The sequence below is a fragment of the Robertmurraya korlensis NBRC 107688 genome (genome assembly GCF_001591645.1).
Taxonomy (GTDB): Bacteria; Bacillota; Bacilli; order Bacillales; family Cytobacillaceae; genus Robertmurraya_A.
The window spans coordinates 57672-115342 of the sequence record NZ_BCVH01000008.1 but is presented as its reverse complement, the minus strand read 5'-3'; the positions used below and the strand labels follow the sequence as shown (position 1 = coordinate 115342).

Annotated in this window: 51 protein-coding genes, 2 pseudogenes and 1 riboswitch (1 of these 54 only partly in view); of the genes and pseudogenes, 10 read left to right on the top strand and 43 right to left on the bottom strand. The window is 37.5% G+C overall.

Going from position 1 to position 57671, the window contains the following annotated elements; genetic code table 11:
- From BKO01S_RS12725 to BKO01S_RS23950, 17 genes are all read right to left on the bottom strand, one after another.
- Positions 1–609 carry the 5' end (the start) of a sigma-54 interaction domain-containing protein gene (locus BKO01S_RS12725; protein WP_066054313.1) on the bottom strand. The gene continues 1089 nt to the left of window position 1, outside the view, so 609 of the gene's 1698 nt are visible here — the first part of the coding sequence; it begins with the start codon at positions 607–609; the stop codon falls past the left edge of the window.
- Positions 610–696: 87 nt separating this feature from the next.
- Positions 697–1377, bottom strand: a complete 681-nt coding sequence (locus tag BKO01S_RS24880; protein ID WP_269748523.1) for an aromatic acid exporter family protein — start codon at positions 1375–1377, stop codon at positions 697–699.
- Positions 1295–1669, bottom strand: a complete 375-nt coding sequence (locus BKO01S_RS24875) for an aromatic acid exporter family protein (protein WP_269748522.1) — start codon at positions 1667–1669, stop codon at positions 1295–1297. The genes BKO01S_RS24880 and BKO01S_RS24875 overlap by 83 nt, the downstream gene beginning before the upstream one ends.
- Before the next feature lie 101 nt (positions 1670–1770).
- The gene (locus BKO01S_RS12715; RefSeq protein WP_066054311.1) at positions 1771–3057 is read right to left on the bottom strand and encodes a Glu/Leu/Phe/Val family dehydrogenase; all 1287 of its coding nucleotides are present in this window, start codon (positions 3055–3057) and stop codon (positions 1771–1773) included.
- Positions 3058–3077: 20 nt separating this feature from the next.
- Positions 3078–4541: a sodium/proline symporter PutP gene (gene putP / locus BKO01S_RS12710; protein WP_066054309.1), complete on the bottom strand. Its 1464-nt coding sequence runs from the start codon at positions 4539–4541 to the stop codon at positions 3078–3080.
- A gap of 68 nt (positions 4542–4609) precedes the next feature.
- On the bottom strand, positions 4610–6181 hold the full coding sequence (gene pruA / locus BKO01S_RS12705; protein ID WP_066054306.1) for an L-glutamate gamma-semialdehyde dehydrogenase: 1572 nt from the start codon (positions 6179–6181) through the stop codon (positions 4610–4612).
- Positions 6182–6230: 49 nt separating this feature from the next.
- Complete coding sequence (locus BKO01S_RS12700; protein WP_066054304.1) at positions 6231–7148, bottom strand: proline dehydrogenase family protein; 918 nt, start codon at positions 7146–7148, stop codon at positions 6231–6233.
- Between the two features lie 331 nt (positions 7149–7479).
- Complete coding sequence (locus BKO01S_RS12695) at positions 7480–7911, bottom strand: GerAB/ArcD/ProY family transporter (RefSeq protein ID WP_066054302.1); 432 nt, start codon at positions 7909–7911, stop codon at positions 7480–7482.
- A gap of 111 nt (positions 7912–8022) precedes the next feature.
- Positions 8023–8610, bottom strand: coding sequence for a GGDEF domain-containing protein (locus tag BKO01S_RS12690; RefSeq protein WP_066054300.1), 588 nt, complete (start codon positions 8608–8610; stop codon positions 8023–8025).
- Between the two features lie 155 nt (positions 8611–8765).
- A complete protein-coding gene (locus BKO01S_RS12685) occupies positions 8766–10109 on the bottom strand; it encodes an amino acid permease (protein ID WP_066054481.1) in 1344 nt (447 codons plus the stop codon).
- Positions 10110–10271: 162 nt separating this feature from the next.
- A riboswitch (glycine riboswitch) is annotated at positions 10272–10349 on the bottom strand.
- Positions 10350–10519: 170 nt separating this feature from the next.
- A complete protein-coding gene (locus tag BKO01S_RS12680; RefSeq protein ID WP_084362066.1) occupies positions 10520–11467 on the bottom strand; it encodes an HD-GYP domain-containing protein in 948 nt (315 codons plus the stop codon).
- Positions 11468–11597: 130 nt separating this feature from the next.
- A complete protein-coding gene (locus tag BKO01S_RS12675) occupies positions 11598–13664 on the bottom strand; it encodes a methyl-accepting chemotaxis protein (RefSeq protein ID WP_066054296.1) in 2067 nt (688 codons plus the stop codon).
- A 169-nt stretch (positions 13665–13833) separates the two neighbouring features.
- A complete protein-coding gene (locus tag BKO01S_RS12670) occupies positions 13834–14538 on the bottom strand; it encodes a Crp/Fnr family transcriptional regulator (protein WP_232311235.1) in 705 nt (234 codons plus the stop codon).
- Positions 14539–14682: 144 nt separating this feature from the next.
- The gene (gene rd, locus BKO01S_RS12665) at positions 14683–14847 is read right to left on the bottom strand and encodes a rubredoxin (RefSeq protein ID WP_066054292.1); all 165 of its coding nucleotides are present in this window, start codon (positions 14845–14847) and stop codon (positions 14683–14685) included.
- Between the two features lie 19 nt (positions 14848–14866).
- Positions 14867–16090, bottom strand: coding sequence for an NAD(P)/FAD-dependent oxidoreductase (locus tag BKO01S_RS12660; protein WP_066054290.1), 1224 nt, complete (start codon positions 16088–16090; stop codon positions 14867–14869).
- 18 nt (positions 16091–16108) lie between these two features.
- The gene (locus tag BKO01S_RS12655; RefSeq protein ID WP_066054288.1) at positions 16109–17338 is read right to left on the bottom strand and encodes an FprA family A-type flavoprotein; all 1230 of its coding nucleotides are present in this window, start codon (positions 17336–17338) and stop codon (positions 16109–16111) included.
- 150 nt (positions 17339–17488) lie between these two features.
- Positions 17489–18958 carry a c-type cytochrome gene (locus BKO01S_RS23950; protein ID WP_198158810.1) on the bottom strand — a complete coding sequence of 490 codons (1470 nt, stop codon included), beginning with the start codon at positions 18956–18958 and terminating at the stop codon, positions 17489–17491.
- 245 nt (positions 18959–19203) lie between these two features.
- Here BKO01S_RS23950 and BKO01S_RS12645 point away from each other — a divergent pair, with 245 nt between their 5' ends.
- From BKO01S_RS12645 to BKO01S_RS12635, 3 genes are all read left to right on the top strand, one after another.
- On the top strand, positions 19204–19908 hold the full coding sequence (locus BKO01S_RS12645) for a DUF421 domain-containing protein (protein ID WP_066054478.1): 705 nt from the start codon (positions 19204–19206) through the stop codon (positions 19906–19908).
- Positions 19909–20037: 129 nt separating this feature from the next.
- Positions 20038–21318, top strand: a complete 1281-nt coding sequence (locus BKO01S_RS12640; protein WP_066054286.1) for a phytoene desaturase family protein — start codon at positions 20038–20040, stop codon at positions 21316–21318.
- 4 nt (positions 21319–21322) lie between these two features.
- Entirely contained in the window at positions 21323–22183 is an 861-nt protein-coding gene (locus BKO01S_RS12635; protein ID WP_066054284.1) for an RNA polymerase sigma-70 factor, read from the top strand.
- A gap of 55 nt (positions 22184–22238) precedes the next feature.
- Here BKO01S_RS12635 and xylF read toward each other — a convergent pair whose 3' ends face one another.
- The 11 genes from xylF to BKO01S_RS12580 all read right to left on the bottom strand — a co-directional run bounded on the left by xylF (position 22239) and on the right by BKO01S_RS12580 (position 34876).
- Positions 22239–23330, bottom strand: coding sequence for a D-xylose ABC transporter substrate-binding protein (xylF, locus tag BKO01S_RS12630; RefSeq protein ID WP_066054282.1), 1092 nt, complete (start codon positions 23328–23330; stop codon positions 22239–22241).
- Between the two features lie 41 nt (positions 23331–23371).
- On the bottom strand, positions 23372–24907 hold the full coding sequence (locus BKO01S_RS12625; protein WP_066054279.1) for a response regulator: 1536 nt from the start codon (positions 24905–24907) through the stop codon (positions 23372–23374).
- The gene (locus tag BKO01S_RS12620; RefSeq protein ID WP_066054276.1) at positions 24882–26345 is read right to left on the bottom strand and encodes a sensor histidine kinase; all 1464 of its coding nucleotides are present in this window, start codon (positions 26343–26345) and stop codon (positions 24882–24884) included. Before BKO01S_RS12620 ends, BKO01S_RS12625 begins: the two co-directional genes overlap by 26 nt.
- The gene (locus tag BKO01S_RS12615) at positions 26342–27319 is read right to left on the bottom strand and encodes a sugar ABC transporter substrate-binding protein (protein WP_066054274.1); all 978 of its coding nucleotides are present in this window, start codon (positions 27317–27319) and stop codon (positions 26342–26344) included. Before BKO01S_RS12615 ends, BKO01S_RS12620 begins: the two co-directional genes overlap by 4 nt.
- A 187-nt stretch (positions 27320–27506) precedes the next feature.
- The gene (locus BKO01S_RS12610) at positions 27507–28679 is read right to left on the bottom strand and encodes a sugar ABC transporter permease (RefSeq protein ID WP_066054272.1); all 1173 of its coding nucleotides are present in this window, start codon (positions 28677–28679) and stop codon (positions 27507–27509) included.
- Between the two features lie 12 nt (positions 28680–28691).
- The gene (locus BKO01S_RS12605; RefSeq protein WP_066054270.1) at positions 28692–30212 is read right to left on the bottom strand and encodes an ATP-binding cassette domain-containing protein; all 1521 of its coding nucleotides are present in this window, start codon (positions 30210–30212) and stop codon (positions 28692–28694) included.
- A gap of 90 nt (positions 30213–30302) precedes the next feature.
- Complete coding sequence (locus BKO01S_RS12600; RefSeq protein ID WP_066054268.1) at positions 30303–31427, bottom strand: sugar ABC transporter substrate-binding protein; 1125 nt, start codon at positions 31425–31427, stop codon at positions 30303–30305.
- Between the two features lie 181 nt (positions 31428–31608).
- Positions 31609–32058, bottom strand: coding sequence for a flavodoxin (locus BKO01S_RS12595; protein ID WP_066054266.1), 450 nt, complete (start codon positions 32056–32058; stop codon positions 31609–31611).
- A gap of 11 nt (positions 32059–32069) precedes the next feature.
- A complete protein-coding gene (locus BKO01S_RS24655; protein ID WP_066054265.1) occupies positions 32070–32957 on the bottom strand; it encodes a hypothetical protein in 888 nt (295 codons plus the stop codon).
- Positions 32950–33417: a flavodoxin gene (locus tag BKO01S_RS12585; RefSeq protein WP_066054262.1), complete on the bottom strand. Its 468-nt coding sequence runs from the start codon at positions 33415–33417 to the stop codon at positions 32950–32952. Before BKO01S_RS12585 ends, BKO01S_RS24655 begins: the two co-directional genes overlap by 8 nt.
- A 145-nt stretch (positions 33418–33562) precedes the next feature.
- Positions 33563–34876 carry a S8 family peptidase gene (locus tag BKO01S_RS12580; RefSeq protein WP_066054260.1) on the bottom strand — a complete coding sequence of 438 codons (1314 nt, stop codon included), beginning with the start codon at positions 34874–34876 and terminating at the stop codon, positions 33563–33565.
- Between the two features lie 308 nt (positions 34877–35184).
- On the opposite strand from BKO01S_RS12580, the gene BKO01S_RS12575 reads away from it, so the two are divergent.
- From BKO01S_RS12575 to BKO01S_RS12565, 3 genes are all read left to right on the top strand, one after another.
- Entirely contained in the window at positions 35185–35652 is a 468-nt protein-coding gene (locus BKO01S_RS12575; protein ID WP_066054258.1) for a hypothetical protein, read from the top strand.
- Entirely contained in the window at positions 35649–36488 is an 840-nt protein-coding gene (locus BKO01S_RS12570) for a sensor histidine kinase (RefSeq protein WP_066054256.1), read from the top strand. Before BKO01S_RS12575 ends, BKO01S_RS12570 begins: the two co-directional genes overlap by 4 nt.
- A 381-nt stretch (positions 36489–36869) precedes the next feature.
- Positions 36870–37787, top strand: a complete 918-nt coding sequence (locus BKO01S_RS12565; RefSeq protein WP_066054254.1) for an aldo/keto reductase — start codon at positions 36870–36872, stop codon at positions 37785–37787.
- A gap of 59 nt (positions 37788–37846) precedes the next feature.
- Here the strand turns inward: BKO01S_RS12565 and BKO01S_RS12560 are convergent, their stop codons facing one another.
- Both BKO01S_RS12560 and BKO01S_RS12555 read right to left on the bottom strand, forming a co-directional pair.
- On the bottom strand, positions 37847–38701 hold the full coding sequence (locus tag BKO01S_RS12560) for a YhcN/YlaJ family sporulation lipoprotein (protein ID WP_066054252.1): 855 nt from the start codon (positions 38699–38701) through the stop codon (positions 37847–37849).
- A 136-nt stretch (positions 38702–38837) separates the two neighbouring features.
- Positions 38838–39287 (bottom strand): MarR family winged helix-turn-helix transcriptional regulator, encoded by a 450-nt coding sequence (locus BKO01S_RS12555; protein ID WP_066054249.1) that lies wholly within the window; start codon positions 39285–39287, stop codon positions 38838–38840.
- A 177-nt stretch (positions 39288–39464) separates the two neighbouring features.
- On the opposite strand from BKO01S_RS12555, the gene BKO01S_RS12550 reads away from it, so the two are divergent.
- Positions 39465–39890, top strand: coding sequence for an organic hydroperoxide resistance protein (locus BKO01S_RS12550; protein ID WP_066054247.1), 426 nt, complete (start codon positions 39465–39467; stop codon positions 39888–39890).
- 54 nt (positions 39891–39944) lie between these two features.
- On the opposite strand, the gene zupT is transcribed toward BKO01S_RS12550, so the two are convergent.
- The 3 genes from zupT to BKO01S_RS12535 form a co-directional block, all read right to left on the bottom strand.
- Positions 39945–40745 carry a zinc transporter ZupT gene (gene zupT / locus BKO01S_RS12545; RefSeq protein WP_066054245.1) on the bottom strand — a complete coding sequence of 267 codons (801 nt, stop codon included), beginning with the start codon at positions 40743–40745 and terminating at the stop codon, positions 39945–39947.
- A gap of 297 nt (positions 40746–41042) precedes the next feature.
- Positions 41043–43415, bottom strand: a complete 2373-nt coding sequence (locus tag BKO01S_RS12540) for a polyprenyl synthetase family protein (protein WP_066054242.1) — start codon at positions 43413–43415, stop codon at positions 41043–41045.
- 41 nt (positions 43416–43456) lie between these two features.
- Positions 43457–43972: a GNAT family N-acetyltransferase gene (locus BKO01S_RS12535; RefSeq protein WP_066054240.1), complete on the bottom strand. Its 516-nt coding sequence runs from the start codon at positions 43970–43972 to the stop codon at positions 43457–43459.
- A gap of 136 nt (positions 43973–44108) precedes the next feature.
- On the opposite strand from BKO01S_RS12535, the gene BKO01S_RS12530 reads away from it, so the two are divergent.
- Positions 44109–44408, top strand: coding sequence for a hypothetical protein (locus BKO01S_RS12530; protein WP_066054238.1), 300 nt, complete (start codon positions 44109–44111; stop codon positions 44406–44408).
- A 51-nt stretch (positions 44409–44459) separates the two neighbouring features.
- Here BKO01S_RS12530 and BKO01S_RS12525 read toward each other — a convergent pair whose 3' ends face one another.
- The 7 genes and pseudogenes from BKO01S_RS12525 to BKO01S_RS12495 form a co-directional block, all read right to left on the bottom strand.
- Positions 44460–45707: an MFS transporter gene (locus tag BKO01S_RS12525; protein ID WP_066054236.1), complete on the bottom strand. Its 1248-nt coding sequence runs from the start codon at positions 45705–45707 to the stop codon at positions 44460–44462.
- Positions 45708–45947: 240 nt separating this feature from the next.
- Positions 45948–46376 (bottom strand): VOC family protein, encoded by a 429-nt coding sequence (locus BKO01S_RS12520; RefSeq protein ID WP_066054234.1) that lies wholly within the window; start codon positions 46374–46376, stop codon positions 45948–45950.
- Between the two features lie 151 nt (positions 46377–46527).
- On the bottom strand, positions 46528–47505 hold the full coding sequence (locus tag BKO01S_RS12515) for a bile acid:sodium symporter family protein (protein WP_066054232.1): 978 nt from the start codon (positions 47503–47505) through the stop codon (positions 46528–46530).
- A gap of 157 nt (positions 47506–47662) precedes the next feature.
- Positions 47663–48709: pseudogene (locus tag BKO01S_RS12510) on the bottom strand (aldose epimerase family protein).
- A 14-nt stretch (positions 48710–48723) separates the two neighbouring features.
- Positions 48724–50211, bottom strand: a complete 1488-nt coding sequence (gene galT / locus BKO01S_RS12505) for a UDP-glucose--hexose-1-phosphate uridylyltransferase (RefSeq protein ID WP_066054228.1) — start codon at positions 50209–50211, stop codon at positions 48724–48726.
- 18 nt (positions 50212–50229) lie between these two features.
- Positions 50230–51219 (bottom strand): UDP-glucose 4-epimerase GalE, encoded by a 990-nt coding sequence (gene galE, locus BKO01S_RS12500; protein ID WP_066054227.1) that lies wholly within the window; start codon positions 51217–51219, stop codon positions 50230–50232.
- The gene (locus tag BKO01S_RS12495) at positions 51216–52400 is read right to left on the bottom strand and encodes a galactokinase (protein WP_066054225.1); all 1185 of its coding nucleotides are present in this window, start codon (positions 52398–52400) and stop codon (positions 51216–51218) included. The genes galE and BKO01S_RS12495 overlap by 4 nt, the downstream gene beginning before the upstream one ends.
- A gap of 294 nt (positions 52401–52694) precedes the next feature.
- On the opposite strand from BKO01S_RS12495, the gene BKO01S_RS25275 reads away from it, so the two are divergent.
- Complete coding sequence (locus BKO01S_RS25275) at positions 52695–52925, top strand: DUF3231 family protein (RefSeq protein ID WP_066054223.1); 231 nt, start codon at positions 52695–52697, stop codon at positions 52923–52925.
- 73 nt (positions 52926–52998) lie between these two features.
- On the top strand, positions 52999–53172 hold the full coding sequence (locus tag BKO01S_RS25270; RefSeq protein ID WP_439951043.1) for a hypothetical protein: 174 nt from the start codon (positions 52999–53001) through the stop codon (positions 53170–53172).
- Between the two features lie 522 nt (positions 53173–53694).
- Here BKO01S_RS25270 and BKO01S_RS23940 read toward each other — a convergent pair.
- From BKO01S_RS23940 to ganA, 3 genes and pseudogenes are all read right to left on the bottom strand, one after another.
- Positions 53695–53868, bottom strand: a pseudogene (locus BKO01S_RS23940) (1,4-dihydroxy-2-naphthoate polyprenyltransferase); the annotation flags it as partial.
- 603 nt (positions 53869–54471) lie between these two features.
- On the bottom strand, positions 54472–55461 hold the full coding sequence (locus BKO01S_RS12475; protein WP_066054219.1) for a LacI family DNA-binding transcriptional regulator: 990 nt from the start codon (positions 55459–55461) through the stop codon (positions 54472–54474).
- 77 nt (positions 55462–55538) lie between these two features.
- A complete protein-coding gene (gene ganA, locus BKO01S_RS12470) occupies positions 55539–57608 on the bottom strand; it encodes a beta-galactosidase GanA (RefSeq protein ID WP_066054216.1) in 2070 nt (689 codons plus the stop codon).
- Positions 57609–57671: the final 63 nt, after the last annotated feature.

The window sequence follows — 57671 nt, the reverse complement described above, 5'->3', positions numbered from 1 at the left end:
CACATCGTTCGGACGGTGATAGGCTCCTCGAACCGGTCTCCCTTCACGCAGTATACGATGCAATACAAGTGCTTCCGTATGGAAGTGGTCTTTTAGTTTCCTACCAATAATTTTTTCCTTTTTAATTTTATAGGTAAGTTCAGACGTATTATTCCAGCAGATAACATTACCTTCCTTATCAACAGCTGTAACCGCATCGTTAATAGTTTCTGATAATGTTTGGAAGTAAGTCGCCATTTTTTCATATTCCTGTTGCATGGAAGAAATCCACTTCTCGGCCGTTACAATTCCCAGTATTTTGTCGTTTGTATCCCTCAAAACAACCGGTCTTTTCCAATTCAACTCCTCCATGGTTAACTCACTTAAGGAAGCCACTGAAGAAGGTGCCCATTTCAATTCATTAATCCAATCTGTTATAGAAATACTTTCATTCCCAATGGTTAGAAGTTGTCGTTCATCTTTTGTAAAAGTATAGTACGCTTCATTAAGAGCCACAACCATGTGAGAAGAGTTGAGGTAATTCACTATCTCTCCTAATGGAGCATAACCATTTACAATTGTTTCGCACTCTTCCACTAAGTCAATCAATTTTTGAAACATACGATACATCCTTCCTTCACCTTTTTATTAACGTATCATATTTTATGCCTTTGTTTCTAGATTGAAAGACAATTTAAAGGGAAGAATAAGAAATTACTAGTTAAATACCAATTTCTTTTGATCCAACTTCAATTTATTCATTATGGAAAAATAATACTCTAATTCTCGTACAATCATGAGTAAATGCGCTCTCGCCTCAAACATTTCCCAATTTTCTGGAGGAGCTACCTTTCTAAAATCCTCTTCCACCCTTTTTAACTTTTCCAAATAGGGTTGTCCCATCCTACCTGTATAAAAGTAAGACGCAACATAATCTAGAAAATCAGCAATTATATACCGTTGCTCTATCATTGGATGTACTTGTTCAAGAGTAGGAAGCATCCTTACTAGTAAGTCCATTTGCTTCTCACGGATCGTAAAATAATGATAGTAGTAGTCTTCCTTTCTAAAAAAATTATTTTCTACTTCACGAAAGGCTATGGATTTGGCTTCTTTAATCAATTGTACAGTTTCCGTAATTTCTCTTTCTGTCCAAAGCTTTTTATTTGTTCGTAAATACTCTGCAATCTCTATTAGAATATGCTGTAACTTATTCTCCACTTCTACTTGTTTAAGAGTTAGCTTTCTTTCTAAACTTGGCATATACACATTCACAACTAATGCAGAGCCAATCCCGATTACCACTAATGCAACTTCATTGAATACCCCTTGAATCGTCAGGCTTCCAGAGGTGTAAATGTGTAGAATAATAACCGAGCTCGTAACAAACCCCTTCATTAATCTTCAAAATTACGGTTGTTGGAATAAAAAATAATAATAGAAGTCCTATTACCATCGGATAGAATCCGATCCATTCAAAGAAGAGGTATGTGAATGGGATCGATAGCATACAAGCAAAAAAACGTGAAGTAGCACTGTTTAATGATTTTTTCTTTGATGTTTGTACACATAATATAGTGATGATCGCACAAGTAGCGTAAAATTCCAATTTAAAATACTGACTAATCGTAATCGCTAATGAAACAGCAATTGCCGTTTTCACTGTTCGTAAGCCAATTTTGTACTTCATGGTAGAAAACTCCTCAACTCTTTTTAAAAGATCTACACTCTAATAAAGAAAAAACTGCTCCTCCTTTTGTGGTAGCAGTCTTTCTCATACCTACAGTCCTGTTAAATCCAACCTCTGAACTTAGATGCCTCTACTATTCTTTTTAATCCAACCATATATGCTGCTAATCTCATATTCACATTTAACTGGACAGATGTTTGATGTACTTTACTAAAAGAAGAGACTAGTATGTTCTTTAACTTCTCTTCTACCTCCTCCTCCGACCAATAGTACCCTTGATTATTTTGTACCCATTCAAAATAAGAAACAATGACTCCACCCGCGCTTGCAAGTACATCTGGAACAATAATGACCCCTTTATTTGTTAATATGTCCGTCGCATTTACCGTAGTAGGACCATTTGCTGCTTCCACAACTATTTTCGCTTGAATATTTGGTGCATTCTGCTCGGTAATTTGATTCGCAATTGCTGCAGGGATGAGAATATCACATGGCTTTTCTAGTAGCTCTTGATTTGATATTCGATTGGAAAACAATGTGGTTACTGTCCCAAAGGAATCTCTTGATTCAAGTAAGTAATCGATATCCAAGCCCTGAGGTTCATAAATGGCACCGTAAGCATCGGAGATTCCAGTGATGACAGCTCCTTCATCATATAGAAACTTTGCTAAGAAACTCCCCGCATTGCCGAACCCCTGAATGTTGATTTTTGATCCTGCTAGAGAAATCCCTGCTATTTTTGTCGCTTCTTTTAAGACAATCGTTACCCCTTTTGCAGTAGAGGACTCTCTTCCAACGGAGCCTCCTAACACAAGAGGTTTCCCAGTGATAAATCCCGGTGAATCAAATTCACGGATATGGCTATATTCATCCATCATCCATGACATAATTTGAGAATTTGTGAATACATCAGGGGCTGGAATGTCCTTTGTGGGACCTACAACTTGGCTAATTGCCCGAACGTACCCTCTACTTAAACGTTCAAGTTCAGCAAAGCTCATCTCTCTCGGATCGCATTGGATTCCACCTTTCCCTCCACCGTAAGGCAGTCCAGTAATTCCACACTTTATGCTCATCCATATGGACAGTGCCTTCACCTCATCCATTGTTACATCCGGGTGAAAGCGAATTCCACCTTTTGTTGGACCTACTGAGTCATTATGCTGAGCACGGTATCCAGTAAAGACCTTCACCGTTCCATCATCCATTTTAATAGGGATTCGAACCGTTAATAAGCGTAACGGTTCTTTAAGCAATTCTAAAACCTCTTGTCCATAATTCATCTTTTCAAGTGCTTGCTTCATAATTTTCTGTGTTCGATCTAATACATTTACCTGCTCGGCGCTCTTCTCTTCTACTAAAATGGGTTTCTCCTGTTTAACAATCATTGGCTTTCCCCTTCACTTAACTAGGCAATTTGTTTATATTTTTCAAATGTCTTATTTAAAGCATTTGATGGTGCTGGTGTTAATAAACTCGTAACTACAATTGCAATCGTACACACGAGGAAACCAGGTACAATTTCATAAAGAGTTTCCTGTAGCTTTGGAATATTCGCCCATATAATAACGGTAATCGTTCCGGTCAACATTCCTGCAAATGCTCCCCACATGTTCATTCGTTTCCAGTACAGGCTCATGAGGATTACTGGACCAAAGGCTGCACCGAATCCGGCCCATGCATAGCCTACTAGTGATAAAATGGTACCAGTTTTATTAAATGCAAGGATGACAGCAACCATCGCCACTATTAAAACGGCCAATCTACTAACAAATAACAATTCCTTGTCAGATGCTGCTCTTCGGAAAAAGGTTTTATAAATGTCCTCTCCTAATGAGCTAGCTGTCACGAGTAGCTGAGAGGAAATAGTACTCATCACCGCAGCTAAAAGGGCAGCAAGTAAAAAACCCGTAATTATCGGATGAAACAATATTTCGCTTAATTTAATAAAAACTGTTTCAGGATCATTTAATGGCAATCCCTCTTTTGTAAAGTAAGCTAGACCGATAAAGCCGGTAATCATAGCTCCTACGACCGAAATGATCATCCATCCCATTCCTATTCTTCTTGCTTTTTTAATATCCTTCACAGAGGAGATAGCCATAAAACGAACGATAATATGAGGCTGACCAAAGTATCCAAGACCCCAAGCCATAAGCGAAATAATCCCTAGTAAACTAGTCCCTTTAAAAATATTAAATAGAGTCGGGTCAATGGTATGGATTTCGTTGAATGTTGGTCCAATCCCGCCGACCTCCATAACTGTTACAGTTGGTACCAATATTAAAGCAGTAAACATAATCAATCCTTGGACAAAATCCGTCCAACTAACTGCTAGAAATCCTCCAAATAGGGTATATGCAACTACAACCGCTGTAATAATCCATAATCCAGCCTCATAATCCATGTTGAATGTTGTCTCAAATAATACTCCCCCCGATACCATTCCAGAGGAAACATAAAATGTAAAGAATACAATAATCACAATACCAGACATTAAGCGTAGCAAATTCGTTTTATCCCCAAATCGATTTTCCAAAAACGCCGGAATTGTCATAGAATTATTCGCGACCTCCGTATACGTCCGCAACCTTGGAGCGACGTATAACCAGTTTAAGTACGCCCCGATCGTTAAACCAATCGCAATCCAAGTGGCACTTAATCCTTGAGAGTACATAGCTCCCGGTAGCCCCATTAACAACCAACCACTCATATCAGATGCGCCTGCACTTAATGCGGTCACTGCCGGTCCTAGTGTTCTCCCACCCAACATATAATCAGAAACATTAGATGTTCTTTTATAGGCAAAATATCCAATTAACAACATACCTACCATATAAACCCCTATAGAAAAAATTAACTGTATATCCAAATGATATCCCCCTTTTTTAACTTGATCGCATGAAAATAGAGTTGCTATTTACTGGCTTTAGCATTCGACTAGTTTGTTTTTCTTGAAGTCATTTTGGCTTGTGTAAATAATAACAAGTAATCATAGCCCCCTGCTTTTGAATCCGTGCCTGACATATTAAAACCCCCAAAAGGATGAACCCCTACAAGAGCACCTGTACATTTCTTATTAATATATAGATTTCCGCAATGCATGTTACCTAACGCGTACTCAATTCGTTCTTCTTCTTGTGAGAAGAAGGCCCCAGTTAACCCATAGTCTGTATTATTATAGATACGTATCGCTTCTTCCCAATTAGAAGCTTTGCAGATTGCTAGGACCGGTCCAAAGATTTCCTCCTGCATGATTCGAGCATTCGAATCAACATCGGTAAAAATAGTTGGTTGAATATAGTAGCCATTTCCATCTGCCTTTGAACCTCCTGTTAACAATTCGCCTTCTTCTTTGCCAATTTCTATGTACTTCATCACTTTGTCGTATGACTTTTGGTCAATGACCGGGCCAACCGCTGCATTCTCCTCAGGTAACCCCTGTTGTAATTGTTTCGTTAGATGGACCACTTTCTCCACCACTTCTTCATAGACGGAATCCACAATGATCGCTCTTGAACCGGCAGAGCATTTTTGACCTTGAAAACCAAAGGCAGAAGCAACAATTCCAGATGCTGCGGCATCCAAATCTGCTGTCTCATCAACAACAACGCCATCTTTTCCACCCATTTCCGCAATCACACGCTTTAGCCAGATTTGTCCCGGTTGTACTTTCGAGGCACGCTCATAAATTCGACAGCCCACTTCACGAGAACCGGTAAAGGAAATGAATCTTGTTTTTGGATGTTCAACTAAATACTCCCCTACCTCTAATGCATCTCCCGGTAAGAAGGTAAGTACCCCCTCAGGTAAGCCGACCTCCTTCATTAATTGAACAAATTTTGCTGCTATTACTGGTGTGTTATCAGCTGGCTTTAAGATGATACAGTTCCCTGCTACGATGCCTGCCACAGTCGTTCCAGCCATAATGGCAAGCGGGAAGTTAAATGGAGAGATGACAATGCCAACACCTAGTGGTATATAACTAATATGGTTGTCATCACCATCGATTTTTGTTAAAGGTTGATGAATGTCTGTTTCACTTAATCGAATCATCTCACGTGCGTAAAACTCTAAAAAATCAATCGCTTCTGCTGTATCAGCATCAGCCTCTGCCCAATTCTTTCCTGACTCTAAAATCAATGCAGCAGAGAACTCATGCTTACGTTCACGCATTAAAGCAGCTGCTCGAAATAAATAGTCTGCACGCTCGGTTGGAGTCACCTTTTTCCATGTTTCAAAAGTACCTAATGCAACGCTCATCGCCTTCTCTGCCAAGTCGGAGGAACCTTTACTAACATAACCAATCACTTCGTCTATGTTTCCTGGATTGATTGAAGTAATTTGTTCTTCCGTGTAAACTTCCTCTGACCCAATATATAGTGGATATTTTCTTCCTAACTCGGCTTTAACTTTTTGTAATGCTAATTGCATCTCTTGGATATTTGTATCTATACTGAAGTCTGTAAATGGTTCATTTTTAAATGGTGCGATTGTCATTGTCGTTGTCATAATTATTACCCCTTTGTAAGTGTTTGATTTTTATTGAAAATAACTTGGTTTATTTAAATAAATTTTTCAAAACAAACCATACATTTGCTGGTCTTTCTGCAAGTCTTCTCATAAAGTAACCAAACCAGTCCATTCCGTATGGGACATAGACTCGCACTTTATATCCTTCTTTTACTAATTGATTTTGAAGATCCACACAAATTCCATAAAGCATTTGGAATTCGAATAAGTTTTTAGAAATATAGAATTTTTTTACCATCTCTTTTGTTTGAGCAATTACCTTCGGATCATGTGTTGCAATTGCTGTGTAATTTCCATTTAACAGATGCGTTTCTATGCATTTCATAAAGTTTGTATCTACATCTGCCTTTTCTGGAAAAGCCACTTCATGTGACTCTTTGTAGGCACCTTTTACTAAACGTAAATTTGCCTTATAGGTATTCAAATCTTTCATATCATTTTCCGTACGATACAAGTAAGCCTGTATGACAAGCCCTACATGCTCGCCGTAAATGTCCTTTAACTCTTTAAAAATATCAATAGTCACTTGTACGTGAGCATAATCCTCCATATCAATTCGAACAAAGTTTCCATACATTTTCGCTCGATCTAGTATTCTCTTCATATTTTTTACACATAGGTCTCTACTAATATCCAATCCAAGTGATGTCATCTTTAATGATAGATTAGATTGGACGGAGGACTTTGCAATCGCATCTAATGTAGCAATACACATACTTGCTGATTCATTCGCTTCTTCCTCCGTAAAAACAAACTCCCCTAAGTGATCAAGGGTAGCAACCTTTCCTTCCGCATTAAGTTTTTTTACCGCAGCGATTGCTGTCTTAATCGTATCTCCAGCAACAAAGCGAGTAGCTCCTAAACGTAATCCATATTTTTTCGCTAGTTTGTTAGCTGATGGATTCTTTCCAAGTGATTGGAACATATTTCTCATCATTAACTCCATAACATGCACCCCTTCGATATTTATCATTATGTAAATCCAAACTTGATAATTAAACAATTGTGTTTAAAATTCGCTAATCTCTTAAAATTTGAACAAAGTTGTTTAATAGATGAACCGATTATAGTACATAAAAAAGGAAGGAATGTACTATTCTGACATATAATCTGACATACTTTTTTGACTATTTTATAAAAAATCTATGTTTATGTAGCAAAAGAAAAGACACTTTGCCTCTTCGCAAAGTGTCTCTCCCTCTCTACTTACTGGTGGACTTTATTCCATATCCTCATGTACTCTTTTCTCATATTTGTAACTATTATAATGAAGAATTCTAACTGAAACTTTTACATCCTTTAATGAGTTTTTCTCTAAATACGATAATTAGTAGGATAATGATCATCGTAATAGGGGCTTCTGAGAGGAAATACGCACTTAACCAGATCATTAAGTCTCTTAAGGTGACATAGGAGCTTATAAATAAAAATAGGAAAACTGGAGCTAGAAATAAATAAGAGAAAATATGTCCAAATCGATTTCTTATCATGTAAAAGAATCCCTCATTGGGGCTATTTTTAATGATGTAATAAATTAACCAAAGAAACATTAGGGCAATTGGGTATGCAACTATTACACTTAACCAACTGTCTCTTCCGGCTGCTGTTAATAAGTTTGGAATAAGTATGACATGGTTTAGTAAACCAGTTGATAGAACTAGCAATAGAAATAATTGTCTTGGGAGTAGTATCTTTCCTAGGTTTTGCATAAAGTTCTCCTATTTGGCAGTTTTATTATTAACTTCACCTAAATTCCTATTTTTATGTTTTTACCCAGTATAAAACGTTAAAAAAACACCTTGTCTTTCGACAAAGTGTCCCTATTTCACACATGTTAGAAGCTTTCTTTCGTTCTTATTGGAATACATATTTTGATCAGCTTGAGCAAATAGTTTTGTCATTTGCCCAAGCGAATTTTGAGTAAAAGCAAAGCCAATAGATAGTTTAATCTCTATATTTGATAATCTTGCATTGTATTCATGGATGCTATTTAGTATTTGGGATACAAGCTGCTTTGCCTCTCCTTTTGTGGTTTCTGTAACGAGTAACACGAATTCGTCTCCACCTAATCGCGCCACCGTAATGTTCTCAGAGGAAAAATCATGGAGCACCCAAGCTGCATTTTTAATTAGTTCATCTCCTTGCTTATGTCCATATGTATCGTTCGTCACCTTTAAATCATCTAAATCACAAACTAGAATAGCCACAGAAGAGTTCGTATCCTCATTCAACACGGTGCACTCTGATTCGAAAAAATCTCTATTATATATTCCAGTTAATGAGTCATGATTCATTCGATATTCTAAATCTTGCTGAAATTTTATCCACTTCTTCCGCTCAACTTTCCTGTAGACCGGCAAAATCATTAGACCTAGAAGTAAACCTAAAGAGAAGTAAAGTAACCTCATATAATTTCCCTACTCACTTTGTGAATTATATTACAATTGGCAAATACTACTATTATTATAGTTCTTTATAACTACACTGTAAATAATTAGGTATATAACTTTAATGAAAAAAAGTAACTAGAATAGAGCTAGTTACTTTTTTATCAGATATTATTTTAGGCTTTTTTACCTTTAAGGAAGTACAAAACAAATAATAAAACAAACCATAATGGTGTCATTAACAGTGCAGGACGGGTAGCTTCTGCAATAAGCATGACAAGTAAAATAAATGCAAAAATTGCTAGAACTACATAGTTAATAAACGGTGTGAGTGGAGCTTTAAAGATTGACGCTTGGTGCAAATCTGGACGTGTTTTCTTATATCTAATATGAGAGATTAATATGATACTCCATACCCAGATGAAACAAATGGCACTAATGGTTGTCACTATGCCAAAGGCTTGCTCCGGGATCAATTTACTTAAAAGTGTGCCGACCGAAACGATAACAGTTGAAATGAATAACGCATTACTTGGTACGGCGTTTTTATTTAGTTTTGTAAGCATTCCCTTTCCACCATTTTGGCGTCCTAAGTTAAACATGATTCGGCTTGTTGAGAACAAACCACTATTACTTGCCGAAGCTGCAGAAGTTAATACGACAAAGTTAATGATCCCTGCCGCAACGGGAATACCAACCAGACTAAAGGTCTTAACAAAAGGACTAGTATCAGCATTTAATTGGTTCCATGGGTTAATACACAATAGGACAATTAATGCACCTACGTAAAAGAACAGGATTCGTAATGGAATTTTATTAATGGCAGATGGGATATTTTTCCTCGGATCTTTCGTTTCTGCAGCAGAAACACCCACCAGCTCGACTCCTACAAAAGCAAACACGACCATTTGAAACGAAAACAAAAAGCCGCTAATTCCATTCGGGAAAAATCCTCCATGTTGCCATAAATTTTGCACCGAAACAGTTCCAGCATCTGTTTTAAACCCAATGACAAGTAAGACAACACCAATGGCAATTAAAGCTAAAATCGTAATAACCTTAATAATAGCAAACCAAAACTCTAATTCTCCAAAGAGCTTTACTGTCAATAGGTTTAACCCTAATAAAATGACTAGACAGATAAGCGCTGGGACCCATTGCGGAATATCAAACCAATACTGTACATACATCCCAACGGCAATGATATCTGCCATCGCCGTCATAATCCAACAGAACCAGTACGTCCATCCTGTTACAAAACCTGCCCACGGTCCAATATAGTCTACAGCAAAATCAGTAAATGATTGATAACCTGCATTCGATAATAAAAGCTCCCCTAATGCTCTCATCACAAAAAATGTTGCGATACCTACTATTAAATAGGCTAAGATAATTGAGGGACCTGCTAATGAAATTGCTTTTCCTGAACCTAAAAATAATCCTGTACCAATCGTACCACCGATTGCAATTAGCTGTACGTGACGATTTTTCAGTTCCCTTTTTAACTCATGCTGTGCCACTTGAAATTCCTCCGTTTTCTCTCTAATAATTATTGTAAGAATAATAGCCATAAAAAAAGAGACTGGAGTTCCCCCCAATCTCTAAAACGTCAGAATAACAAATACACATAGTTGAATGCGAAAAAAGGGTTATCCCACTTTTCCATTCAAACCAATTAGTATCTCTACTCTTCTGTCCTTTTGCCTGAGATTGTGAACCCTTCGGCGTCGCAATAATGCGATCTCTCCAGAAGCCGCTCCTGTTATAGTTTGACCCACAACAATCATAGCTGCTTGATTATTTTATTTACAGCCTAAGTTTGTTACTTATAACAAACTATAAAGCTATTATTGTACAATAATTTGTAATTCTAGCAGTATTCTTTCAGTTGGTCAAGAATATTTTTGTGGTATGATGAACAATCGTACTTTTAAGATCCAACATTTTGATAACTTGATCCTTCAGCTTGTTCACTAGAAAATAAATTGATATTTGTTTTCCCCATCCTTTTTAAAAAGGCATCTACGACTACTGGGTCAAACTGTTTACCTCTCTCTTTACGTAATTCATTTAGCGTAAATTCTAATCTTCTTGCCTCACGATACACACGATGCGAGGTCATTGCGTCAAATGCATCAGCAACTGCCATAATACGAGCTTCTAATGGTATCTCCTCTCCCTTTAATCCTTTTGGATATCCCTTCCCGTCATAGCGTTCATGGTGATATAAGATCATATTTAATATCCCACTTTTCTCAAACGGCTTTATATGCTTTACCAATTCATATCCAATCGTGGGGTGTTGTTTAATATGAGAAAATTCATCCGTCGTTAATTTAGCAGATTTATTTAACACATTTTCCGAAATGCCAATTTTCCCAATATCATGAAGCAAACCACCAATATAAATATTTTTACATACGTTTTGCTTTAGTTTTAACTCTTCGGCTATCGATTTTGAATAATTCGCCACGTTGTTCGAGTGGAAAGCTGTATAATTATCTCTTGAATCCAACGTGTTAGCTAAAGAGGTGATAAGATCTATCATATTTCTTTTCTCACCAATATACTTTTCAATCAGAACCATAATAAACGTAGCCATTACAAAGTACCAAACCCATTGCAGGAGGGTTACTTGAATACTGAAATCGGGTACATGGTAAGCTCCAATAAGCGATATAACTCCGCTAGTAAAAATTTGTATCCACACTTTTCGAAATGATAATGCGGCAAAACAAAGGATAATTAAAGTTACTAACATGAAAATATCTCGATTATTTATGTATTCGCCACTAAAAAAATAAAGGATAACCGTTCCACCAAATAACCAACGGTAAATATCAGTTCTCTCTAACAAAACAGACCACCTAGATCTCATATATATATCTTCTCCTACTTTTTCATTCAAACTTCACTCATTATTAAAGATAAACCTTAAGAAAACCTTAAAAGGATATAGTAATGAAAAAAATGCAGTCCCCCGAAGGAGGAACTGCATTTCTAAAAGTCTATGATCTCATTTTAAAGAATTCTATCTTTTCTCTCATTTCATTCGTCATTCCACCTAAGCTTCCTGCCGAAGCTGCTACTTCCTCCGTCGATGACGACATTTCTTCTGCTGAAGCAGAAATCTCTTCGGCAGATGCTGCTACATTCTCAGCAATGGCTCCTGCTTTATCAATTTCTGTAAGAATCGCATTTTTATCCCTTTGTATTTTTCCTGACGATTCTTTCGTTTCTTTGATTTTTGGCGTAATTCTCTCAACAGCATGTATGATTTCTTCAAAGGAATGGACGGTTGCATCTAGTTGTGTTCTTTGCAATAACAGTTCCGTGTTTACTTCTTCAGTCGAACCTACCATCTTTCCAGTGTCAATTGATACTCCTTTAATGATCGTATCAATCTTCTCGGATGATTCCCTACTCTTTTCAGCTAATTTTCTAATTTCATTCGCCACTACCGCAAATCCTTTTCCGGATTCTCCAGCTCTAGCTGCCTCAATCGCGGCATTAAGTGCTAACAAGTTCGTTTGATCGGCAATGGAATTAATGATTTCTGTCATTTCATTTACCTGGCGTATATTCATTTCCACCGATTTTACTTGTTGAATTAATTCCATGAAATTTTCATTTAATGCCTCAAAAGATGTAATCATACGACCAATTTCCTCGCTGCTTTCATTCGCCATCCCCATGATAGAGTTGGTAGAAGCATCGACCTCATTAATGGACTGATTCACAGAATCCAAATCTGCTCCGAATCGATTAATAATGGTATTTACATTTCTTAATTTTTCAAATTGCTCTGATGCCCCTTCGGCCACGTCTGCTATCGCCAAAGCCACATTCTCAGAAGTTGCGCTCATTTCCTCAGAGAAGGATGATAAATTTTGTGCATGATCATCGATGCTCAATGCATTCGCCTGGAAGTTCTTGATTACATTCGTAAGATTATTCTGCATGGTGAAAAGCGCTCTTCCAATATCGCCTAATTCATCTTTTCTTTGCAATTCTTTTTCCTCAAATTCATTTACGAGATGCCCTTCTGCAACAAGCTCTGCAATATGACTATATTTCTTCGCTGTTTTTCCCATTCGGTTAGAATAGATCACAATTAATATAGTTACAACTGCAATAGAAACGAGGCCCGTGATGACAAAAATATAAAACAATGTATTTAAGTTTTTAAATAAGTTCGTTTCACTTACACTGATTCCAATCTTCCATTTCGTATCTGGGATTGTTGCATAATAAAAAAGATACTTCTCGTCATTTGCCGTGTATTCTGTTTTTCCTTTCTCATCTGCCAACATTTTTTCAGCAGCAGCAGTTAAAGACTGATTATCATCTTCTTTGATGTTTTCAGTAGTAAGACGGTCTTCCTCTACACCACCTAAATAAATACCTTCAGCCTCAACTAACAAAGCCTTACCTTCGTAATCGATTTTCAAATTACTAATTAACTTTTGAATACTACTAATATCCATATCTACCGTCACAACACCGGTTAGCTTATCATCAGATTGCTGGATTGGATATGCCGCCGTTACCATAGAAACATTGGTAGATGGATCAACATACGCCTTAGTCCAACCTCCCTCAGATTGCGAACCAACTTGGTACCACTCTGTCGACCAAATATCAAGGTCACCTGTTGTATACGAATCGTCTGTAACAACGCTGCCTCCATTTTTATAAGCAAACGGTGCATACTTCTCTTTTCCCTTAAAGGCAGATGGAGCGAACCAAACACCCATCCCAAATGTTTCTTCGTACATCGGAATATAATTTAATAACAATTCATCATAATCACTCTCATGTAATAACTCAGAATGGGATTCAACCGTCTTTGCCATGCTCTTAGCAAGGCCTTTTTCCGTTTCTAAAATATTATTAATCGTTTGTACCGTTTCTTGTAGCTTAGTTGCCATTTGATTATCCAATTGGTTTGCGATGATATTCTTCGAAAATGTATAACCAATTGTAGATATCACAATAAGAACAATAATAACCACAGGGATAATAAAAGAGATCATTGATGTTGCAATGCTTTTCTTACGTAGTTGTTTTCTCATGTGTCCCCCTCCTAGTACTCTCATTAGTAGCTTGAGAGTCTTCTTAGCTATTTATCGACTAGTACACATATTTATTAAGTTCTATTACCACTTTCTAGAACTTTCCACAAATTAGTATATACAAGTACCTAAAGAGTAAAAAACACAATGATTCAACCATTGTGTTTTTTTACTCTACATATTCTTTTAAGGCTACATACTCTTTCACTAATAGCTTTTTATTACCTTGTTGAGAAATTAAACCTAAACTCTCAAACTTACTGAATTTACGACTAATTGTTTCTCTAGTTACCCCTACATAGCTTGCCACTTCTTCTCTTGTTATGGGGAGATGTATGAGAATTCCGCCGCTTTCCTCTGTTCCGAACTTTTGACAAAATTCTAGAATCATATGAGCAATCCTTACTTCAGGATCCTTGGTGGCTAAGTTCTGTACGAGCGTTTCCGTATGTGCTAGTCTTTTTGTCAAAGCTTTTAGTAATTTTATAGAGATTTCTGGATTTGCTTCCATGATTCGGTCAATATCATCTTTTGTAATGATACAAATCTCTGTGTCTGCTATTGCATACACACTGAAATTATTGACTTCTTCGTTATTGAAAAGGTGTAGCTCACCAAAGAATTCCCCGCTTGTTAAAATATATAAAATCTGTTCTTTTCCATCAATGGTGAACTTTGATACTTTGACTTGGCCTTTGTTCACAATAAATAACCGATTGGATTTCTCTCCTTCATGTAAAAGCAACTCTCCCTTTTTAAATTGGGTATGCTTGGCCATCTTTGCAACTTTTAGGATTTCTTCCTCAGATAATGCTCCAAAGATTGGTACTTTTTTGGGGCAAGGTCCAAGCATTTTATCATGACTACAACTCATTTCCTTCATAATCATCACCTATATTATTTATTTCTATTGATAATGAATCTCATAAAAATATACCATAAGCTATTCATGGATTTTGTGCTTTACATCACTGCTAGTAAAAAAGACCACAGCTAATGGTTAGCTGCGATCTTTGCTTTATTCCTTTACCACTGCGAATTGATCAGTATCTTCTCCACAAACCGGACATACCCAATCTTCTGGCAGCTCTTCAAACGGTGTTCCTGGTTCCACGCACTCATCAGGATCCCCTATCGCCGGGTCGTAAATATATCCACATGGTAAGCATATATACTTTTTCATTCCAGTTTCCTCCTTCGTGTTAAGCTGGTTGTGACAGCCTTTCCTTTACCAAACTCATTAATTCCTTCACCGAAACAGTATCTAATGAAATTCCATTCAGGGAAGTCTTCTTTTCAATCGCCATTTTATAAGGTGTGGAGGCAACGATGCCTTCTAGAGAGATTACACCAACTATTTTCTCGTCTTTAATAAAAATTCTCGTGTATTTTTCATCTCCATCTTCATCAATAATGGTTGTATCACACTGACCTTCATCCACTAATCCTATAGAAAACAACGATATACCAAAGGCATTAAATACAGTAAAGGGGGTTGTTTTCTCATACCATTCAGTAGCTGATGCCATATTTTTGCCTGCAACCTTCCCCTGGTCCATTGCCCGGCCCCATAATCCTTCTACTTCACCATGAAGCTCGGTCACATCACCTGCTGCATACACATTCGGTAGGTTTGTCTCCATCCTTTCATTTACGATGATTCCTCTATTTGTTTGAATAGAAGTATTTACGACGAGATCGAGATTAGGTACGACACCGATTGAGTAAATAACACTATCACACAATATTCTCGTTTCATTTAAGAGAATCCCTTCTACTTGATCGTTACCAACAATCTCTTTAATGGAGGCATTCAAGTAGATATCCACACCAGCTTCTTCTATTTTCCTTTTTAGTAGTGCGCTAGTCTTTTCATCTAGCTGCCTTGCCATCAACCTTGGGGCAACTTCCACAATCGCAACCTTTTTCCCTGCCTGTAAAATAGACCATGCAGTTTCTAGCCCTTGAATCCCTCCGCCGATATTCACAACACTCTCTTTATCCTCAATGAATGTTTTGAAGTCTTCTGCTTCATGCATTTCTCTAATGGTAAAAACTCCTCTTCTATCCACTCCATTAACCGGTAGTCTTCTGTTTTTTGCCCCTGTACACAGGAGGAGTTTATCGTAGAAAAACGTATCACCTGTATCTGTAAAAAGTTGATGCTCTACGGTATTGATACTGACAATTTTTGTATTCGGGTAGGTTCGGATATTTTGCGTCTCATACCACTTTTCCTTTTTGAGTAGGACTTTTTCACTTCGTAAGTCCGAGAATAATTCTTTTGATAATTTGATTCTATTATATGGAAGTAACTTCTCAGCTCCAAACAGGGAGATATGGGATTCTTTATCAATATCCCTTATTGCTTTCGCTGCATTCACAGCAGCGACACCTGTTCCAATAATACAGTAATGTTTCATCATTTCTTCACCACCCTTTTCTTAAATCGCACTTAATAGTAAATCAGCAACGAATGTTGTTGAGTGCTCAATTTTTTTCAATTGCTCATCATTTGGTGAGAATCTTACTCTTACTGGAAATTCTACATGAGTCATCCCTGTTGTTTTGATGACGTGAGAGGTGCTTTGAACATTCATATTTGTTTCATGTAAGTAATCTTGAATGACTTCAATGGCTTCTCCACTCCAACCATAGGAACCAAAAGCAGCTGCAATCTTTCCTTCAAGATTCATTTCCTTTAAGTCCTTAAGCACCTCTTCAAGATTTCCAATCATATCTGCGTACTTTGTTGAACTACCAATAAATACAGCATCTGCTGCTTTAATACTTGCAAGAATATCACTTTTTTCGGACTTGTCTGCATTAAAGATTGAGACATTAATTTGATTTTCTTCTAATATTCTCTTGATACTCTCGGCTACCTTTTTTGTATTGTTTCTAAGACTTGTATATACAATGGTTGCTTTTTTATCATCGATCGTATCTGCACTCAGTGTTGCATACAAATCAATGTACTTTTGAATATCCTTTCGCAAAATGTAACCATGAGACGGAGCAATCATTTGGACATCCAAATCTTCTAATGCTTGAATTAATGTTCGTACGTATCTTCTATGTGGATGAATAATGGCATTGTAGTATCCAATGAAATCCTCTGTAATATCAAAGCCTGCTTCATCTGCAAAAAAAGTATTACTAGCCACATGTGTGCTAAAGATATCACAAGGGTATAAAACTTTATCTTCTATGCAATACGTGATCATCGTTTCTTCTGTATGCAGGTAAGGAGTTTCTTTAAATTTCAGTGTTTTCCCCCCGATATCCAATGTATCTCCATCTTTAATGACTAAGAAATTCCTGCTATGAAGTTTGTACATTTCCTTTAGTTCATTTACCGCAGGGGAAGTACATACAATTGTCGCATGTGGAGCTCTCCCAGCTAGCGCTGCTAGTCCACCTGAATGGTCTGGTTCCGTATGATTAATAATGATATATTGTATTTCCTCAGGATTGATTAACTCACTTAAGTACTCAACAAACTCTCTACCAAACTGCATATCTACCGTATCAATAACCGTAGGCTTCGCAGTCTTTAGCAAGTAGGCATTATAGGTCGTCCCTTTCCCAAGTATTAAACGGTGAAATGGAACTTCTCGATCATCAATCTTTCCAATCCAGTACGTATCTTTCGCTATCATTACTTTATTCATCTATTTATTCCTCCTAGTATTTTCATGAAAGTGTTTCTCAACTGAACTCATCATACATCTCCCCAGAAATAAAAATGAGGATTTGAATCACAATTTAAAAAAAGAGTTGATCAAGGTTATGTATCACCATGATCAACTCTTTAGATATATTTATTTCTTCTCTGACAGCCAGTTTGCGATCAAGGCTGCCTCTTTGTCTGAAACCAAACCACCAGGCATGGATCCTTTTCCATGTATAGTGATATGTTCGATTTCCTCCTTTGTTAATTTGCTGCCTACCACTTCAAGACTTGGCCCGGACGCACCTGATAAATCCCCACCATGACAAGCAATGCATGAGTTTCCATAAAGGCTCTTTGCCTCAGCTGTTGCTTCTTCTGTTTTATCTTCCGCTTTCGTTTCTTCCTCAGTCTCTTTGGACTCTTCCATCTCTTGAATTCCTACAGCAGAATATGGAACAAATTGGATTTCATGTGGTGTCCCTTGTGCAGGCATCTCATTAATGAGTGAGCCATCTTCTGTATTCCACACTTGTATACCGCCTAAAGTGCTACTCCCTAATTGGTACGGGTATCTGCTAGGATCCATCCCATGATTCATGGTCCATAATTCTTTACCATCCGGACTTATTCCTGTATGCGCTGGTACAGTAGCTCCCTTTACGTTCCATACTTGTTTATAATCTTTGGTCTTATATTTAAAAATTTGGTCCCCATAGGTCGTAAAATAGACGTAATCTCCATCGGGACTGAACGATAAATGAATGGGAGACTGCTCCGTTTTAATCGTATGGATCACTTCAAGTGTCTTGACATCAATAACGGGAACAATATTTTCATTCATGACCGCTGCCCAGGCTTGCTTTCCGTCTGGTGTTAAGTTTATTCCATGAACCATCCCACCGAACGTCATTTCCTTCACAACCTCATGTTTTTTCCAGTCAATTGCAAAGACTTTTCCGCCTTCATGAACGGAAACGAATAGGTAGGGTGAATCAATTGCTTTTCCATCCCAATACATGGACGGGGAAATATAATCGTTGCCCATTCCTGTTTTAATATCCTTAATTTTTTTATGTGTGGTCGTATCGATGACCGAGACGGTATCAGCATATTGATTGGCCACATAAAGATACTTATCATCAGGTGTTAAAGCCGCATGATGTCCGCCTAATCCAGCCTCCGATCTCCATAACTCTTTAAAAGTTTTAGGGTCATAAGCAATTACTTCCGATGGTTTGTCGTATTCATACCAATTCACTGTATATAGAACACTAAAGTCCTTCGGAAAAACGATGGCATGGACATCGTGCAAATTTGGATAATACGGCTGAGTTCGTTCATATTTTGGTCCTTCTACTTCAATTTGTGATACTAATTTATGGTACTTAGCATCCGCAACCCAGATTTTATTACTAACTCCACCACCAATAAAAGCAAGACTCTCACTGCCAAGTGTATCTCCAGCTAAACGTAGTCCGAGCTCCTCGGCTGTTTCCACTTTCCCTTGAGAAACTGTTTTTCCCTCGGTCGCTTGATTTTGTTCCTTTTCTGTACAGCCACCCATAATAGCTAGTAATAAAGCAAATAAAATAACAAAAATAGAGTTTGTTTTAGACAATCCATTCACTTCCATATCTATAGTTTATTCTTCTTATTTAGCCGTAATAAGAATATACGAATTCATTATAACTATCATTAGTTGGTTTCTAGCAAGAGAGGATCATAGTTCACTAAATTGCTATAAGTTTTGTGAACATTCTATGTAGTAGCTAAAAAAAATTTATTAGAGCTTAAGTTTATTACCAACACCACGTTGGTAAACTAATTAGAAGTTTAAATGGAATAAAGGGTGTGTATTGCATGTTGGATTTTTTCAAGAGTCAGGAAACGCTTACTAGTATGGAGTGGGTGCTTCGAGCCGTTGTAGGTTTTATTTTTCTATTGATTGTAGCTAGAGTATTAACTCAACGATCCATATCTCAATTAAGACTTCTTGATTTTGTTATTGCTTTAGTTATTGGAAATATCATTGCCCATCCGTTATCCGATCAACATCTTGGACTAAAGGGATCTATGATAACAACGGCTGTATTAATGGTTTTATATATCTCCGGGGTATATATGATTCTGAAATGGCCATGGTTTAGAAGACTAGTCAATAGCCCTCCCATTACGATTGTAAAGGACGGCAACATCCTGTATGAAGGGTTGAAAAAAGCAAAAATATCCCTAGATGTTTTACTTGAAGAATTACGTGAAGGACAAGTAGATGATGTGAAGAAAGTAGTCCTAGCCACTTGGGAAGCAGATGGAAAAATATCATTTTTCTTAGACCCTAAATACCAACCCATTACCCCTTCAACGTTAGGAATTAAAACAGAGCCTTACGAACATCCTAGGACGATTATTAAGGAAGGTACAATAATTACTTCTGAATTAGAGGAAATTCAGAAAAACGAAGAATGGGTTACTACTAAGTTAGAAAGAATCTATCAAACCAGTGTAAGTAATGTTCTTCTTGCAACCATTGATAATAAAGATAACTTGAAAATATTTTTATACAAATAAAATAAATGGTCAGCCAATTTTATATTTACTGTTGGCTGACCATTTTTTGTTACTTTTTTAATTATTTATGTCACAAAAACCTCTCCTCCTCGTCATGATTGATGAAAAGATAACTAGGAGGTTTTTTATATGAATCAAAAGTGGGATGTTGTTATTATTGGTGGAGGTTTAGCAGGGTATATAGCCGCCAACTATTTAGCGAAAAGTGATTTATCTATTTTAATACTTGAAAAGGGAAACAAGGTTGGCGGGAGAGCTCAAACAGAGAAAATTAAACAAGATTATTTTAATTTGGGACCTCACGCCCTTTATAAAAAAGGAAAAGCAGCAGTCATTCTCGAAGAGTTAGATATAAAACTGGATGGAGGTTCACCTAAGCTAGGCGGAATATTAACTCGAAACACTAAAGAATATACAGCCCCTTTTAATCCATTGGGACTACTTACAACAAGTCTATTTAATTGGAAGGAACGGATAGAATGGATTTTCATTTTATCAAAAATTCAAAAAGTCGATACACAGGCGTTAGCTGACCAAACCTTTCAGCAATGGGTGGAGAATGGTGCTCAATCAGAAAACGTCCAATCACTGCTTTATGCACTTGGTAGACTTTCAACTTACTGTCATTATCCTGAAAAAGTTAGCGCAAAAATAGTTGTTACTCACATTAAGACTTCCTTGGGCGGAGTACTCTATTTACATGGCGGTTGGCAAACAATCATTGACCAACTCCACAATAAAGCAGTCATAACAGGTGTACAGATTAAAACTCATTCTATTGTCAAACAAGTTATTCCAACCGAGCATCACAGTCTAAAAATTATTCTTTCAAATGATGATGAAATTGCCTGTAAATATGTAATAAGTACAACTGGACCAGTTGAACTAACTAAGCTTTTAGGCGAAATCGAGAATGTAAAAGCGAATACTATTTTTCCCCAACTAACACCTGTCAAAGGTGCTAGTTTAGATATTTCTTTATCTCAGCTTCCACACCCTAAGAAGTTATTTGCTTTAGACATGAATGATTCCCTTTATTATTCCGTACATTCAAATGTTTCCTCCCTCTCAGAAAATCGTAAAAACTCGATCGTTCATGTGTTTAAATACTATCACCCTGATGATTCCATTGATTTGATTAAGGTAAGAAATGAGCTTGAGCAATTTTTAGAAACGTTCCAGCCAGGATGGAGAGACTTTTGTGTTACAAGTCGTTTTCTTCCAAAAATCACTGTAAATCAACGTCTTCCCCTAGTTGGACATGAAAAATATTTCCAACGTTCTGAAACTGAAATCCCTGGATTATATATAGCAGGAGATTGGGCCTCTCCGCATTATATCTTGTCAGAGGGGGCTGCTTGCAGTGGGAAACTAGCAGCAGAGGAAATTATCCAAAAAGAGAAGAGGTGATTTCGTGCAGATCAGTAATGAAGAGTATAAACAATTAAAACCGTTATTATTTTCTATAGGGTATCGTATGTTAGGGTCAGTAGCTGATGCAGAAGATATCGTCCATGAAACCTTTTTAAAAGCATATCAAATAGACGATGAGAAGATTGATAACAAGAAAGCATATCTTTGTAAAATCATGACGAATCGCAGTCTTGACGTATTAAAGTCATCAAAGTACAAACGAGAAAAATATATCGGGCCATGGAATCCAGAGCCATTGTTATTGCAATCAATGGATCTCGATCCAGCTGAATTATTATTACAAAAAGAAGGGTTGAGCATAGCTTATTTACGGATGATGGAGCATTTAACACCAAACGAGCGAGCAATACTTTTATTAAGAGAGGTTTTTGATTTCTCGTATAACGAGATTGCCCACATGATTGATAAAAAAGAAGAAAACTGCCGAAAAGTTTTCAGTCGAGCAAAACAAAAGATTGCAAGTATTGAGGGAGAAAGCTTAGATTACGAGAAAAACCTATCAATTATCAATCGTTTTATTGAAGCGTTTCAGATGCAAAACATGGATACATTATTAAAGCTTCTATCAAAGAATGTCACGCTTTATTCCGATGGTGGAGGTAAGGTCAAAGCTGCTGTACGTCCCATCGCTTCGCAGCCTAACGTGCTTTCACTTTTATATGGCATTATAAAAATGGTTCCAGAGGACTTTTCATCTGAATTGAATATTGTCAATGGTCAACCCGCAATAGTAAATTATAGTAAAAACCAGATTCATAGTGTTATTAGCTTCTATATATGTAACGACTTAATTGAAGAAATATATATTATTATGAACCCCGACAAGCTTCCAATAAAATAAGTACTTTTCTATTTATAGAGAAGGCCCCACTTTTCCAGAGCGGGGCCTTCATCATTTAGTAATCTAGTGTATAAACATCGCCCCTAGAATGGAAACCATCTTTAATGATTGTCTCATCCAAGTTATTCTTATCCACAGCGATAGGAGCTAACAGAACAGAAGGAACTTCAATTTTCCCATTGTTTATCTTTCTATCTGCAACTATATTATCCCCTTTTGCCATCTTAACCGCCAACTCGGCAGCCTTTTCTGCTAGGATGTTTAACGGCTTGTAAACAGTCATCTGCTGCGTTCCACTCACAATACGCTGAGCAGCTGCAAGCTCTGCATCTTGACCACTAACCGGTATTTCTCCAGCTAGTCCATAGGCTTCGAGAGCTTCAATCGCACCACCTGCTGTTGCGTCATTAGCAGCAATGACTGCGTCAATTTGATTATTACTAGCTTTTAAAGCTGCTACCATGTTCTTATAGGCATTTGTTGGAGTCCAATTCTCGGTCCATTGGTCATACACAACTGTAATGTCTCCTCTGTCAATGTATGGCTGTAGTACGTTAAACACCCCCTTCTTCAACAAATGAGCATTATAATCAGTACTAGCACCTCCTATTAAAACATACCTCCCTTTTGGCACCAATTTCGTAATGGCTTTTGCTTGTAGCTCACCAACTTGTTCATTATCAAAGGAAATATACAAATCGATTTCAGCATTTTTAACTAGGCGGTCGTAGGAGACAACCTTTATACCTGCTAAATGAGCTTTATTCACAATGGTAGCTGTTGCCTCTGCATTGTTAGGTACGAGAACCAATAGGTCAACTCCTTGGCTAATTAATGTCTCTGCTTGTAGAATTTGCTTGGCGTCATCTTCATTAGCCGCCATAATCTCTACTTCTGCCCCTAACTTCTCAACAGCTTCTTTAAAGAGATCTCTATCCCTTAGCCATCGTTCTTCCTCTAATGTATCCATGGAGAATCCGATCTTAATTTTTTCTTCTGCAGATGCTTTAACGTTCGAGTCACTTGGAGCTTCCCCTGTAGAGGCCACAGTTGCTCGATTATCAGAAGCATTTTCACAAGCTGATGTAAAAAAGACTAGAGCGAGTGTGAACATAAACAATCTAGTTTTGGAAAAATCCCGATCCATTCGTCCTCTCCCCTTTTTCTACCAAACTACCGTCACTAACCTCATATTCCAAGGAGTGTCTTTCGATATTTATTTGGTGAAACCGCAACCATTTTCTTAAACACTTTACTGAAATAGTTCGGGTCATGGTAGCCAACCTCAAAAGTGATTTCCTTTATGCTTTTTTCTGGGTCATTCATTAATTTCTTCGCTTTCTCGATTCTGCATTCTGTTAAGAAATCAATATAATTGACTCCTAGTTTTTCTTTAAACATTTTACTAATATAAATAGGACTAAGCTCTACTTTCTTCGCTAGAGCATCCAATGAAATATCCTCGTGGGAATGGTCAATAATATATTGTTTAATCTGTTGAATCGTATCTGATTCTAATTTTTCGTAATGACTCACATATGACTGTCTCATACGATCAAGCATTTGTGCGGTCTCAGATCGCAGCTGACGGTAGTCTTGCGCCTTATACGAATAGAGTGGACTCATTGTCTCCACTCCCATTTCGCTCATGACTCGAGAAACAATCCAGAGTACCTCTAGCATCCGCTGCTGCGTTTGCAAAAGATCAGTTCCCTCATTCTCGTATACTTGAAGCGTATTCAGGACATTCATTCGAATATAATCCCAATGTCCGAGTCGAATTTGGTCGGAGAATTCTTTTTTCTGATGATGAACAAGCTGCTGATTTCTTGCATCACCTAAAACAGGCATCTCGGAATAAAAACGATATTTTGTGTGAAGTGTTGTATCCATCGTTGCAACAAGTGCATCCTGATACGATTGACGAATACTATCTAAAGAATGGCACACATCTCCTATCCCGATAAACCCACCTGCTCCTTGTTCCGGATTAGCAAGGGAAAGTATATCTCGAGCAAGATTTATCGCTTGGGACCGAAATGACTTATCTGTTTGACGGAACACGATGATTGGAAGTTGTTTGCCATAAAGTGCGCCTACCCACCCACTCTTCGTTTGTCTAACCTTTTCTTTCACAGAGGAATATAAGTGTTCCGATCCAGTAGGAAGTAAGACGAGCATGACGAACATCTCGCTGGTGGACTGAATATCGAGCATCTCGACGAGCATGTCAACATGTACTTCATGTACGTGATCAAAAAGTAGTTGTGTAACTACGTCAGTCTCAACAAGAGATAGAGTTTTTTGAAGTGCATCCTGTTGAAGCCTATTCATTGCAAGGGACTTTCGCTCTTCTTCAATCTGTTTTAGTACCTTCCCAACTGTGACCACAATTTCACTAGCTTTACTAGGCTTTAACAAATAGTCTTTTACTCCGAGTTTAATGGCATGCCGCATATAATCGAACGTATCGTAAGCAGTTACCATGATAAATTTAATATTTGGATTTTCTGCACTAATTTGTTCAACGGCCTCAAGCCCGTTCATTCCAGGCATTTTAATATCCATAAAAATGACATCTGGTTGGAAGTCTTTCGCCATTTGGATGGCTATTTTTCCATTCTTTGCTTGGGCAATCACATGTTCTGGGTAGGTTTTCTCTAAAATGGCTTGCATCCCCTCCCGCTCAATTTGTTCATCATCTACGATTAGGAGCTTGATCATCCTTTTCAACCCCTTCTTTTCGAATATGCAAAATAACCTTTGTGCCTTTACCACTAGAGCTTCTTATCTTTATTACATCATCATACCCGTAGAATAGCCGTAGTCGCTTTACGACGTTACTGAATCCAATCCCTGTTGAATGTCCTTCCATTTCAACCGTACACTCCTCAAGGATTTGTTTTATTTTCTCTTCCTTCATTCCCATCCCATCATCTTCAATCTCAATGGTAATCCGGTCTTTTTCATCCATGACTCGAAACCAAATGACACCACCGTCTTCTCTTGGCTCAATCGCATGGATAACCGCATTCTCAATAATCGGCTGAAGCGTTAAAGCGGGAATACGTATAGATAAGCATTCTTCATCTATTTCCATGTGTAATTTAATTCGCTCGGTGAATCTAGCTTTTTGAATATCCATATATTGCCTTAAGACAGCAACTTCCTCATACAATGAAACGGAACGATCGATTCGTTTTAAGTTATACCTCAATAATCCAGCAACACTTACTAGAAGATCACTCGTTTCTTCAGATCCTTCTAGATACGCTTTCTTAGAAAGTGTATTCAGAGTATTAAACAAGAAATGTGGATTGATCTGGCTCTGCAGGCTTCGAAATTGACTTTCCTGCAATAAAATTTTATTCTCTTGAAGTTCTCGTTCAAGCTGAGCCTTATTTTTAATTTCCGAGATTAGGTTATTGATATTGTTACGCATACGGTCAAACGTTCTAGCTAGAAAGGCGATCTCATCATTTGTCTCCACATGAATCTCTACATCAAACCTGCCATTCGATAGCTCATTGGCTGCTTGAGTTAACTTGAGAATAGGTCTAGTAATACCTAATGAAAACCAATAAGTAATGAAAATAAGCACAAACGTAATTAACATCAGCAACCACATACCAAGTTTGATGACCTCTCCAGATCGTTCAATGATGCCACGATAAAATTTATCATGCGTCTTTAATTCTGCGTCAAGCAAGGTGAGGGTCATCTCGGATATATAATTGGAAATACGCATCGCCTCCGTAAACTCTTTTGCGGAAGCCTCTGTATCTTTTTCTACATGGTAGAGTAGGAATCTGTCTGTTGTTTCTAGGAGACTATCTATGAGGTTGATATAATTCAATAAGGTGAAATTGTTCTCCTGGTTTCTTAGAGTATCGACATCCACTTTTGCTTCTAATAATTGACCTTTGCTTCGCTCCAGGCGCTCTAGATTAGCAGAAGTCGACTTTAGCATGTAGTTATTAAGGTCTGTAATTACTTCCTGACTCGCATTCGTTACCTCATTCATACTTAAATAACGTTGTAGAATCTCATTATACTGATTTTGAGTTTTATGATTATAATATGTAAGCGCTACCCAAATTACAGACATAATAACTAGGACAACGGTCGTTAACGTAAGGATTTTTTTCTGAATACTGTTCATTCTACGTCTACCGCTTTCATAAAATGAATATCTGTAAAATAACCTTCTATATCGAGAGGAGCAGTACCACCGTTTAGCCAGTCCATGATTAACTGAACACTAATTTTACCCATCATCTCAGGGGATTGCTTGACCACACCATCAAGCTTCGCTTCTTTCATTAACGTCAACGTATCAGGACCATCATCAAACGAATAAATATAATAAGGCTCCACTTGAGAGCGCTTACTAATTCCTTGGACCAACCCCGTTGTAATATTTGCATTAACAGCAATAAAAGCATCAACATCAGGATTAAGATTCATAACATCCTGAGTGGTAGTCAGCACTTGCTCTCGGGATTCAGATGTCTCAGCAAGAACCATTTTAATATTTGGATACACATTTAGAACATCTTGAATTCCACTTAGTCTCTGATTTTGATAATATTCCTGATCACTATCGTACATTAGTACTACTGTCCCTGATGTTCCCATGTCGTTCGTTAGTTCATTCGCAATCATCCGACCTGCCTGATACTGATCAGAGCCAACAAATGTCCTTCTAAAACTTTCTGACATAGGTACGTCATTGGCGATAGTAATAATAGGGATTCCATAAAAAGAAGCCTTAATTTTTGTTAGATTTTTAAATTCATCATTATCAAGTCCTTGGACGATAATCCCGTCAACTTTTGAATGGAGAGCGATCTCGATTTTCTCTAGAAAATCCTCCTGATTGTTGCCGTAGCTCCCCCAAACTTCCAGGCTCGCCCCTTCCTTTAGAGCTTGGTTACGTGCACCAGTTTCAACCTGATCCCAAAAGGATGTTTCCAAGTCTTGTGTAATTAGTACAAGACGGTGCTGGTGCTCATTTTGACTCATTGTTTGAGAAAGCTGCCAATCAGAGCGAAAAACCTTTTTTGCGGATATAAACGTAAAATAGCAAAGTATAAGAAAAGTAAGGGATAGTATGAATATACTAGTTTTTCGCAATAGATTAATCCCCTTCCACTTATAGTAAACTACTCTCATCATATCCATCTATAAACAATACTTCAATATATATGTTGGAATTTTAAGTTTATTTATACTGTTTTAAATGAGGGAAATAAAAATGAGGGGTTTACTACCAAAATATATATTTAGAGGGACTACTCATGGTAACCCCTCTTCTACGTATCTATCTTTTTTTCCTTGTCATCACGTCAAATATTACGGCTCCAGCTAATACACCACCTCGAATGATATACTGATAGGAAATTCCGACCCCTAGTAGGTTCATCCCATTAGATAACGAAGCCATAACAATCGCACCGATAATGGCCCCTGTTACTTTTCCGACTCCTCCTGCAGATGACACACCACCAACGTAGGCAGCTGCAATTGCATCAAGCTCAAACAATGTCCCTGCAGTGGTCGTAGCTGACTGCAAGCGTGCGGTAAATAAGATACCTGATAGAGCTGCAAGCATCCCCATTGAGCCGAATACCATATAAGTTATTTTCTTCACATTCATTCCACTAAGATGGGCAGCTTCTGGGTTACTACCAACTGCATATACATGTCTTCCAAGCACTGTCTTGGTTGTGAGGAAATGATAAACGATGACAACAAGAAGCATAATCATTACCGTCCAAGAAAACCCGTTATATCCTGCTAAAATCCATGTTAGATAAGCAATAATAGCTGAAATAAAAGTTAGTTTTAAAACAAATATCCCTTTAGAAACGACTTCAAATTCGTACTTGATTTTATTTCTTCGTGTTGATATTTCACTGTAAATATATAATAAGATTCCTATCAAACCAACAATGAGGGAAAGCAAATGAAGACCATTTACTTGTGAAAGAGAAGGGATATAACCATTACCAATTGCATTAAACCTGTCATCCTGAATGATAATAGTTCCTGTTTTTTCTGTCACCTGTAATAGTGCACCCCTAAAAATTAGCATTCCTGCTAATGTGGCAACAAAGGACGGAATGCCAATTTGTGCAACAAGGAATCCGTTGAACAATCCTACAACGATTCCTAAAAGTAGAATGACAGGGATTGTAATATAGATAGATACTCCTGCTTGTGTAAGGAGGATTGCAGCAATCGCACCTAGAAAACCTGCTACATATCCCACTGATAAATCAATATGTCTAATGACAATAACTAGTGTCATACCGACAGCTAATACAGCTATATATCCAGCCGAATCTAGTAAATTACTAATATTACGTGAGGACATAAATAATCCGTCCGTCATAAATGAGAAGGTAAGAATAATGACAAAAAGGGCGATATACATCCCATAGTCACGAATATTCTCACTAATTAACGATTTCGCTTCTTTGTAAAGACCCATGATATTAACCTCCTATTGCGTAGCAAGCTGCATAATATTTTCTTGGTTTGCTTCTTCAATCAACAACTCACCTTTTATTTCACCTTGCGCCATAACATACACGCGATCACTCATGCCTAAAACCTCACCGAGTTCTGAAGAAATCATGATAATACTCATTCCTGCTTTGATCAGCTCGTTCATAACCGTATAGATTTCGAATTTCGCACCCACGTCAATTCCACGAGTGGGTTCGTCAAGAATTAACAGCTTTGGTCCGACGAAGAGCCATTTTCCTAAGGACACCTTTTGTTGGTTCCCACCGCTTAAGTTCCCTACTAATTGTTCTAAGGAAGAAGCCTTAATGGTAAGAGATTTTTTATAATGATCCGCAATTTTAATTTCCTCATTGTCATTGATCATTCCATTCGAAGATATTCCCTTTAAATTCGCTGCCGATATATTACTTTTAATATCTTGTATTAAAAACAGACCATCGCCCTTTCTATCTTCGGTAACGTATGCAATTCCTGCCTTTATAGCATCACTTGGATGCCTAAGCATGCTTGAGATTCCGGCTATGACTAAATCCCCTTCCACCTTATAAGACTTCGCATTCCCAAATATGCTAAGAGCGAGTTCTGTACGTCCGGAGCCCATGAGTCCAGCAATCCCTACAATTTCACCTTTTTTCACGTGAAGATTTACATTCTTTACGACTTGTCTACCTAATTGAGGATCGTAGGCTGACCAATTATATAATTCTAGGATTTTTCCACCAAATGCTTGCTTTTCCCTTTTCGGATAGATATCTTCAATTGCACGCCCTACCATGTTTTTAATGATTGTACCTTCATTAATTTCACCCTTTGAGGCATCGAGCGTACAAATTGTCTGACCATCACGGAGGACAGTGGCTTTATCTGCAATGGAAATGACCTCTTTTAACTTGTGCGAAATCATGATACAAGTGATTCCTTGTTCTTTCAGCTCTCGCAATAACTCAAGTAGATTTTCACTATCATCCTCATTCAGTGCTGCTGTTGGCTCATCGAGAATAAGTAGCTTAACGTCTTTACTTAGTGCCTTAGCAATTTCAACTAGCTGGCGTTTTCCTACGCCTAAATCTTTAATAAGTGTGTCTGGGTTCACATCTAACTTGACCTTATTCAGCATTTTTTTTGCTTCGGCAATGGTTTTATTCCAGTCCACGATGCCACCATTTTTTACCTCATTGCCAGCAAATATATTTTCATACACAGTTAGGTCAGGAAATAAAGCCAACTCCTGATAAATAATAACGATCCCAGTTTTTACACTGTCACTAATCTTGTTAAACTGTTGAACATTTCCGCCGTAAAGGATATCTCCTTCATAGGATCCATAGGGATATACCCCGCTTAGTACTTTCATAAGTGTGGACTTTCCTGCACCGTTCTCACCAATTAGACAGTGAATCTCACCTTTTTCTACTTTGAAATTTACATTGCTAAGTGCTTTTACTCCTGAAAAATTCTTGGAGATTTGTTTCATCTCCAAAATATATTCACTCATTTGTATGCCCCCTTTACAAGACAACTGTTACAATTGCGAAATAGTGATAGAGCACTCTACCACTATTTCGCAACAACCTCTGTTTATTTTTTAAAGTCCAGTAAATTCGCTGGCTTCGTAGTAACCTGATTCAATTAATTCACTCTTCACATTTTCCTCGTCAACAACGATAACATCTGTTTGCTTTGCTTTTACATCTACTTCTCCGTTATCGTAGCTACCTGTCGTTTCAGGTGTCTTTCCATCAAGGATATCAACAGCCATTCCCATTGCATCAGTAACAAGGGTACGAACATCCTTAAAAACGGTCATTGATTGTTTGCCATCGATGACATATTGAATAGATGCTTTTTCAGCGTCTTGTCCTGTTACTATAAAGCTAGTAACTTCTCCGTCAGAAGAAAATACGTCTGCAATCGAACGAGCTGTACCATCGTTTGGAGCAAGAATGGCCACATCACCCTTCATATCTGCACCAACAGCTGTTAGATGTGTTTGAGCTTTATTTTTCGCTTCATTTGGATCCCAGTTTGTTGTTACTTGGCCAAGAATTTTACTCATTTCATCACGAGTTAATTCCGCTTTATCCTTTAATTTCTCAGCTTCACTTGAGTTTGCAATGGTAAATGTTCCATCAGCAATCTTCGGTTGAAGAACGCTCCAAGCTCCTTCAAAGAACAAGAAAGCATTATTATCAGAAGCAGCACCAGCATATAAGTACAATGGAACATTTGAACCTTCTGCTGAATCAATTAAGTATTGACCTTGAGCTGCACCTACAGCGAGACTATCAAATGTTACATAGTAATCTACTGCATCTGTGTTTGTAATTAAACGGTCATAAGCAATAACGGTAACTCCGTCCTTCTTCGCAGCTTCAACAGCAGCCGCTGCTGCATCACCGTCTTGAGGGCTAATAATTAGTACTTCGATACCCTTGTTTAATAATGTTTCTACATTTTCTTTTTCCTTAGCAGAAGAGCCTTGGCTGAATAAGATTTCAGTTGTATATTCAGAGCCTGATAAAGCATCCTTGAATCTTTGTTCATCCTGAACCCATCTTGGTTCATCCTTAGTTGGTAATACGATTCCTACACTTACTTTGTTACTGCTGCTGCCTCCACCACCACTACTTTCACTGTTACAAGCTGCTAGCATACCTGCTACTAACAAAAAAGCAAGCATCATAGAAATCGGTTTCAATAATTTTTTCATCTTTGTTCCCCCTTTAATATTTGTCTCATTTGGTTACAAGTTAATTATATAAATGTCATAGATTAGTATGTAAGCGTTATCACTAGCATTGTTTTGGTATCGTCTGCAATTTTTTATACTATGGAAGGAAAGAACAGAAAAGTAGATCTGGTTTCCCAGATCCACTTTTTGTGACACCTATTTACTTACTATTTTCAAAAACAGATAAGGCTTGCGTGACAAAATGATTGATGTTTTCTTCATCACCCTTACCCGGACTAAACTCAATCCTTAAAGGATTGCCTAAACATACACCCTTTTGACTTTCAATTAATTCCTTTAATTTATCAAGAGCACCACAGAATTCAGGATAAGATGTGTCTCCTGATCCGAATAGGGCAAATGGCTTCTCCTTTAAGTCTAATTGTTCCATTTCTTCTATTATATCTAGACATTCATCCGGGTAATCTCCGTCTCCCCAAGTATACATCCCGATAAAAATAAGATCATAGTGCAACAAATCACTTGCTGGTAGGCTGAGCATATCCTTTAATTCTACTTCATGGTTACGTTCCTTAAGTTGTTCCACTATTATATCTGCGATTGCTTCTGTATTCCCTGACATACTAGCGTAAATAACACCAATTTTCATTTTCTTCCCTCCTAATGAACTAGTTTTATACTATTATCGCGTCGATCAATCCACTTGCTTTCTATAGGGGAACTAATAAACAATTCATCCTTCCATCCTGCTCCCCGAAAGCCGTGCCCTTCTATTGTTTCAATAGGGGATAAAGTTTGACTCTGTTTGTTAATTTCATATAATCTAGAAAACCCATATTCATCCTTACTCGTGGTTGTATATATGTTCTTACCTACGTTAAATACATCTAGAAAAGCTTTCTCAGAGACCGGTTGCTCAAGTGTTCTCCAGCATGATGTCAGTAGAGATTTCATCTCAATAGATCCCTCTTTAGACCTCGCATTTCCTTTTGCAATAAACATCCAATCATCACAATCTATATAAATGGAAGAAATCATGGAGGTTGATTCCCTTTTAACAAGGGTTAATTCACCACTATCCAATGAAAAACTCCATAGACCCCCTGATTCTGTATTAATTTGAGTACCAATATATAAATGATCTTTATCCAAAAACAGTGAACGGATAAATGGTTTAATAGCCAATTCTTTAAAGGGATGTACTACAGACCAGTTAGACCCAAAGTTATAAGAAATATAAAGTTTACTCCCAACATGAGTAATAATAAGACCTGACTCATTCCCTGTGATGTCCCAAAGTCGCTGTGGTGTTGGGAAAAAGGTATGTGTCCATTTTTTGTTATAAGGGTTATAACGAACAATTAATCCATTGTCTCCTATTCCAAAAATATATGGGGAAATACAAACTAGCTTGTAAATACTTTGTGATAGGGAATACTGCAAAAGCCATTCACCTTTTTCAAAGGAGTATAGACCTGCATTTTTCACAGCCACAATAAACGGTAAGCTAGAGGTGGATAAAACAGCAGTAGACCCTTTTTCAAACATATGTAAGCTTCTCCCCCTTATTGGCCCATTGATAAACTGACTTTGCAAATTGTCTACATTCGTCTACTTCCTTATCTGATTCAGGGCTTAATTCTATCTTTAACTTATCCTTATACACATCACAGCCCTGTTCCTGCAGTGTCGTTTCTATAATATCCACTGCCATACAAAACTTAGGATAGAGTGTATCACCTGAGCCAAAGCAAGCAGCTTTTACACCTTCTAAATTCAGGTGTCTAAGTTCCTCGAAAAACTCTTCCACCTCGTATGGAAGATCCCCATCTCCCCAGGTATACGCACCCAAGAAGATACAATCGTAATCTTTTAAAGCATGAACATCTACTGTTTCTAAATTGAGAAGGTCTACCTCACACCCGGATTGAAGAAGAGTTTCTTTCAAAATATTCGCCATATCCTCTGTATTACCAGACATACTTACATAGCCAATAAATGTTTTCACTGTTATCCTCCTCTAATTGAAAATGATTATCATTATTATTAACTTAACTATAGTCGATAATGATTCTCATTGTCAATTACATTTTCACAGACAATTAGGGAAAAATATAAGAGCTTCTCTCTTGAGAAACTCTTGGATCATTACCTTAATTTGAAATAGATTGCTCCGCATTTATATATCCAGCACCATACACATTCTCATCTCTATCTTTCCATAAATCTGTCCCTGACATCAATTGAGTTTTTATCTCATCCGGCGTCAATGATGGATTTGCCTCTTTCATCAATGCAACTATACCTGCACAGATGGGAGTTGCCATGGAAGTTCCTGACATAGAAAAGTAATTATTCTCTACTCGACTACTTTTTTGTAGTTTGTCTAAATACGAATTTGGCGATCGTAAAGAAATGATATTCACTCCAGGGACTAAAATATCAGGCTTATTGATTCCATAAATAGTAGGGCCACGACTAGAAAAACTAGCTACCTCATCATCTGTTTTCTCAAAGGTATCACGATCATCAAGCACACCAACTGTAATGACTTGATCACTAACACCAGGACTAGCTACTGTTCTTGCTTCTGGTCCTTCATTTCCTGCTGCCACACAAACTACAATTCCTGAAGCCCATGCCTCTTCGACTATCTTAACCATTGGATCTTTATCCTCAGAGCCATAATTTTGGGCTGTACTTCCTAAGGATAGACTAACGATGTCTATTTTATTTTTCGGGTTATCTTCGTTATATTGAATACACCAATCGACCCCTTGCATTACCGTTTCAAGAGAACCTGATCCCATTCTATCTAGCACCTTTACTCCTACCAAATTTGCCTGTGGAGCAGGGCCCATATATGTCACCGATGCCGAAGCTGCGTCTCCTGCACAGTGGGTCCCATGTCCATTATCATCATATGGTTCTGGACGATTATTGATAAAATCAACAAAGTCAGTAATTCTTCCTGTTAGGTCCGGATGAGTATATATTCCTGTATCTATGATGGCCATTTTCACACCATCACCTGTTAATTTGATTCCGTTTCTAACTATATTTTGAGCATTGGCTGAAGGTACTGCTACATTAAGAAAGGCCTTCACCTCACCGTTGAGATATACTTTTTTAATATGATTACAATGAGAGAGAAGTTCTTCTAAGCCATTAGGAGTTATTTCAGCACTGCAGCATGAAACTCTAGGAAAATGGTTTTTAATTTTATTTTTCTTATGATTAGTCATAACTTCATTGACTTGTTTACATCCAGTGTCGTAACATCCTTCTTGGAATTCAATAATAACCGAGTACCTTTTCCTTCTCTTTACCATTCCTTCAAACATGTTATGCAAAAAACACGGCGTCCATTTAAATGGTTTGTACAAATTCAAGATTTGTTCTCTTAATGGTCGCTCAATCTTATCCGCATGAGTTCTTACCATTTGAACCATAGAATATCCAAACATACGTTTTCCTCCAATCTTATTCTTATATAACGATATGAAGATTGGAGAGAGTTGTATCGGCACTTGTCCAAATTAGGTGAATTCGGGCGAAGAGAGGATAGTAAATGGCATAAAAAAATCCTATTAATCTGAGTTAATAAGATTTCCATTTTCATAAATCAGTAATAAATGTTATTTCTTTACTTTTTAAAGAGAGGAACTATTAGGAAAAGTCATAAATTGTCGAAATTAGTTTGTTAATAAGAACGAATTCATGCTATTATTTATTATACTTTCATTCATTACTATTTTTTTAGGAGAGAAGACTCATGGCTTGGTACAGTTATTTTTTACTATCCTTACCAGAAACACTAGCCGCGCTGGCACTAACTTTCGTCCTACTCGGAATTTCTATAAGAACAAATCAAAAACCCTATCTATTGTTATCAGTTTTATATTCTGCGATAGCATTTTTCGCGGATCAATATATGTCCTTTTCATTTAAAGTATACTTACTATTTGTTGTACTAGCTCTATTGACCTCTCTATTCTTGAAACTAAAGATTATCCAAGGGTTCTTAGTTTCCTTAATTTTCTATATTTCGATTTTCACGTTTCAAACTGTATTCATTCTGTTGTACACACTATTATTTTCATTAGATTTCCACACTGTGTTAGCTAGCCCCTGGAAACGTATATTATTAGCGAATGCAACAAATCTTCCCATGGCACTTGCTGCATATGTATTATATAAGAAAAACATTACCATTCCTTTTCTGAGTAGTAGGTTACAATGAAAGGGATTGTTCCATTAATTTTTGTTGTACTGTTTCAAATTTTTTTAACTTTCTTGTCCATTGGTTCTTTATATATTATGAAGGAAACCACGTTTATCTTAGGTGTTCCAGCAAGCATGATCATCGTCATCTTATTAAATATTGTTTCTTTATTTATAATAGGGAAAATCTATCAAACAGAGACGAAACAAAAGGTTCAACTAACTGAAACTACACATGAAGAGGAGTTTCATTCGTTAGTTGCTTCAGTCCGGTCCGATCGCCACGATCTGAATAATCATTTGACCGTAATTTCTGGACTGTTAAAAATCGGGAATTATACCGATACCGAAAACTATGTGAAAGAACTAATTGGTGATATTCAGGTAAACAATCAAGTTTTAAAGATACACCATCCGATACTCGCATCGGTTTTGTTTACTAAGATGGAAAAATTTAAAAGGGATCATATCGTCTTTTCTCAAAATATCCAATCGGAGAAAATTATGGAGACTATATCCTCTACTGACTTTATTCGGCTAATGAGTAACTTACTGGATAATGCCTATGATGCCACCATGGAACTCCCAGTTGACCAACGGAAAATATCCCTTGAAATGAAGGAGTTACATGGAAATTTTATTATAGAAGTGAAGAATTCAAGTAAACTAAAGAATTTTGATGAAACGCTCTTCCAAAATGAGCATTCAACTAAACCGAGGGAACAAAGTAAGAGCAGAGGGTTTGGGCTATCTATCATTAGAGAAATTACCCATAAATACAACGGTGACTTACAAGTAAAAATCGATGAAGAGCTTGTTTGTTTTAAAATCGTTTTTACCAACGATGATGTATAATAGAGGATTCTCTTTTGTAAAAAGAGGATCTTTTTTAGTATAGTAGGTTAACTGGCCAATTTATCACGTTTGATTGGATCATTTGGACACGATTGCCTTTCTCGTTCATATTTCTGCCGTATGAGGGTTTCATTCGGACTCCATAGTCTTTCTCTATACTTTTTGGATCCGAATCGGAAGTTCATTCGGACTCAAAGTCTGAATCCTAATGCTTCTTATTCAACCTCAACCTCCTCCCTAACCATTCATAATAGTTGAATAAGACCAAAGGGTGTGGCAAAATATGCTTGTACACATTCGTGAAAGCGTACACAAAATGTATTAGGTTGGCTTATAAGTTGATAATAAGAATTAAAAAACCGATAATCGGAGGGAATACACTTGAGAACAATTAAATTAGGAAACAGCACGTTAGAGGTACCTGTTGTTGCAGTGGGCTGTATGCGAATTAACTCTCTTGAAAAACCAGACATCGAACGTTTGATAAAAACTGCATTAGACGAAGGAGCTAACTTCTTTGATCATGCTGACATTTATGGAGGTGGTGCTTGTGAAGAATTATTTGCAGATGCCATCAATATGAATGATGATATTCGTGAAAAAATGATTCTTCAATCCAAATGTGGCATAAGAAAAGGGATGTTTGATTTTTCTAAAGAATACATATTAGAGTCAGTAGACGGCATTTTAAGCCGACTTAAAACTGATTACCTAGATACACTTCTTCTACACCGTCCGGATGCTTTAGTTGAGCCTGAAGAAGTAGCTGAAGCCTTTGATATTCTTGAAACCTCAGGAAAGGTCCGTCACTTCGGTGTTTCAAACCAAAATCCAATGCAAATCCAGCTTCTTAAAAAATATGTAAAGCAACCGATTGTAGCTAACCAATTACAACTAAGTATCACTAATGCTACTATGATTTCTAGTGGAATTAATGTGAATATGCAAAATGAATCGGCAGTTAACCGCGATGGCAGCGTACTTGATTTCTGTAGACTGAACGATATTACGATTCAACCTTGGTCTCCGTTCCAATACGGCTTCTTTGAAGGGCCATTCTTAGGTAATGAAAAATTCCCTGAATTAAATCAGCAAATAAATGAACTCGCTGAGAAATATGGGGTAAGTAATACAACAATTGCAATTGCATGGATCCTTCGTCATCCTGCAAAGATGCAACCAGTTGTGGGTACAACCAACATAGAGAGATTACAGGACTGCATTAAAGCAAGTGAAGTACATCTTACTCGTGAAGAATGGTACAGCATCTATCGTGCTGCTGGTAACATCCTTCCATAAAATAAAAAAAACAAAACCACACTAATAGTGAAATTAGTGTGGTTTTGTCTTCCCATTAGTTATTCATTCTCTCTACCAAAGAAATTGTTTATTGTATTATTGAAATCTCTAAATAAGCTATCTCTGTCCCGATCTGCTCTTATATCTTCCGCATACGTATTCATGGTGTTATATAAGTCAGGATTCACAGAAACATAAACTTTGTGAATTTTATTGTCAGCCTTACGAACTTGATCAGCTATTTTTTGTTCAAAAGCATTCGATACGGGACTATAGTTATTTGTTCGGGTAGCCGTTCCCCTATTATTTTGGCCATTTGTATTCCCAGTACCATTCGTATTGCCATTCCCTGTTCCTACCGTATTATTGTTATTTCCAACATTGTTATTGTTACCGTTACCTAAAGCTCTACTCTGTTCATTTTCATTTCCATTTCCTGCATCACCTTTTCCATCAATCGTCCCATTATCTCCGTTTTGATTGACCATGCCATTCTCCATAAACGATTGGCCATTTCCAGCATTACCTTCTTTGTTTCCCTGGTTATTTCCTTGATTACCGGTTCCCATAGTTCCTGTACGGTTCGTTCCAGTCCCTGTATCTTGCCCGTTGTTGTTACCTGGATCGTTATTATTAGCAAGTCTAACTGCAACATAAGCATTATTGTTTGAGATAATTACTTGAGCGTCTTGTACTTCTTTTAACCGTTCTACATGTTGCTCTGCTCGGTTGTTCACTCTTAAAGTACGATCACCGCCTTGATCGGTTTGTAAGGCACGAGGTCTAGCATCTTGATTTACCTGTGCTTGTTGTTTACCATTGTTTCCATTACCTTCTGCATTGTCATTTGCTCCACAACCTGTTAGGGAAATAGACAATACAGCCGACCCAATTATCATCCAGCTCTTTTTCATATAAATCACTCCTGATAGTTTTCTCAATTTATATGTTGGCTAAAAACGACACAACTATTCAGGAGAAGAAAATACCAATTTCCAAGAAAAAAACCTCCACATGGGAGGTTCTCTTTTGATGACTACACACACTTACTTATTTTACGCTAGCAGTATTTACTGTTTGAAGTAGTTTTTTTATAACAGAATTAATAGCAATTACCTCTTCCTCCGTCATACCTGTGGACTCCAAAAGCGACCTTGGAATACAAACAGCCTTCTCCTTAAGGAGATTTCCTTCCTCTGTAATAGTAATCATGACCACCCGTTCATCTTCAGCTGATCTTTTACGTTCCACGAGACCTGCGGCTTCCATTCTTTTTAGCATGGGGGTTAAGGTTCCTGAATCAAGCCCTAAGAGCTCTCCTAATTCTTTTACTGTACTCTGCTTTCTTTCCCATAGGACAAGCAAAACAAGATACTGCGGGTAAGTTAAGTTTAATTTGTCTAAAAACGGACGGTATAAACGGAAAATTGCTCTTGAGCAAGCATATAACGAGAAACATAAATGATCGTCTAGTTTCACGAATTCTTCATCATACTTCATAATTTGTCCCTCTAATAAATTTAATTTTATAAAATCATATCGTACCCATTCATTATCGTCAAATCCCCTTATATTGGTTGTGTACAATATAATTGTTGACAATTGTTATTTTCGCCATTACTATAGACACATAAGCAGTTTGATTTTGCACAATCTAAATTCAAAGGGTGATTTTATATGTCAAACGTATTATTTACATCAAGTGTAACTGCTGTGGGAGGTAGAGAAGGAAAGGTACAATCTTCTGACGGTGCCATTAATCTTGATATTGCTATGCCAGGTACACCTAGAGCGAAATCGATACCAAGCGCCACAAATCCTGAACAATTATTTGCATCAGGATACGCCGCATGCTTTGATGGAGCTCTTCAATTTATAGCAAGATCTGAACGTGTAAAATTCGAATCACAAGTAACTGCAAATGTTAGTCTAATAAAAGATGAAACAGACCAAGGCTTTAAGCTTGGTGTAACCCTACAAGTAAAAGGTACTGGAATTGAAAGAGCTGTCTTAGAAGACTTGGTTCAAAAAGCTCATCATTTCTGCCCGTATTCAAAAGCAACAAAAGGTAATATTGAAGTAAATTTAGAGATCGTAGAATAATAGGTATAATAAAAGGCTTTCGACCAACTGTCGAAAGCCTTTTTACGTATCAAATTAAATAAATAGTAACAAACTAAGTGCCATTACAGCCATTCCACCGATTAACCCATAGATCGATAGATGAGTTTCATCATATCTTTTCGCGGCCGGTAATAATTCATCCAGTGAAATGAATACCATAATTCCCGCCACAGCGGCAAAGATGATACCAAACATAACGTCGTTTAAGAAAGGCATTAGGAAAAAATAGGCCACTATCGCACCAACTGGCTCCGATAGTCCCGATAAAAACGATAGTTTGAATGCCTTTTTCTTATCACCCGTCGCAAAATATACTGGCACCGAAACGGCAATTCCCTCTGGTATATTATGAATAGCGATGGCTACGGCAATCGCAATCCCTAAACCTGGATCCTGCAAAGCCGAAGTAAACGTAGCAATTCCCTCTGGAAAGTTGTGAATGGCAATAGCCAATGCTGTAAAGGTCCCCATTTTTAATAGGCCTTGATTATCGGGCTTGCTGTTCATATCCTCAACTTTTTTCAACTCATGTGGATTTCCTTGTTTGGGGATAAATTTATCAATTAATGTAATTAACAACATCCCTCCGAAAAAACCAGCAACTGTTAACCAGTTGCCTAACACATTCCCCATGGAACCTACAAGTGCATCCTTTGCTTTAACGAAAATCTCAATCATAGAAACATAAATCATTACTCCTGCAGAAAAACCAAGAGTTACTGAAAGAAATTTTGTATTTGTTGTAGAAGTAAAAAAGGCCAATACACTACCAATACCCGTGGCAAGCCCTGCCATTAAAGTTAATCCGAATGCCAACAATAGATTCTCCGTCATCGTATTTCCTCCTTAATTATGGTTGAATTTTTTATTTGCACCAAAGACAATATGTTTCCTTAATCAAACTTTTTCTTTAAAAAAATATACCCATTTCACTAATCTTTATAAAGGATATGTACGTGTATAAAAAATGTGCCATAAACTTTAAAAATTTCACTAATAAACATTTGTTTCCCTAATACAACTTTTATTATATATATTTACCAACTATACGGCAACGAATATTTTAAAAGTCAAAAAAGACGATCCCTCTTTTGAGGAAACGTCCTTTTAAACTAGTATTCATTTTTTCTATTAATGATTACGGTTCACGATATAGTTCAATAAATGCTTTAAAAAAGGGATATTCTGTGGAATTTCCTGTAGAGCTTCTATTGCGTCACAGTAATGCCGCCACATTTCCTTTTTTGCCTCCTCTTTCCCTAATACCGAGACAAACGTAGAATTATTGTTTCCTATGTCTTGACCGATAGGCTTTCCGAGTAGGTTCTCATCTCCTACTACATCAAGAAGATCATCCTTTATTTGAAATGCAATGCCGGCATGGTGGGCGTACTTTTTTAATGCTGCCATTTCCGTTTCGCTCGCCTGCGCTAGAATAGCTGGCATAATGAGGGAAGCTTCAAAAGCTAACCCCGTTTTATACATGCTTAAGTGGTTCAGCTGGTCAATCGTTAATTCCTTCCCTTTCGATCCAAGATCCATCGCCTGTCCCTGACACATAATTTCTGTCATTTGTGCTGAGTACTGAATAAGCTTTACCACGGTTTTAGATTCAAAGGATTCAAGAGAGGCTTGTTCTTCAATTGCCTTTTGAGTCAGAAAAAGACCTGTTATTTCCGCCACAGCTGTGTTGTATACGCGATGAAGGGTCGGTCGCCCTCTACGAGTATTTGAGTTGTCTTGTGTTGGTAGATCATCGAAAATGAGAGAGGCCGTGTGTAAGTACTCCAAGGATCTTAATAAAGGAACGATAGAATCCTTTCTTAATCCGAACCCCTGTATACCCACCACCCACGTCATAATCGACCGTAATCGTTTCCCATCCCCTTCAAGGCTGTAGTTAGCGGCTTCAATAATTGATTGATTCGATACTCGTACATTTTTATTAGGTAAAATGTGTAGCGTCCTGTTTATTTCATTCCGAATTTCTTCAATTGTATCTGTAAACTCCTCCTGCTCTTTCCTTTCGTTTCTAAGAGAGGTAATGATATGGTCTCGAAGTAATTTATCAAAGAAATCCACATCATCTGCTTTTCTCACCATCTTTTTTATCAAATGATGAAAATTCGGATCGTCTAATGCAAACATTTCCATTACTTCATTGTACTTTTCCGTTCCCAATCTTTCTTTATAGCGTTTTAAGCCATTAACGGCACGATCCAAAATCACTTCGCAGGATTTCTTATCTGACTGAAAGACCTCATGTATTAAATAGTAAATAACGGTCCAGTACATTTGAAAAGGATTAATTAAATCCTTTCGTTGATCCTTATACTTTAAATAATAAGTATAAGGTGTGACAGCACCATCTTCAAAGTCATCAAACATATCAGCAAAATCATCCGCTAACTGATTGTATATTCCATAAAAGAAGGTTCGATCCGAAAACCCTTCGTCCTCAGAAGCATTAACTACTGATCGAGCAATTAATCGTGACGATGAAGATTTTAAAATGACAGGTACATACAAATCCTTATTTGTATAAGTGGCATTGGATAAGTCCCTCTGCCGATCTACTTCTTGAGATTGAAAAAAAACATACGATTGCTCAAAAAACAATATGATTGATTCTGGTTGCTGATGAGCTTTTATATATTCAAAAGCAGCCCCTAACTCTTGATGAATAAAACGAATTAATGGTTCGTTTTCTCCTGTCCATACGCCTAGTTCAGGAACCACCCCTGTTGTTAGTGTGGTACGAATCAAATTTGTATACCAACTTGCTTCTTCAACCGATAACAATTTGGCATCGAGCAGGTCATCAATAAACGGATAGGTTAACCCGTAGCAATAGCCTAGCCTGATGGCTTCATCTAGCTTTTTAGACCTTTCTTCAAAAGGTAAATTGTCATCCAGCTCTTCAAGGACATGCATGAGAACACCAGCAATGATTTTAATTAATTTCCTTTGGGCATGTTCTTTGTCCATCCCCTCCGGAATATTTTCTGAGACGATTCTCAATTTCTCTAGTAACCAGATCATGGAGAGCTCAATTCCTTCCTCTTGAGCCTTCCGATATAACCCGGCCATTCCTAATAGATCCTTTTGACCTTCTCGATTTAGAAGGATACTATTTTTCCAGCTGTTAACCGTGCGTCGAATACTAGTTTGTGTCTCATCTGAGTTCAATGATTTCCCTAAATCTCGCATATAAAGGTAAGAAACACTCCGGTCCAAGTAGTTATCCAATTTGCCTGTGTGATCTAGCCATTGAAGATAGCTATGATATCCTTTCGAGCTAGCACGTTTCTTTCGACTGGAGAACAAGGCTAGTAGGGAATGATGGCGAATATGATTATGTTTCCACGAATGAAAATCCTCTGTTAAAACCTTCGCATACCTTTGTTTAGAAACCTCGTTATATAGTGTTTGAAAATAGTGTTCTGCTTTTTCCTCGGCCTGCTGGTAACAGGCCTCTGCATTTATCATTACTTCATCAGTCATTCTATTCGACCCTTTACTTCATTCTCTTATTCAATGGACTATTAAACTTCTTTTTTTACCATGTGAATCGTTTGCCAGATGGGATCTGACTCAGATAATATTTCTACAAACCCACAACCTTTCCAAAAAGGAACAGCACCTGGTAGAAACGGGTGAGTATGTAAATAAATCGTATTATATCCAGCCTCCCGACAATAGGACAATGCGTTCTTAAATAGCGCTGTTCCGATACCCATCCGTCGAAAATTAGGATCTAAATAACACTTTACAAGTTCCGATGTTTGATGAAGGCTACAATGACTCTCCAAGTGGCTAAAACGACCATCGTAGGGAATGATGCCAATAGTGCCAATTATTTTCCCATCTATATATGCCCCAAAAAAGGCCGAATTCCTAGATTGTAGATAATTTTTTTCGAAGTGTAAAAGATCTTCTGGAACCCCACTACCACGTAACATAGGAAAAATTTCATTTCTTATTTCCATCACAAATTCTATTAGTTGTTTATAATCATTGAGTTGGACTAACTCTATAGTATAGTACGGAAGCTTTGGCATTTATGTTTCTCCATTCCAATTTATTCATTTAATCATTATCTATGTTGCATCTCTGAATATTAAGTTTAAAATATATGTAATTAAACTTTAGCATGAAATGAAATAAATGTACTGTGAAATGAAAGGAAAGAAGAAAATGATTAGTAAGGCAGATGTTATAGAACGGTTACGGTCTTTAATAGGGAAGGAGTTAAGTAGCGAAAACTTACACGAAGCCATATTTTGTGAAGCCAAGCATCAAAAAATACTTCGTCGTTTTCATGTAGGTACGCATACCTATGTGGAGATTAAGTTGGATAAAAACAATGATACAACGGATTTTGTTGATATTACCATACCTGGAAACCCTAATACCTTCCGACTAGGTCTAAAAGAAGAAGAAGGAAAATACATCATCTCCACCGAACCTAGGATTAATTTTTCATATTTAAGTTGATGGATGGGAAAAGCCCTAAGAAATGTCTTAGGGCTTTTCTAATAAATTGATTTATTGTCCTTTTACAATGTGACTGACTGTTTCTTTTTTCATTATAGGCAATAGGGTTAGAATCCCCACAAATAGTAGAAGTGCCGACATTTCATAGATATAGACAATGGAAAAATGAGTTTTCAGCCACCCAGAGGCGGACATAGTGATGACCATGGCCCCCATAAATAGAGGATTTAAAATACCGTTGACTCGACCGATAAATGCTTCTTCTGTATTTTGTAGAATCATCGTATTAATTCCAATATGGATACATGGCATAAATAACCCCGCAAAAAATTGAGCAGCCAAGCTAAGCCATAACTCTGTTGACAATCCTAAACCAATAAAACCGATGGCGCTAGCTGCCATCCCTAATGCTAATAGCATTTGCGGTTGTACCTTCCTTGAAAGTGCTACAGTGATGCCTCCTCCAATAATCATACCAGCTCCAAATGCAGTCATGAGCCACTGCAGATCTTCCTTTGGTAAACCTAGTCTTTCAGTAATAATAAAAACTCCGAGCGGCTGAGTTAATCCTATTGCAAGGCCTGCGGCTGCAAAACATCCGCCCAACAAGGTTAGTGGCTTACTTTTAAATACGTAACCGAATCCTTCTTTCATCTCATGCATTAATGATGTGTTGTGCCTTTCCTCTTCTGGTGTTGGATCTGCTGGAAGCAACAAAAGAATAGCTGCCGAGCATAAAAAGGCCACTCCCATAACCCCAACTGCCGCAAGAATACCAAATTGCTGATACACATATGTTCCAAGGATTGGACCAAGAATCATAAATAGTGCAAACACCGTTTGATACATCGACATCCCCATCTGAACTAACTCAGTAGGAACATGTAGCTTAAACAACTTCATACCCGCAGGCTGTGAAAATTGTGACAGGATCGATGATACAAGTGTAGCAAAGAAAATCATTTTCCAACTTCCGAAAAATAGAGTCAATAAGACAGCAAACACTGATACAGCACTTAACACATCACACCAAACCATCGTTCTCTTTGGCCGCCAACGATCTGCGAAGGTCCCACCAATAAATGAAAAAAGAAAAATCGGTGCGAATTCAGCCACTGAGATCAAGGATACTGCAATTGGATTTTCATTCGTCATTTCAATAACATATAAGAGGATTGAGTAGTTTCTCACCCATATTCCCACTTGAAGGAACAAGACCGATAGTAAAATCGTTCGAATCACTCGGTTTTGAAATAAATCCCCCATACCCAACTTTTGACTTGTGGTTATTTCCGACATAAAAAAAATTCTCCCATCCATTTCTAGATAGGAGACTTGTTTGGTAACTAAAAAGAGAAAGAAAACACCTAATGGTATCTTCAAGTTCAGTTTGGTTAACAAAGGGCCATATTAATCCTATCTAGAAACAAGTTTATTATCAGGTCAAAACCAGTTTTCTAAATAAGATTAGTTATTCATCGTCCCTGTTCACCCTTTCACCGTTTCTTATTACTAATAATGTAAGTAACCATCATTTTATTAATCATTTTTTACTTCTGTTGAAACCTGCCAAGTCATATTGAATTTATCTGTTACTTGCCCATAAGCTGGACTCCAGAATGTTTCTTGTAAAGGCATTAATACCTTACCGCCATCCTGTAATTTTTTAAAAACCTCTTTTGTCTTATCTACATTGTTAATCATAATTGCAATTGTTACTTGTGAACCGATTGGGTAAGGCTGTCCTGGGAATGTATCAGAAAGCATCAGATCAGAATTTCCTATCTTTAAATGTGCATTTAACACTCGGTCTTTTGCTTCAGGAGGAGTAGGGTATTCCGGATTGTCTGGCAAATCCCCAAACGTTTGAAGAGAAACAACCTTTGCATCTATTGCATCTTCATAAAACTTAACCGCTTCTTTCCCATTTCCATTTAACACTAAATATGGATGAATTCCTAAAATCATAAGACACCTCTTTTCCAAAATATAAACAGAACAAGTGTTCTATTTAATAATACCAGATTAAACCTAATCATGCAATATTATCTATTATTAGAATTTCCATTTTCCTCAAATAAAAAACCCGTACACTTTTCAAAAGTGTACGGGTTTGATTCTATTTTTGAATTTCAACTGAGTCTCCAGAAACGTCTGGAGCATTATCTGCTTTTTCAGCTTTCTTTCCCCAATAATTTGCAAGAAGTGATCCTGATACATTGTGCCATACGCTAAAGATGGCTCCTGGTACTGCTGCCAGTGGAGAGAAGTGTGCAGCAGCCAATGCCGCAGCAAGTCCAGAGTTTTGCATTCCTACTTCAATGGAAATCGCTTTTTGATCACTATAATTCATTTTTAACAATTTAGCTGCTAGAAAACCTAGTAGGTAGCCAAGTGCATTGTGTAAGATAACAACTGCTAATATTAATAAACCACTTTCAAGAATCTTCTCTTTGCTTCCGCTAACAACCGCTGCAACAATCGCTACAATTCCGATAACTGACACTAACGGAAGAGCTTTCACGCTTTTTTCAACCTGCGTGCGGAATAGAGTTTTCACGATTAGTCCTAAGATAATCGGCACAAGAACGATTTTGACAACAGATATGAACATAGCACTAAGTGACACCGGTAACCATTTACTTGCTAATAAAAGGGTGATTGCCGGAGTTAAAATTGGTGCTAATAAAGTTGAAACCGAAGTAATTGATACAGATAAGGCCGTGTTTCCTCTTGCTAAGTAAGTCATTACGTTAGAAGATGTTCCCCCAGGACATGAACCAACTAGAATCACACCTACTGCCACTTCAGCTGGCAAACCAAGAACCGTTGCAAGCCCAAAAGCTAAGAATGGCATAATCAAATACTGTGCAAATACACCGATAAATACTGATTTCGGATGTTTAACAACCTCTTTAAAGTCATTTACTGATAATGTCATACCCATTCCAAACATGATAACTCCCAATAATAAAGGGATATGAGGACCAATCCACGTAAAACCTGTAGGAAATAATAATGCCAACCCTGCAAAAAGCAGTACCCAATATGCAAAGGTATTGCCTGCAAATATACCTGCTCTTTCTAATGCTTTCATAGTAGTATACCCCCTGTGTGTAAAAATATAATTTTCATTATACTCCAAACATTTATAATTTTGTAATATTTTTTGACAAATTCTTTTAGTAAAATTTTATAATAAAAAAATGAGAGCCTTTACATGCTTATTGGCTCTCACTTTTCCTATAAAAAAATTATTTTATTCTAAACGACCATTTTGTTTCTGAATCGTACACTTGATCTTTCTCTATTATTGTACTCGGAAAGTGTGAATGATGAATCGCATCAGGAACTCCTTGTGTCTCCAAACACAATCCCAAGTATTTCTCTGACCTTCTGCCACGTATGTCATAATTATTTCCTAGCTGTGTCCCTGTATAGAGTACTACTGCCGGTTGATTCGTTTCAACAACTAGTTGACGACCACTTTCCTCATCATATAATTCGATTGGTTCTGACTGGTTACCCGTTAACATAAAGGGGTGATCATAGCCATTGCCAACTAGTACATTTTGAGGATGCTCTGAAACAACTCCTTCTTGAATCCTTCGACCATCACGAAAATCAAAAACCGTATGATCTACATGTAACATTTTACCAGTTGGAATCAAATGTTCATTTAACTCAAGAAAACGATCACTCTTCATCTTCAGTGTGTGATCCTCGATGGTTCGTTTTAATTCACCACTTAAGTTAAAATACGTATGGTTTGTCATATTAAGGATGGTTCGTGCATCACTCATTCATTCATATCTTAGAAGAATTTCATTAGCATTTGTTAATGTATAGGTCACAGATACACGGACATTTCCAGGATATCCTTCTTCTCCATCCTTGCTTTCGTAATGATAGCAAAGACTGACTGAATCTTTTTCTTGCACTACTTCAACATCCCAGACCGTTCGATCAAACCCTTTTAATCCACCATGCAGATGATTTCCATTGTTATTTTGGGCTAGTTCATAGGTTCTTCCGTCGAGTTCAAAACGGCCTCCAGCAATCCTCCCGGCATGTCTTCCAATGACAGAGCCGAAATAAGCTGAATTCGCTTGATACTCTTCTACCGAATCAAAGCCTAACACAACGTTTTCAAGATTACCTTTACGGTCAGGTGCAATAATCTTCGTAATGGTACAACCATAATTGGTAGCAGTAACTTGCATACCTGTAGCATTTTCAATCGTATGTGCTACTAATGTTTCACCATCAAGCATTCCAACCACTGACTCAGATATTTTCATAGGAATGCCTCCATTTATAAACTTTTGCAGAAACGTCGAAATGCCTCTTGACCATATGCATCTCTTTTAAATACTCCTGCATCCTCAAGCACTCGTTGGAATTTCAACCCTACTTCTCTTCTTAAAATTTCTTCTACTGTATCAGCCGACCATTCTGTTTCGTACTTACTCTTAATTTCCTCAGCCCATGGGAGATGATAGTCTTTTACTATTTCAGACTTTCCTAATACATACGCTTTTACTTCTTCTAGTTCTTCCTTCAATCTAGCAGGGAGAACTGCAAGGCCCATGACCTCTATTAATCCAATATTCTCCTTTTTAATGTGGTGAACATCGCTATGCGGGTGGAAGATTCCTAATGGATGCTTTTCATTCGTTCGGTTGTTTCTTAATACTAAATCTAACTCGAATTGCCCCTCTCGCATTCTGGCAATTGGAGTAATCGTGTTATGTGGTGTACCTTCGGAATAGGCATGAATATCAACCTTTTCATCCGAGTAACCCTTCCAACTAGTCAAAATATAATCCGCTGCTTGAATAAGTTCTTCTTTATTTAGGGATCGTAAACGAATAACGGACATTGGCCAATTAACTGTTGCCGCGGATACCTGTAAGAATTCCTTCATCTGAAAAGAATACTCTTCGTCGGCTCGTGCCATCGCAAACTCATAATTTCCCCCTTGGTAGTGATCATGAGTTAAAATCGAACCACCCACAATCGGAAGATCAGCATTTGAACCAACGAAATAATGTGGAAATCTTTCTACGAACGATAGTAATCTTTCAAATCCTTTACGGGATATCTTCATATCACGATGATCTTTTGAGAGTACAATACAGTGCTCGTTGTAATACACATATGGGGAGTACTGTAGATACCATGGCTCATTCTCTAGCTCTAGTCGAATCATTCGATGATTGGAGCGCGCTGGGTGACCCACTCGTCCCTCGTAACCCTCGTTCTCTTCGCATAGAAGACATTTTGGATACTGCACATCCTGCTTTTTCTCTTTTTCCAAGGCGATTTGCTTCGGATCCTTTTCTGGCTTCGACAGATTGATCGTAATATCTAGTTCTCCGTATGGAGTATCAGTTTTATAACTAATATTCTTTGCAATACTTTTTGTTTGAATATAGTTGCTGTTTTGACTCAACTGATAAAAGTACTCTGTTGCATATGTTGGATCTTTTTCATAGTGACGGTAAAAACGACGATTCACATCCGAAGGCCTTTGTACTAGAACATTCATTAGCTTGCTTGAAAAGATTTCTTTATCCGCATCTAGGATTCCAACAATTCCTTTTTCAAAGGCATGCTGAACGATTTGCTCTAACACATCTGGTATGCTTGCTCCCTTTACCCCTTCCACTTTCTCAGGGTAATCAGCAAGTTGTAAAAGTGACAACAGCTGGTTTCTCGCATATATTTCATCTTCCTGTTCAATCATTTCACATTCCATTGATTGGTCAAGTAGTGATTGAATCAAAGCATAGATTTCCATGGAGTGTTTCTCCTTCCATTACTTTTCGTACCCATTTGGATGTGACTGATGCCAGCTCCATGCGTCCCCAATAATTTGCTCAATATTCGTTAGCTTAGGATTCCAACCGAGCACCTGTTTTGCTTTTTGAGAGGAAGCAATTAACTTCGCTGGATCTCCAGCACGCCTTGCCACCATTTTCTCAGGGATAGCATGCCCCGTAATTTCCCTAGCTGTCTCAATAATTTCCAACACGGAGAATCCTTGGTTACTTCCAAGATTGAACACATTGCTTTCTCCACCATCTTCTAAATACTTTAAAGCAAGAATATGTGCAGCAATTAAATCTTCTACATGCACATAATCACGGATACAAGTTCCATCTGGTGTATCGTAGTCATCGCCGAACACAGAGATGAACTCTCTTTGTCCAAGAGCCACTTGCAACACTAACGGAATCAAATGAGTTTCAGGTGTATGATCCTCTCCTACTTCTCCAGTAGGTCTTGCCCCTGCTACATTAAAGTAGCGAAGCGCAACATACTTCATACCGTAAGCACCGCTGCACCATTTCAGCATTTTTTCCATGGTTAGCTTCGTCTCTCCATAGGCATTGGTCGGAGAGGTGGGAGTATCCTCTGTAATCGGCATGGTTTTTTGATCACCATACGTTGCTGCAGTTGATGAGAAGACAATATTCTTTACATCGAACTCATTCATTACTTCAAGTAACACTTGCGTCCCATACACATTATTATCAAAATACATAAGTGGCTTTTCCATTGATTCACCAACTAATGAATTCGCTGCAAAATGGAGGACACCTTCAATTTTTTCCTTTTGAAAAACGGAGGTTAAAAACTCTTTTTCTCTTATATCCCCTTTATAAAAAGTGGCTTGAGGATGGATCGCCTGTTCATGCCCTGTTTGGAGGTTATCGATAACGACTACCTTATACCCTTGATCGATTAGCTGATATACAGCATGTGAACCAATATATCCTGCCCCACCTAACACTAATACGCTCATCGTATCAATTCTCCCTTAAGTTCTTTCGTTCCGTCCCCAATACTAGCTACATAAAAGGTAGCTTCATATCCAATTTTCTCTTTATAGCTTTCACCGACTTCTTTAATAAATAAATCAACGCCATTCTTTTCTACTAGAGCAATGGCACAGCCTCCAAATCCTGCACCCGTCATTCGAGCACCTACTGTCCCCTTTTGGCTCCAAGCTGCACTTACAAGTGTATCCAGTTCAATACCTGTTACTTCGTAATCATCTTTTAGAGAAGTATGAGAAGCATTCATCAGTTCTCCAAAGTAAGCAAGGTTTCCTTCTTTTAGAGCTTTCAAGGCCTTAATCGTACGGCCATTTTCATACACGGCATGCTTTGCTCGTTTTTCTAAAAGTTCATCTCCAATCAACTCACGATTGGCCTCAAATTGTTCTTCCGTTAAGCTACCTAATCCCTCGATATCCAATTTAGCTTGTAGTCTGCTAAGGGCTTCTTCACATTGTGCTCGGCGCTCATTGTACTTCGAGTCGGCTAACTCGCGACGCTTATTCGTATTCATAATAATAATTTTGTGGTTTTCTAGATTAAGAGGCGCATATTCGTAGGTAAGAGTATGACAATCTAATAAAATCCCACAGTTTTCTTTCCCCATGCCAATTGCAAACTGATCCATGATTCCGCTGTTCACACCAATAAACTTGTTTTCTACCTTCTGTCCTAGCTTTACAAGCTCTACTCGGTCGATTTTCAAATCATATACCTCGTCAAGTATGACACCCACTAACATTTCTAGAGAGGCAGAAGACGAAAGACCTGCACCATTTGGAATATCCCCATTGATGAAAAGGTCAAATCCGTTTGGAATCATCCCGAAACTCTCCTGAACGTAGCGAATCATTCCTTTTGGATAGTTTGCCCAATTATGAGCAGCATCATATTCTAGGGAATTTAGTGAGAATTCAATGATTCCTTTGTCTGGAATGTTCTCTGAATACATTCGCACCAAACGGTCTTCCCTCTTCCTTACTACTCCGTACGTTCCAAATGTGATGGCAGCTGGAAACACATTCCCGCCATTGTAATCCGTGTGTTCTCCTATGAGGTTAATTCGCCCTGGTGAAAAAAAGAGTCGAACATGCTCTTGTGCTTTAAAAATCTCTTGAAACTTCTTAATTAGTTCCTGCTTTTCCATCGTTATCACCTTCCGCTTTCGACTGGTAAAATCTAATGAATACTTTTAATGATGATATAACTTCCACATAAGTGAAAACGTCTACACTACTATTTTATTCTTTAAGTAAATTTTATTCAATATTTTAGTAAAAATTTTATTTGCAAACAAAAGACATTTTTCATCAAAAATAAAAAGATCCCTTCAATAATTTATAGGAAACCATTTAAGGGCTCACACTATTTGGAAAGGTATGTCCAAAGAAATGCATATCTATTTTTATTATTGTAAAAAATACGTAAGAGGTGAGAACAAATGGAAAAAGATAATATAAAACTTACAGCTTCCGAAATAGGAACACTATGGGGTGAGTATGTAAACGGAACAATGACCGAGATAGTTAATAGGTATATGTTTTCTATTGTAGAAGACGAAGCAATAAAAGAGGTTTTTGAAATTGCCCTTGAGATATGGGAAAAGCAAAAGAAGCAGATTGTTACCTTCATTGAGAAAGAGGGATTTCCAGTCCCCATAGGATTTAATTAGTCCGACCTTAATACAAGTGCAGAGAGATTGTTTTCTGACACATTCTGCTTAAATTATCTACATAATGGGTTTCTTGGCTCAGACTGCACAAGTATATTACGGAACAGGTCTAGCAACAGCCATGCGAACGGACCTAGGTGCCGTTTATGAAAAAGCCATTCTAAAGGCATTAGCAATTACCAATAAAATGGTTCAATATTATGTTGAAAAACGAATGGTTAGAACAACCACCACTTGCTCCCAATAGAAAAGAATTGGCACAAGATAAATAACCAATCCTCTTCACTGCTTTATTAAATGTCATATTTCCCTAGATACAATTAACAACATTTAATTTTTATAAATAAAACGAAAAAGGATTGATGAGCAAGATTATATGGGCTCTATAGATCCTTTTTTTGCACTACAGATGACCATATTTAGTACCACAATTAGAGAAGTTTTGTTGCACAAACTATGTAATTCTATAAAATCGGTGCTATAGCAACCTTTCATTGATAATTAACTGGAGCATTTACCCCTTGTTTCTCCTCTTATAATATAGGCCAGCTAGCTGAATTATAATAAGCCCTCCTTAAGTTTTAGAAACCAAAAAACCTTAATTATCATAGGCACTTTTTTGAGATATTGAACCAACCTTCCTTTTCTACAATAAGGAAATTCACAAAAAACAGGCATCTATCCTTCTAGGATAAATGCCTCCTATTGTTTTTGTGTAACTTCTCACAATTTTCACAAAAAGTGTATTGCTTAAATGGCTCCCTATTTTAAACAGGTAACTAATTAATAATCCAGCTAATAGCAAGAAACCAAAAATGGTATTTGTCATTGCAGTTGAATTCATAGCAACTCGCATATATCGATGTTCCATCGTTCCTTTTTGGAACCCACGAACAGCAGTAATTGGCCTATTTAACCCTAAGAACATAACAAGTACCCAGGGTACCTTAGACCAACACAAAGTCAATTTACTACACTTACTATTTTGCTCTTATCATTTTGTTCAATTATATTTACTAGTTCCTCGATAATGTCATTTAACCGCATTTGGCTAGTATCTTTATTTAGTATAATAGAAGTTTTATAAAGCAATTTTTTCTCCTGTTCAGTCATTAATTATCCCTCATCTCTAGTAATGTATTACCCTTATTATACCCACTCTGCATATTTATATACTTATAGTTTCAAATTTTCCCTCTTTACCCATACACTCATACATTGACATTAAATTCAGTGGTAACTCAACACCGGGTATGTTGTTTCAATCTAATTTCTTCTAGTTCATTTATTATCATTTTTACATCCTATTAAGGGAAGATTATGTATTAAAACAGTGGCCTTTAACAAAAGAAGCTCTCGACATCCCATTCTTAGATCAAGATCCAATTCATAATTCGGCGCTTAAGAATTAACGAAAATGTCATTAACGGGTACGGTTCACTTACACATATTTAGATACTGACATTTTGAGATAGTATTTTTCAAAGAAACAATGGCATACTTATTCGTATGCCATTGTTCCCATATATTACGAAATTGATCATCTTTAATAACTACTATCTCGAATAACAAGCTCAGTCCCCAGTTGTACCTTTTTGGACACTTTACGTCCCATCACTCGTTCCATGACTAAGTCTACTGCTACTTCTCCCATCATTTCGGTATGAACTTTCAATGTTGATAGTGAAGGGTAGATATATTTAGAGACACTAATGTCATTCAAACCAATAATATTCACTCTGTCTGGAACCACGATATTTTCTTCATGTAATGCTCGGAGGGCTCCGATAGCAAGAAGGTCATTTCCGGCAAAGAAAGCAGTTGGTAACGCTTCTTGGTGCTCAAGGATCGCTTGTTTCATTAACCGATATCCGTCATCCACTGTAAAGGATCCTGTGTAAATAAAGCGTTCGTTGACTAATCCCTTCTCAGTCATATAGCTATAAAAGGTCTTCTCCCGAAGGTCTGTGATTTCACCTGATTGATCTCTGTAGTATTCCCGACCACCAATATACCCGATGGAAGTATGTCCTTTATCTAAAAGGTAATCGACGATCTTTTTCGTGGCCCTATCAAAGTCGGTAATTACCGAATCATACGAATCATCCATTAAACTGTGATCAACTAATACGATGTGTTCGGTAATCTCCGCTAGAGCTTGCACTTGGCTTTCACTAAACTTTCCTATTGCGATAATTCCTTGAATATTTTCCTGCTTTAACTCTTCTATATCATTGTAAAAATACTTTACGATTTGTGCATCCAGCTGTTGACATCTTGTTTCTATTCCAAATCGTATTGACATATAATATAAATCTTCGAGTTCCTCTTTCTCTGTATACCAATGAACAATCGCAAACTTTGAAGGGCTTGATTTTCTTACCACCTTACGTTTATATTCAAGCATTTCTGCGACTTCAAATATCTTTTTTCTTGTTTCATCTGTAACTGAAAGCGAAGAATCATAATTCAATACACGGGAAACAGTAGCAATGGATACACCGGCCTTTTCTGCAATATCTTTGATTGTGGCCATTTCATCACCTCTATCTCGCTAATCTCTTATATTTATCATTTCATATCCCTATATAAAAGGAAAGTATAATGTTCAACTTAATTCGGACTTCTTTCTTTCTCAACGATCCTTACCTCATATTTCTCTAACATTACTTCCCCAAACCATTCTTCACCGGTAAACTTATCAGTTACCGGTATTTCAAAGGTAACCACTTGATTTTCTTCAGTGAAGTTCATAACAAAAATAAAGTCACTTTCTGGAGCATTTCTTACTTGTACCGATACCCCCTCACCATGTTTTACTCCAGACACAGATACTAGAGCTAACTCTTTCATGATTTCTTCATAAAAATCCCTTTGGAATTGATCTTCTAATCGACCACCAATATAGTAAGCTTTTCCTTTTTCATATTTGTGGCTAGTTACGGCAGGTGTATTTGCATAAAAGTCATCGGTGTATACAGCCTTTACATTTGCAGAGTTTATTTCAATGATCGTAGCATAATCCTTCAATTCATACGTACGATTGTTATACTCCACATAATTTCGATCTTTTGGATAAAACGTATCTGTTTCAGCTGGATTTAAGCCAAAGATGTCCTGGAGGTCTTTATGCCATCCACCTAAGTACGTTAGATCATATTCATTTACAAGACCACTAATATAGGTCATAACTAGTATTCCGCCAGCTGCTACAAAAGACTTTAAGCGTGAAATCGTTTCTTCACTCATCATATAAAGCATTGGAACAATTAATAGTTTATAAGATAGAAAGTCTTGTTCCTTTGTGATCACATCTACTGGAATATCTTTTTCCCAAAACGCCTTATAGTGCTGTTGCAAGGTTTGAGGATATCGTTTCGTATCTAACCCAAATCCTTGTGCATCATTTATAGCCCAGTTGCTTTCCCAATCGTAAAGAATAGCGACATCGGCTGGGCGATTCGTGCCTACGATATCAGATAACTTTTCTAACGTTTTCCCTACTTGAGCCACGTCTTGGAATACACGGTTGTTCGTACTGTTATCATGGTCCACCACAGCACCATGGAATTTTTCTGATGACCCACGGGATTTTCTCCACTGGAAGTACATCACACTATCAGAACCATGAGCTATCATCTGCATGGAAGAAAGAAGGTGCATACCTGGTCGCTTTGCTTTATTCACACGATGCCAGTTCACCAAGCTTGGAGTGGATTCCATTAGCAAGAACGGTTGTTGTTTTAAACAGCGATAGAGATCATTTATAAAACCGACCTTCATGGCTAATTCTGCTGTACTTTCCCAGTCATTATGCCAAGCGGGATACGCATCCCAGCTAACAACATCCACGTGCTTTGCAAACTTACTATAATCAAGCGCTTGAAACGGAATTAAATCGAATGTATCCGCCATAAAATTCGTTGTGATCGGTACCTCTGGGGTAAGCTCTCTTAATGGAACAATCTCATTTTCATAGAAAGAAATCGTTTGATCTGTAACAAAACGTCTCCAATCTAGGTTTAAGCCATGAACCATATTTTCCCCAATTGGAGAGGGTGATTCAACCTGAGACCACTCACTATAGGTGTGACTCCAGAACGGTCCCCACCATGCATCGTTTAATGATTTTAGATCATGATTATATTTGTTTTTAATCCAATGTCTAAATGCCGTTTGACACCGTTCGCAGTGACACTCTCCCCCATACTCATTTGAGATATGCCACATCAATAAAGCTGGGTGACTACCGTATCTTTCCGCTAATCTGCGATTCATTTCCTGTGTCTTTTCGCGATAAACAGGAGATGTAAAACAATGATTATGCCTTCCCCCATGTAATTGTTTTGCTCTAGATGAATTTACACGAAGAACCTCAGGATATTTTTGCGACATCCATGCAGGGCGTGCTCCACTTGGTGTGGCTAAAATGACTCTTCCACCGATCCTATGAATATTGTCAAAAATATCATCTAACCATTCAAAGTGGTACTTGCCTTCCTCTGGCTCTAACGCACTCCACGCAAAGATTCCTACTGAAAATGTATTCGTATGGGATAGCTTCATTAAATTGATATCATCCGCCAAAATTTCTGGATGATCCAGCCATTGATCAGGGTTATAATCTCCTCCATGCAGCATGAATTTCGCTTTTGTTGTATAGGTTTTATTGGGAATTTTCATTGTACATCTCCTTTTACCTTTATGATGAAAGCGTTTTATAAGTATAAATATACCACTCTAGGT

Excerpts from the sequence above, each read along its gene's own strand:
- BKO01S_RS12675 (WP_066054296.1), bottom strand. The coding sequence starts at position 13,664 with ATGAGAAAACAACTACGTAAGAAAAGCATTGCAACATCAATGATCTCT.
- BKO01S_RS24875 (WP_269748522.1), bottom strand. The coding sequence starts at position 1,669 with ATGAAGTACAAAATTGGCTTACGAACAGTGAAAACGGCAATTGCTGTT.
- BKO01S_RS12690 (WP_066054300.1), bottom strand. The coding sequence starts at position 8,610 with ATGAGGTTACTTTACTTCTCTTTAGGTTTACTTCTAGGTCTAATGATT.
- BKO01S_RS12700 (WP_066054304.1), bottom strand. The coding sequence starts at position 7,148 with ATGGAGTTAATGATGAGAAATATGTTCCAATCACTTGGAAAGAATCCA.
- BKO01S_RS12625 (WP_066054279.1), bottom strand. The coding sequence starts at position 24,907 with ATGATCAAGCTCCTAATCGTAGATGATGAACAAATTGAGCGGGAGGGG.
- BKO01S_RS12560 (WP_066054252.1), bottom strand. The coding sequence starts at position 38,701 with ATGAAAAAGAGCTGGATGATAATTGGGTCGGCTGTATTGTCTATTTCC.
- BKO01S_RS12640 (WP_066054286.1), top strand. The coding sequence starts at position 20,038 with ATGAATCAAAAGTGGGATGTTGTTATTATTGGTGGAGGTTTAGCAGGG.
- BKO01S_RS12660 (WP_066054290.1), bottom strand. The coding sequence starts at position 16,090 with ATGATGAAACATTACTGTATTATTGGAACAGGTGTCGCTGCTGTGAAT.
- BKO01S_RS12570 (WP_066054256.1), top strand. The coding sequence starts at position 35,649 with ATGAAAGGGATTGTTCCATTAATTTTTGTTGTACTGTTTCAAATTTTT.
- BKO01S_RS12620 (WP_066054276.1), bottom strand. The coding sequence starts at position 26,345 with ATGAACAGTATTCAGAAAAAAATCCTTACGTTAACGACCGTTGTCCTA.
- BKO01S_RS12595 (WP_066054266.1), bottom strand. The coding sequence starts at position 32,058 with ATGAAAATTGGTGTTATTTACGCTAGTATGTCAGGGAATACAGAAGCA.
- BKO01S_RS12670 (WP_232311235.1), bottom strand. The coding sequence starts at position 14,538 with ATGAGTTGTAGTCATGATAAAATGCTTGGACCTTGCCCCAAAAAAGTA.
- BKO01S_RS12540 (WP_066054242.1), bottom strand. The coding sequence starts at position 43,415 with ATGACTGATGAAGTAATGATAAATGCAGAGGCCTGTTACCAGCAGGCC.
- BKO01S_RS12655 (WP_066054288.1), bottom strand. The coding sequence starts at position 17,338 with ATGAATAAAGTAATGATAGCGAAAGATACGTACTGGATTGGAAAGATT.
- BKO01S_RS24655 (WP_066054265.1), bottom strand. The coding sequence starts at position 32,957 with ATGTTTGAAAAAGGGTCTACTGCTGTTTTATCCACCTCTAGCTTACCG.
- BKO01S_RS12610 (WP_066054272.1), bottom strand. The coding sequence starts at position 28,679 with ATGGGTCTTTACAAAGAAGCGAAATCGTTAATTAGTGAGAATATTCGT.
- BKO01S_RS12605 (WP_066054270.1), bottom strand. The coding sequence starts at position 30,212 with ATGAGTGAATATATTTTGGAGATGAAACAAATCTCCAAGAATTTTTCA.
- BKO01S_RS12680 (WP_084362066.1), bottom strand. The coding sequence starts at position 11,467 with ATGAGATCTAGGTGGTCTGTTTTGTTAGAGAGAACTGATATTTACCGT.
- BKO01S_RS25275 (WP_066054223.1), top strand. The coding sequence starts at position 52,695 with ATGGAAAAAGATAATATAAAACTTACAGCTTCCGAAATAGGAACACTA.
- BKO01S_RS12515 (WP_066054232.1), bottom strand. The coding sequence starts at position 47,505 with ATGAAAGCATTAGAAAGAGCAGGTATATTTGCAGGCAATACCTTTGCA.
- BKO01S_RS12715 (WP_066054311.1), bottom strand. The coding sequence starts at position 3,057 with ATGATTGTTAAACAGGAGAAACCCATTTTAGTAGAAGAGAAGAGCGCC.
- BKO01S_RS24880 (WP_269748523.1), bottom strand. The coding sequence starts at position 1,377 with ATGAAGGGGTTTGTTACGAGCTCGGTTATTATTCTACACATTTACACC.
- BKO01S_RS12580 (WP_066054260.1), bottom strand. The coding sequence starts at position 34,876 with ATGTTTGGATATTCTATGGTTCAAATGGTAAGAACTCATGCGGATAAG.
- rd (WP_066054292.1), bottom strand. The coding sequence starts at position 14,847 with ATGAAAAAGTATATATGCTTACCATGTGGATATATTTACGACCCGGCG.
- ganA (WP_066054216.1), bottom strand. The coding sequence starts at position 57,608 with ATGAAAATTCCCAATAAAACCTATACAACAAAAGCGAAATTCATGCTG.
- pruA (WP_066054306.1), bottom strand. The coding sequence starts at position 6,181 with ATGACAACGACAATGACAATCGCACCATTTAAAAATGAACCATTTACA.
- BKO01S_RS12495 (WP_066054225.1), bottom strand. The coding sequence starts at position 52,400 with ATGGAAAAGCAGGAACTAATTAAGAAGTTTCAAGAGATTTTTAAAGCA.
- galE (WP_066054227.1), bottom strand. The coding sequence starts at position 51,219 with ATGAGCGTATTAGTGTTAGGTGGGGCAGGATATATTGGTTCACATGCT.
- BKO01S_RS12695 (WP_066054302.1), bottom strand. The coding sequence starts at position 7,911 with ATGCAAAACCTAGGAAAGATACTACTCCCAAGACAATTATTTCTATTG.
- xylF (WP_066054282.1), bottom strand. The coding sequence starts at position 23,330 with ATGGATCGGGATTTTTCCAAAACTAGATTGTTTATGTTCACACTCGCT.
- zupT (WP_066054245.1), bottom strand. The coding sequence starts at position 40,745 with ATGACGGAGAATCTATTGTTGGCATTCGGATTAACTTTAATGGCAGGG.
- BKO01S_RS12520 (WP_066054234.1), bottom strand. The coding sequence starts at position 46,376 with ATGATTTTAGGAATTCATCCATATTTAGTGTTAAATGGAAATGGGAAA.
- BKO01S_RS12550 (WP_066054247.1), top strand. The coding sequence starts at position 39,465 with ATGTCAAACGTATTATTTACATCAAGTGTAACTGCTGTGGGAGGTAGA.
- BKO01S_RS12555 (WP_066054249.1), bottom strand. The coding sequence starts at position 39,287 with ATGAAGTATGATGAAGAATTCGTGAAACTAGACGATCATTTATGTTTC.
- galT (WP_066054228.1), bottom strand. The coding sequence starts at position 50,211 with ATGGAAATCTATGCTTTGATTCAATCACTACTTGACCAATCAATGGAA.
- BKO01S_RS12475 (WP_066054219.1), bottom strand. The coding sequence starts at position 55,461 with ATGGCCACAATCAAAGATATTGCAGAAAAGGCCGGTGTATCCATTGCT.
- BKO01S_RS12535 (WP_066054240.1), bottom strand. The coding sequence starts at position 43,972 with ATGCCAAAGCTTCCGTACTATACTATAGAGTTAGTCCAACTCAATGAT.
- BKO01S_RS12525 (WP_066054236.1), bottom strand. The coding sequence starts at position 45,707 with ATGTCGGAAATAACCACAAGTCAAAAGTTGGGTATGGGGGATTTATTT.
- BKO01S_RS12600 (WP_066054268.1), bottom strand. The coding sequence starts at position 31,427 with ATGAAAAAATTATTGAAACCGATTTCTATGATGCTTGCTTTTTTGTTA.
- BKO01S_RS12575 (WP_066054258.1), top strand. The coding sequence starts at position 35,185 with ATGGCTTGGTACAGTTATTTTTTACTATCCTTACCAGAAACACTAGCC.
- BKO01S_RS12530 (WP_066054238.1), top strand. The coding sequence starts at position 44,109 with ATGATTAGTAAGGCAGATGTTATAGAACGGTTACGGTCTTTAATAGGG.